The sequence below is a fragment of the Tolumonas lignilytica genome (assembly GCF_000527035.1).
GTDB classification, from domain to species: domain Bacteria; phylum Pseudomonadota; class Gammaproteobacteria; order Enterobacterales; family Aeromonadaceae; genus Tolumonas; species Tolumonas lignilytica.
Genome location: NZ_AZUK01000001.1, coordinates 2037030 through 2094700 on the forward strand (window position 1 = coordinate 2037030; position 57671 = coordinate 2094700).

Annotated in this window: 47 protein-coding genes, 5 tRNA genes and 1 riboswitch (2 of these 53 cut by a window edge); of the genes, 30 read left to right on the forward strand and 22 right to left on the reverse strand. The window is 51.0% G+C overall.

Going from position 1 to position 57671, the window contains the following annotated elements; all coding sequences use genetic code 11:
* On the forward strand, positions 1 to 1358 hold the final stretch of the coding sequence (locus tag H027_RS0109610; RefSeq protein ID WP_152536709.1) for a beta-galactosidase. It extends 1717 nt beyond the left edge of the window; 1358 of the gene's 3075 nt are visible here — the last part of the coding sequence; the start codon falls outside the window, past its left edge; it ends in the stop codon at positions 1356 to 1358.
* Positions 1359 to 1557: 199 nt separating this feature from the next.
* Here H027_RS0109610 and H027_RS0109615 read toward each other — a convergent pair whose 3' ends face one another.
* From H027_RS0109615 to H027_RS0109625, 3 genes are read right to left on the reverse strand one after another with little or no spacing between them, the layout of a single operon-like run.
* Positions 1558 to 4629, reverse strand: coding sequence for a multidrug efflux RND transporter permease subunit (locus tag H027_RS0109615; protein WP_024872244.1), 3072 nt, complete (start codon positions 4627 to 4629; stop codon positions 1558 to 1560).
* A gap of 12 nt (positions 4630 to 4641) precedes the next feature.
* On the reverse strand, positions 4642 to 5763 hold the full coding sequence (locus H027_RS0109620) for an efflux RND transporter periplasmic adaptor subunit (RefSeq protein WP_024872245.1): 1122 nt from the start codon (positions 5761 to 5763) through the stop codon (positions 4642 to 4644).
* A 44-nt stretch (positions 5764 to 5807) separates the two neighbouring features.
* A complete protein-coding gene (locus H027_RS0109625) occupies positions 5808 to 6374 on the reverse strand; it encodes a TetR/AcrR family transcriptional regulator (RefSeq protein ID WP_024872246.1) in 567 nt (188 codons plus the stop codon).
* 213 nt (positions 6375 to 6587) lie between these two features.
* Here H027_RS0109625 and H027_RS0109630 point away from each other — a divergent pair.
* The 4 genes from H027_RS0109630 (at position 6588) to H027_RS0109645 (ending at position 6991) form a co-directional block, all read left to right on the forward strand.
* Positions 6588 to 6664, forward strand: a tRNA-Arg gene (locus H027_RS0109630).
* Between the two features lie 40 nt (positions 6665 to 6704).
* Positions 6705 to 6780, forward strand: a tRNA-His gene (locus tag H027_RS0109635).
* Positions 6781 to 6805: 25 nt separating this feature from the next.
* Positions 6806 to 6890 (forward strand) — tRNA-Leu (locus H027_RS0109640).
* A gap of 24 nt (positions 6891 to 6914) precedes the next feature.
* Positions 6915 to 6991 (forward strand) — tRNA-Pro (locus H027_RS0109645).
* 51 nt (positions 6992 to 7042) lie between these two features.
* Here the strand turns inward: H027_RS0109645 and H027_RS0109650 are convergent.
* The 12 genes from H027_RS0109650 to H027_RS0109705 all read right to left on the reverse strand — a co-directional run bounded on the left by H027_RS0109650 (position 7043) and on the right by H027_RS0109705 (position 19611).
* The gene (locus tag H027_RS0109650; protein ID WP_152536710.1) at positions 7043 to 7723 is read right to left on the reverse strand and encodes a hypothetical protein; all 681 of its coding nucleotides are present in this window, start codon (positions 7721 to 7723) and stop codon (positions 7043 to 7045) included.
* The gene (locus H027_RS0109655) at positions 7716 to 9809 is read right to left on the reverse strand and encodes an alkaline phosphatase family protein (RefSeq protein ID WP_024872248.1); all 2094 of its coding nucleotides are present in this window, start codon (positions 9807 to 9809) and stop codon (positions 7716 to 7718) included. Before H027_RS0109655 ends, H027_RS0109650 begins: the two co-directional genes overlap by 8 nt.
* A 205-nt stretch (positions 9810 to 10014) precedes the next feature.
* Positions 10015 to 10908 (reverse strand): undecaprenyl-diphosphate phosphatase, encoded by an 894-nt coding sequence (locus H027_RS0109660; RefSeq protein WP_024872249.1) that lies wholly within the window; start codon positions 10906 to 10908, stop codon positions 10015 to 10017.
* Positions 10909 to 10922: 14 nt separating this feature from the next.
* The gene (gene arnF / locus H027_RS0109665; protein ID WP_237657940.1) at positions 10923 to 11318 is read right to left on the reverse strand and encodes a 4-amino-4-deoxy-L-arabinose-phosphoundecaprenol flippase subunit ArnF; all 396 of its coding nucleotides are present in this window, start codon (positions 11316 to 11318) and stop codon (positions 10923 to 10925) included.
* Positions 11315 to 11659: a 4-amino-4-deoxy-L-arabinose-phosphoundecaprenol flippase subunit ArnE gene (arnE, locus tag H027_RS0109670; RefSeq protein ID WP_024872251.1), complete on the reverse strand. Its 345-nt coding sequence runs from the start codon at positions 11657 to 11659 to the stop codon at positions 11315 to 11317. Before arnE ends, arnF begins: the two co-directional genes overlap by 4 nt.
* On the reverse strand, positions 11652 to 13328 hold the full coding sequence (arnT, locus tag H027_RS0109675) for a lipid IV(A) 4-amino-4-deoxy-L-arabinosyltransferase (RefSeq protein ID WP_051448974.1): 1677 nt from the start codon (positions 13326 to 13328) through the stop codon (positions 11652 to 11654). The genes arnE and arnT overlap by 8 nt, the downstream gene beginning before the upstream one ends.
* Positions 13316 to 14197, reverse strand: a complete 882-nt coding sequence (gene arnD / locus H027_RS0109680; protein WP_024872253.1) for a 4-deoxy-4-formamido-L-arabinose-phosphoundecaprenol deformylase — start codon at positions 14195 to 14197, stop codon at positions 13316 to 13318. Before arnD ends, arnT begins: the two co-directional genes overlap by 13 nt.
* A gap of 3 nt (positions 14198 to 14200) precedes the next feature.
* On the reverse strand, positions 14201 to 16183 hold the full coding sequence (gene arnA / locus H027_RS0109685) for a bifunctional UDP-4-amino-4-deoxy-L-arabinose formyltransferase/UDP-glucuronic acid oxidase ArnA (RefSeq protein ID WP_024872254.1): 1983 nt from the start codon (positions 16181 to 16183) through the stop codon (positions 14201 to 14203).
* The gene (arnC, locus tag H027_RS0109690; RefSeq protein WP_038149244.1) at positions 16183 to 17154 is read right to left on the reverse strand and encodes an undecaprenyl-phosphate 4-deoxy-4-formamido-L-arabinose transferase; all 972 of its coding nucleotides are present in this window, start codon (positions 17152 to 17154) and stop codon (positions 16183 to 16185) included. Before arnC ends, arnA begins: the two co-directional genes overlap by 1 nt.
* Entirely contained in the window at positions 17147 to 18292 is a 1146-nt protein-coding gene (gene arnB / locus H027_RS0109695) for a UDP-4-amino-4-deoxy-L-arabinose aminotransferase (RefSeq protein ID WP_024872256.1), read from the reverse strand. Before arnB ends, arnC begins: the two co-directional genes overlap by 8 nt.
* A 220-nt stretch (positions 18293 to 18512) precedes the next feature.
* A complete protein-coding gene (locus H027_RS0109700) occupies positions 18513 to 18980 on the reverse strand; it encodes a hypothetical protein (RefSeq protein ID WP_024872257.1) in 468 nt (155 codons plus the stop codon).
* Between the two features lie 58 nt (positions 18981 to 19038).
* Positions 19039 to 19611 (reverse strand): DUF4337 domain-containing protein, encoded by a 573-nt coding sequence (locus H027_RS0109705; RefSeq protein ID WP_024872258.1) that lies wholly within the window; start codon positions 19609 to 19611, stop codon positions 19039 to 19041.
* 236 nt (positions 19612 to 19847) lie between these two features.
* On the opposite strand from H027_RS0109705, the gene H027_RS0109710 reads away from it, so the two are divergent.
* The 14 genes from H027_RS0109710 (at position 19848) to H027_RS0109775 (ending at position 36866) form a co-directional block, all read left to right on the forward strand.
* Positions 19848 to 19924: transfer RNA gene (locus tag H027_RS0109710), tRNA-Pro, on the forward strand.
* Between the two features lie 145 nt (positions 19925 to 20069).
* Entirely contained in the window at positions 20070 to 21176 is a 1107-nt protein-coding gene (locus H027_RS0109715) for a tetratricopeptide repeat protein (RefSeq protein ID WP_024872259.1), read from the forward strand.
* A gap of 41 nt (positions 21177 to 21217) precedes the next feature.
* Positions 21218 to 21889 carry a PspA/IM30 family protein gene (locus H027_RS0109720; RefSeq protein ID WP_024872260.1) on the forward strand — a complete coding sequence of 224 codons (672 nt, stop codon included), beginning with the start codon at positions 21218 to 21220 and terminating at the stop codon, positions 21887 to 21889.
* A gap of 22 nt (positions 21890 to 21911) precedes the next feature.
* Positions 21912 to 24434 carry a C45 family autoproteolytic acyltransferase/hydrolase gene (locus tag H027_RS0109725; protein WP_024872261.1) on the forward strand — a complete coding sequence of 841 codons (2523 nt, stop codon included), beginning with the start codon at positions 21912 to 21914 and terminating at the stop codon, positions 24432 to 24434.
* Positions 24435 to 24655: 221 nt separating this feature from the next.
* Positions 24656 to 24760, forward strand: a riboswitch (guanidine-I (ykkC/yxkD leader).
* Between the two features lie 58 nt (positions 24761 to 24818).
* Positions 24819 to 25895: a putative urea ABC transporter substrate-binding protein gene (locus H027_RS0109730; protein WP_024872262.1), complete on the forward strand. Its 1077-nt coding sequence runs from the start codon at positions 24819 to 24821 to the stop codon at positions 25893 to 25895.
* 24 nt (positions 25896 to 25919) lie between these two features.
* Positions 25920 to 26750, forward strand: coding sequence for an ABC transporter permease (locus H027_RS0109735; protein ID WP_024872263.1), 831 nt, complete (start codon positions 25920 to 25922; stop codon positions 26748 to 26750).
* A complete protein-coding gene (locus tag H027_RS0109740; protein WP_202593438.1) occupies positions 26747 to 27535 on the forward strand; it encodes an ABC transporter ATP-binding protein in 789 nt (262 codons plus the stop codon). The genes H027_RS0109735 and H027_RS0109740 overlap by 4 nt, the downstream gene beginning before the upstream one ends.
* A 1-nt stretch (position 27536) precedes the next feature.
* Entirely contained in the window at positions 27537 to 28259 is a 723-nt protein-coding gene (locus H027_RS0109745) for an urea amidolyase associated protein UAAP1 (RefSeq protein ID WP_024872265.1), read from the forward strand.
* A 12-nt stretch (positions 28260 to 28271) separates the two neighbouring features.
* The gene (locus H027_RS0109750) at positions 28272 to 28910 is read left to right on the forward strand and encodes an urea amidolyase associated protein UAAP2 (protein WP_024872266.1); all 639 of its coding nucleotides are present in this window, start codon (positions 28272 to 28274) and stop codon (positions 28908 to 28910) included.
* Positions 28911 to 29089: 179 nt separating this feature from the next.
* Entirely contained in the window at positions 29090 to 32692 is a 3603-nt protein-coding gene (uca, locus tag H027_RS0109755; RefSeq protein WP_024872267.1) for an urea carboxylase, read from the forward strand.
* Positions 32693 to 32706: 14 nt separating this feature from the next.
* Positions 32707 to 34512: an allophanate hydrolase gene (gene atzF / locus H027_RS0109760; RefSeq protein ID WP_024872268.1), complete on the forward strand. Its 1806-nt coding sequence runs from the start codon at positions 32707 to 32709 to the stop codon at positions 34510 to 34512.
* A gap of 208 nt (positions 34513 to 34720) precedes the next feature.
* Positions 34721 to 36160 carry a peptidoglycan DD-metalloendopeptidase family protein gene (locus H027_RS0109765; RefSeq protein ID WP_024872269.1) on the forward strand — a complete coding sequence of 480 codons (1440 nt, stop codon included), beginning with the start codon at positions 34721 to 34723 and terminating at the stop codon, positions 36158 to 36160.
* Positions 36161 to 36178: 18 nt separating this feature from the next.
* On the forward strand, positions 36179 to 36565 hold the full coding sequence (locus tag H027_RS0109770) for a DUF423 domain-containing protein (protein ID WP_024872270.1): 387 nt from the start codon (positions 36179 to 36181) through the stop codon (positions 36563 to 36565).
* A 91-nt stretch (positions 36566 to 36656) separates the two neighbouring features.
* A complete protein-coding gene (locus H027_RS0109775; RefSeq protein ID WP_024872271.1) occupies positions 36657 to 36866 on the forward strand; it encodes an MbcA/ParS/Xre antitoxin family protein in 210 nt (69 codons plus the stop codon).
* A gap of 63 nt (positions 36867 to 36929) precedes the next feature.
* Here the strand turns inward: H027_RS0109775 and H027_RS0109780 are convergent, their stop codons facing one another.
* Positions 36930 to 37523 carry an undecaprenyl-diphosphatase gene (locus H027_RS0109780; protein ID WP_024872272.1) on the reverse strand — a complete coding sequence of 198 codons (594 nt, stop codon included), beginning with the start codon at positions 37521 to 37523 and terminating at the stop codon, positions 36930 to 36932.
* Positions 37524 to 37710: 187 nt separating this feature from the next.
* On the opposite strand from H027_RS0109780, the gene H027_RS0109785 reads away from it, so the two are divergent.
* Both H027_RS0109785 and H027_RS0109790 read left to right on the forward strand, forming a co-directional pair.
* Positions 37711 to 38376 (forward strand): response regulator transcription factor, encoded by a 666-nt coding sequence (locus H027_RS0109785; RefSeq protein ID WP_024872273.1) that lies wholly within the window; start codon positions 37711 to 37713, stop codon positions 38374 to 38376.
* Entirely contained in the window at positions 38352 to 39740 is a 1389-nt protein-coding gene (locus tag H027_RS0109790) for an ATP-binding protein (protein WP_152536711.1), read from the forward strand. The genes H027_RS0109785 and H027_RS0109790 overlap by 25 nt, the downstream gene beginning before the upstream one ends.
* Here H027_RS0109790 and H027_RS0109795 read toward each other — a convergent pair.
* Positions 39717 to 40235, reverse strand: a complete 519-nt coding sequence (locus H027_RS0109795; protein ID WP_051448975.1) for an AtaL-like protein — start codon at positions 40233 to 40235, stop codon at positions 39717 to 39719. The genes H027_RS0109790 and H027_RS0109795 overlap by 24 nt on opposite strands.
* Positions 40236 to 40290: 55 nt before the next feature.
* Entirely contained in the window at positions 40291 to 41100 is an 810-nt protein-coding gene (locus H027_RS0109800) for a DODA-type extradiol aromatic ring-opening family dioxygenase (RefSeq protein WP_024872276.1), read from the reverse strand.
* A 211-nt stretch (positions 41101 to 41311) separates the two neighbouring features.
* Between H027_RS0109800 and H027_RS0109805 the strand changes: the two genes are divergently transcribed.
* The 5 genes from H027_RS0109805 to H027_RS0109825 all read left to right on the forward strand — a co-directional run bounded on the left by H027_RS0109805 (position 41312) and on the right by H027_RS0109825 (position 47680).
* Entirely contained in the window at positions 41312 to 42478 is a 1167-nt protein-coding gene (locus H027_RS0109805) for a nucleotide sugar dehydrogenase (RefSeq protein ID WP_024872277.1), read from the forward strand.
* A 521-nt stretch (positions 42479 to 42999) separates the two neighbouring features.
* Positions 43000 to 44292, forward strand: a complete 1293-nt coding sequence (gene lamB, locus H027_RS0109810; RefSeq protein ID WP_024872278.1) for a maltoporin LamB — start codon at positions 43000 to 43002, stop codon at positions 44290 to 44292.
* 159 nt (positions 44293 to 44451) lie between these two features.
* The gene (locus H027_RS0109815; protein WP_024872279.1) at positions 44452 to 45381 is read left to right on the forward strand and encodes a MalM family protein; all 930 of its coding nucleotides are present in this window, start codon (positions 44452 to 44454) and stop codon (positions 45379 to 45381) included.
* A 126-nt stretch (positions 45382 to 45507) separates the two neighbouring features.
* On the forward strand, positions 45508 to 46647 hold the full coding sequence (locus tag H027_RS0109820; RefSeq protein WP_024872280.1) for a glycoside hydrolase family 53 protein: 1140 nt from the start codon (positions 45508 to 45510) through the stop codon (positions 46645 to 46647).
* Positions 46640 to 47680: a glycoside hydrolase family 53 protein gene (locus H027_RS0109825; protein WP_024872281.1), complete on the forward strand. Its 1041-nt coding sequence runs from the start codon at positions 46640 to 46642 to the stop codon at positions 47678 to 47680. The genes H027_RS0109820 and H027_RS0109825 overlap by 8 nt, the downstream gene beginning before the upstream one ends.
* Before the next feature lie 55 nt (positions 47681 to 47735).
* Here the strand turns inward: H027_RS0109825 and H027_RS0109830 are convergent, their stop codons facing one another.
* The 4 genes from H027_RS0109830 to H027_RS0109845 all read right to left on the reverse strand — a co-directional run bounded on the left by H027_RS0109830 (position 47736) and on the right by H027_RS0109845 (position 52810).
* Positions 47736 to 48743, reverse strand: coding sequence for a glycoside hydrolase family 53 protein (locus H027_RS0109830; protein ID WP_024872282.1), 1008 nt, complete (start codon positions 48741 to 48743; stop codon positions 47736 to 47738).
* Positions 48744 to 48881: 138 nt separating this feature from the next.
* Positions 48882 to 49301: an early set domain-containing protein gene (locus H027_RS0109835; RefSeq protein WP_024872283.1), complete on the reverse strand. Its 420-nt coding sequence runs from the start codon at positions 49299 to 49301 to the stop codon at positions 48882 to 48884.
* A gap of 127 nt (positions 49302 to 49428) precedes the next feature.
* Positions 49429 to 51450 (reverse strand): methyl-accepting chemotaxis protein, encoded by a 2022-nt coding sequence (locus H027_RS0109840; RefSeq protein WP_024872284.1) that lies wholly within the window; start codon positions 51448 to 51450, stop codon positions 49429 to 49431.
* Between the two features lie 277 nt (positions 51451 to 51727).
* Positions 51728 to 52810, reverse strand: a complete 1083-nt coding sequence (locus H027_RS0109845) for an ABC transporter ATP-binding protein (protein WP_024872285.1) — start codon at positions 52808 to 52810, stop codon at positions 51728 to 51730.
* A gap of 583 nt (positions 52811 to 53393) precedes the next feature.
* On the opposite strand from H027_RS0109845, the gene H027_RS0109850 reads away from it, so the two are divergent.
* The 4 genes from H027_RS0109850 to H027_RS0109865 form a co-directional block, all read left to right on the forward strand.
* Complete coding sequence (locus tag H027_RS0109850) at positions 53394 to 54626, forward strand: extracellular solute-binding protein (protein ID WP_024872286.1); 1233 nt, start codon at positions 53394 to 53396, stop codon at positions 54624 to 54626.
* An 86-nt stretch (positions 54627 to 54712) separates the two neighbouring features.
* The gene (locus tag H027_RS0109855) at positions 54713 to 56017 is read left to right on the forward strand and encodes a carbohydrate ABC transporter permease (protein WP_024872287.1); all 1305 of its coding nucleotides are present in this window, start codon (positions 54713 to 54715) and stop codon (positions 56015 to 56017) included.
* Positions 56018 to 56029: 12 nt separating this feature from the next.
* Complete coding sequence (locus H027_RS0109860; protein ID WP_024872288.1) at positions 56030 to 56881, forward strand: sugar ABC transporter permease; 852 nt, start codon at positions 56030 to 56032, stop codon at positions 56879 to 56881.
* Between the two features lie 21 nt (positions 56882 to 56902).
* A protein-coding gene (locus tag H027_RS0109865; protein ID WP_024872289.1) for a glycoside hydrolase family 53 protein crosses the window boundary here: on the forward strand, positions 56903 to 57671 show its 5' portion. It continues 443 nt past the right edge of the window; only the first 769 of its 1212 coding nucleotides appear in the window; the start codon lies at positions 56903 to 56905; its stop codon lies beyond the right edge, outside the window.

The window sequence follows — 57671 nt, forward strand, 5'->3', positions numbered from 1 at the left end:
TCAGTGCTGATGGGCAAGCCTATTGGGCCTATGGCGGGGATTTTGGGGATACGCCCAATGATCGCCAATTCTGCCTGAACGGGGTGTTCTTCCCCGATCGCACCCCCCATCCGTCATTGTATGAGGTACAGAAAGCCCAGCAGTTCTTCCAATTTAAGTTGCTGAGCGTGACTCCTCTGACGATAGAGGTGCAAAGCGAATACCTGTTCCGGCACAGTGATAACGAGCAGTTACGCTGGCAAATCATGCAGCAGGGGGAGCTGAAAGCCTTTGGGGAATTCGCGCTATCAGTTGGCCCGGAAGAGCGCGTGATCCTGACACTAAGCCAGGATTTACCTCATTTGGAGGCCGGCATTGAAGCCTGGCTGGATGTGTCGGTGCATGTAGTACATGAGACGCCATGGACGGAAGCTGGCTTTGCGGTAGCGAAAGAGCAATGGCCGTTGCCGGTTGCATTGGCCGCGCCAACGACAGCAACGACGGTTGAGGCATTGCCGTTACTGGAAGATATGGGGCATGTCTGGCAGATCTCGGCCGGTTCACAACGCTGGTGGCTGGATAAAGCATCGGGTCTGTTAAGTGACTGGCAACAGGATGGACAGGCGTTGTTGTTGTCGCCATTGCAGGAACAGTTCATCAGGGCGCCCATTGATAACGATATCGGCGCCAGTGAGGCGGATCATGTTGATCCTAATGCCTATATCGCCCGCTGGCAGGCGGCCGGTTTAAACCAGTTGCAGAGTCGTTGCTTCGCGATGACAGCTTATGCGGGTGCTGAGGGCGTGATGATCCAGGTGGCACGCGGGCATTACCACGACGACCGGTTGTTACTGCGTTCTGACTGGCAATATCAGTTTACGGCACAAGGTGCACTGACGCTGACGGTCACGACGCAGGTTGCGGAAGGGTTACCTTCATTGGCCCGGATCGGGATGGTGTTGCATCTGGCGGATGGCGCCGAGCAAGTCAGCTGGTTTGGGCGTGGTCCGCATGAAAATTATCCGGATCGCCAGTCATCAGCCCATATCGGTTACTGGCAGTTTCCGCTCGCTGAAATGCATACACCTTATATCTTCCCCTGTGAAAACGGTCTGCGTTGTGACACGCGCTATTTGCAACTGGGAAGGCTGAAGATTCAGGGCTTGTTCCATTTCCGCGTTAGCCCATACAGCACGACACAACTGGCTGCGACGCGCTATCAGTATCAGCTACAGCCGGAAAAGGGAGTCTATCTGCATCTGGATGGTTACCATATGGGGATCGGCGGCGATGACTCCTGGAGCCCGAGCGTCCATCCCGATCATCAGTTGGGGGCGGGAACGTATCGCTATCAGGTGACGCTGGAATATAAAAGATAGTCGTCAAATTTAATTTGATGTGTGGCGGTGGGCAGGGAATAAATAAGGGAACCGTCGATGGCAGGGATGCCATCGTCGAGCACCCAGGGATGGGTTCACAGCGTGTTCCCGTTTTATTGCCTGTCTGCTGCCTTTGCCCACTCAACAAAAAGCCCGTCGGTATCACCAACGGGCTTTATAGTTGCTGCAGTATCTGGCGCTATTCTTCGTGCAACGCCAGCGGGGCAACCGCTTCGTCAAACTCCTGCAGCGGCTTGTGGTTTTTACCAATAAAGGTATAAATCACCGGCAGTACAAACAGGGTAAACAGCGTACCGATGCTCAGACCGGCAATGATCACGATACCGATACTGAACCGGCTCAGGGCTCCGGCGCCGACCGCACCCAGCAGCGGGAACAAGCCGGACACCATGGCTGCGGTCGTCATCAGGATCGGGCGCATACGAATGCGGGCTGCGACTTTCACCGCATCCATCTTGTTCAGCCCTTTCAGTAATTGCTGTTCACGGGCCACCTCACAGATCAGGATCCCGTGTTTACTGATGAGCCCGACTAGCGTGATGATCCCCACCTGGGTATAGATATTCATCGTCGATAATCCCCAGGCCAGCGCCACCAGCGCACCACAGATAGCCAGCGGCACCGACACCATGATCACCAGCGGATCGCGCCAGCTTTCAAACTGCGCAGCCAGTACCAGGAAGATCACGCACAATGCCAGCAGGAACGTGAACATCAGCGCATTCCCTTCCTGCACGTACTGACGGGCTTCCCCCATATAGTCGTGCTGATACCCTTGCGGGAAATCAGGTACCACATTCTCTTCCAGCCATTTGACCGCATCGCCCATCGGCATGATTGGTACAATCCCAATGGTGGCTGCGTTTAGCTGGTTATAGTGCGGTAAGGCCCGGATCTCACTTTTCAGTTCAACCGACACCAAATTGCTCAGCGGGATCGATTGTCCGCTGGCGGACAGCACATAGTAGTTTTTGAGTGATTCCGGGTTGAGACGGAACTGACGTTCCACCTGCGGGATCACCTCATAACTGCGGCCATTCAGCGAGACACGGTTGACGTTACCATCCCCCATCATGGCGCTCAGCGTCGAAGCGATATCCTGCATGGTGACGCCATAAGCACCGGCTTTATCCCGATTGATCTTGATGTGCATCGTGGCGGAATCAAAAGCCAGATCCAGATCGGTATATACGAACTGACGGTTGGTTTTGATTTTTGCCAATGCATCGCTGGCGACTTCAAACAGATTGCGGAATTCGTTTGGTGTCGTGATCACCAACTGTAACGGTAATCCGCCGCCAGCTCCCGGCAATTCAGGGAATGGGAATGAACTGATGGCCACGCCCGGAATGCTTTGCAAAGCCGCGTTGGTGCGTTGCAATACGACCGGCGCTTTGTCACGCTCACTCCACGGTTTCAGGATCGCAATCGCCAGCCCCTGGTTACTGTTGGGGATCCCAGCCAGCGCCAGATTGGTCGACATCGCCGGATCTTTCATCAGTTGATTGCCCGCTTCGGCCACGTTCTTCTGGATATAGTCCAGATTGGCGGTATTCGGAGCCTTGGCCATCATCAGATAGGCGCCACGGTCTTCTGAAGGAGCCAGTTCAGCCGGGATCAGCTTAAACAGTAACGGCATGACGGCTAACACGATCAGACCAAACGCAATAATGACCGGACGACGGGTCATCACCTTATCCAGCATCCGACTGTAAGCCGCCGTAATTGAGTTCAGCGTATTTTCGACCGCTTTCTCAAAACGGTTTGGATTGACATGCGCCTTCAGCATCTGCGAACACATCATCGGCGATAAGGTCAGTGCAATGACACCGGAGATGAACACGGCCCCCGCCAGTGTCAGCGCAAATTCCTTAAAGATCGAGCCGGTGACGCCGCCCATCAGCGCAATCGGCGTATAAACTGCCGCGAGCGTAATGGTCATGGTTATGACCGGATTGGCAATTTCCCGCGTACCGATGATGGCGGCCCGGAACGGACTTTCACCCGCCTTGATATGCCGGTCGACGTTCTCGACCACGACGATCGCATCGTCGACCACCAGACCGATCGCCAGCACCATGGCTAACAGCGTGATGAGGTTGATTGAGAAGCCAAACATCTGCATCAGCATGACCACCCCGATCAGGGATAGCGGGATCGTCACAATCGGGATCACCACCGCCCGCATCGAGCCGAGGAACAGTGCAATGACCACCAATACGATAGCTGCCGCTTCTACAATGGTCTTTAACACCTCATGGATCGATTCATTGATCGCTTGGGTAGAATCGTACAGCAGTTTCATCTGCATGGTATTGGGCAGGTTGTGCTCAAAATCCGGCAACAGCTTGCGCACATTCGCGGCAATATCCAGCGGGTTGGCAGACGGTGAAGAGTCAACCCCAATGATCACCGCTTCTTTACCATTGGCCAGGGCGCGGTAGATATCGTGGTTTTTCTCCAGCGTCACTTTGGCGATATCGCGTACCCGGATCACGGCGCCATCATGGCTGGCGACCACCAGATCTTCCAGCTGTTGGGTACTGTTGATCTGGGTATCCGCTTCGGCGTTGTACAGCACAAAATAGCCAGTTGCCTGACCCGGTGCCGACTGATAGTTGTTGGCCTGCAAGACCGACATGACCTGCGAGGAGGAGAGGTTATAAGCCCCCATCTTCAACGGATCCAGCCAGATGCGCATCGCGAACTGGGTACCGCCATACAGGTTCACTTTCGCAACACCTGGGACGGTAAACAGCTGCGGCTTGATCACGCGCTCCAGATAATCGGTAAGCTGAGAGGAGTTCAGCGCCGCACTGGAGAAGGCAATATACAAGATCGAAGTATTACTGCCCGTCGAAGAGGTGATGGAGGGATCCTCCGCCTCTTTCGGCAGTTGTGACCGGACGGAGTTCACCTTGGCCAGTACATCAGCCAAGGCCGCATTCGGATTGGTGTTAAGGCGCATATTCACCGTGATGGTGGAGCTGCCTAACTGACTACGAGAGGTCATGTAGTCAATATTTTCAGCCTGTGCGATGGCTTGTTCCACGGGTTGTGTAATAAACCCCTGGATCACATCGGCACTGGCACCATAATAGTTGGTAGTAACGGTGATGACGGTATTGGTGACTTTCGGGTATTCCCGAACCGCCATCCCCCGTAATGCTTCCAACCCGAAGAGTACCATCATCAGGCTGATGGTGACGGCCAGCACGGGCCGCCTGATAAAGAGATCGGTAAAACGCATGCGCAGCTCCCGTTACAGTGCAGGCAAAGTCGCCGGTTTAGCGAGGGTATTGTCTTCCTCCGCCTTGACCTGGCTGCCGTTTGATAAACGGATCTGACCGGATGTCACCACGATATCGCCGATTTTCAGACCACTCAGCACATGGGCAACATCTTCATTTCGCTCGCCGACATTCACCACTACCTGTTTGGCAATGGTTGCCGGCTGGCCTTTGATATTCTTACCATTTTCGACGACATAAACCGTTTGTCCGTAAAGGGTAAAATTAATGGCGGTTTGCGGAATGATGATCTGATCTTTTATGACAGGTAACAGCACCTGGACTTTGGCATACATCCCGGAGCGCAATAAACCTTCGGCATTCGGAATCGATGCCTGAACCTCAACGACACCGGATAATTGCTTGACGGCGGGTTCAATCGCCGCAATTTTGCCGGTGAAAGGACGCTGCGGATACGCATCGACAAAAATATTGATCGACTGCCCGACCTTCACTTTGGACAAATCAGTCTGGGCGATCGTGAAGCGGATCTTCATCACCGAGGTATCTTCCAGACGGACGATATTGTCTCCTGCTTTTAGATACTGCCCTAAAAACACATTCCGTAACCCGACCTGCCCATTGAATGGGGCCCGGATCGTCATGCGGTCAATGGTGGCCTGCAGGGAATCGATCTGCCCTTGCAAAGAAAGATACTCCGCCTGGGCATCATCCAGATTTCCTTTAGAGACACCGCCTTTGCCATACAGGCTGCGCATCCGCTCATAATTGGCTTTTGCCGCCGGTAATTTCCCAAGTGAACTTTTCAGATTTGCACGTTCCACATCGGTATTCAGAGACAGCAATAACGTGCCTTTTTTGACCTTTTCACCTGATTCAAACGACAGTTTATCTACGGTACCGGCAACCTGTGTGCTGATATCCAGACCCTGATTGGGTTCGATAAAACCGATAGCTTCAATCGTCGGTGACCAATCGTGGCCTTTGACGGTCAGCGTGGTGACTGGGAAAACCGGTGCCGGTTTGCTGGCCATGGCTTTACCCATCTGAGCAAACTTATAAAAATTGAAACCAATCACACTGCCAAATAGCAACAGTACGATCAATATCATGATGATTATCCATTTTTTCATTCTGCTCTCCGTTTTTGTCTTTATCTTGCTGTAGGGTAGGGCATTCACTGGGCCAGAATGGCATGCCAACCGGCCTGAAGCAGTTGGTCTTCCAGTTCTGGAGTCATTTCAAAGGGATTGACACGTTGGGCTTGAGCAATACTCAATAATGAGCCAATGCTTAGATAGCCCAACATGCAGATCGGCATGTTCCGGAACAGGCCGCTGGCAATGCCTTGTTGATAAAACGCATCAACCGGTTGCCAGAGTTGGTCAGCCCAGAGTCGATCGTCATCATTAAAGAATGGGGAACGTTCATACAATTCTTTGAAATGCACCATATTTTGTTTGTCACGCAGCCCGTGATAGGCATTCAACCAAAAATGGCGGTATTGTTCGAAAGGAGCTCGTGTCGCATCGTGACCGGCCAGTAAACAATCCAGCATGGCACTGGCAGCCCGACGATAAATCGTCCGGATCAGAACCTCTTTACTCGGGAAATGCAGATAAACCGTTCCTGCCGCGATCCCGGCGGCCTTCGCAATCATTTGCATTGAGGTACCATGAAAGCCATGTTCGATGAACAACTGCTCTGCCTGGGCCATGATGATTTCGTTTTTTTCCTGCGACATTATTCACACTCATAAAAATGAATGAACGTTCATTCCATAACGAAGTTTAAAGAGATCCTGATGCAGATCAAGTCTGATATGATAAAAAATGAACAATAACTGCGCAGATTGGTTTCTGACTGAACAGAGTTGCAGCATCCGTACATTTTTTTATTAAAATTGCTGGACATGTTTTTCATCAGCCCTTAATATTCGCCCCGTCTTGAGGACAAGGCGCCCGTAGCTCAGCTGGATAGAGCGTTGGCCTCCGGAGCCAAAGGTCTCAGGTTCGAATCCTGTCGGGCGCGCCAAGTGCTTCAGATTCAACCGAGCAGTTCCAAGATAGCAGTGGTGGCTATAGCTCAGTTGGTAGAGCCCTGGATTGTGATTCCAGTTGTCGTGGGTTCGAGTCCCATTAGCCACCCCAGATTTAAAAGTAAAGATATCCCGATGCGAAGGTGGCGGAATTGGTAGACGCGCTAGCTTCAGGTGTTAGTGCCTTCGGGTGTGAGGGTTCGAGTCCCTCCTTTCGCACCAATCTTTACTGAATAAATCAAACCTCGGTGATTAGCGCAGCCCGGTAGCGCATCTGGTTTGGGACCAGAGGGTCAAAGGTTCGAATCCTTTATCACCGACCACATTTAGAAAACCCCGCTTCGGCGGGGTTTTTGCTTTTCTGTTCACTTGCCTTAATCAGCCTGCAAATCGTCATCAATGTTGGAATATTGATAATCGTTCGGTACGTCAGGCCAGCGATCCTTTGCTTCGGTCGTGGTCACCGCTGACAGGGCCGTGACATTGAATAGGTCAGCCCATGTTCCGGAGGGTTGCTGTTTGCGTAAACGGATGACGCTATTGAACATGGGCGACCAGCAAATCTGATAGCGGGGTGAGTCTGGCGTTTGCAACCGAACTTGTGACCAATGGCAAGCCACGGCGGTTTGCTGCGGATGCGCCACCTTTTCACTCAGGAAAGGGGATTTGGGTTGGGACAGATGAGTCGCTAACTGATCCCAATCCTCAAAAATACCCACCTGATATAATCCGGAGCGTTTGGCATCGAGCACTTTTTTATGTTGTCGATCCAAAAGCCGGATCTGCACTTGACCATCCTTTTCGCGCTGGGCAAATAGCTCCAATTGCTGATCAGTTACCCGATGCAGCCAATGTGAACCATGTCGTTCCAGATGTAACTCATGCTTGTTGCCGGCTTCATCCCAATAATCAGCCTGCAGTGTGACCGAGGGGATCTGGGCAGCATGTGGAAACAGTTTGGTCCAGTCGGATGCGGGGGTCGCTACGGCTGAACCTGCGGAAAAAATGCCTGCAATCATTGCAGGCATCCATCTATATTTCAGTAACTTACTCATGGCGAACCGCTTTAGCCTGATCCAGATAAATATAAGCATGGTGGCTTTGTTTATCCGTCAGCACTTTCTGCTGTAAGGTAAATTGGTAGCTGCCGGTCACAGGGGCTGCACAGGTGATGTCGAGAACGTCGCAGATGGGTAATTCCTTTACCAGGCTGCTGTTGGTCATCTTAGTGCTCATCTGATAATTCGCGGCTTTAAATTCATGTTGTAAGGCTTCACGCAGGATACGTCCTTGCGCCTCTGGCATCGTCAGGCCCAGCAAATGTGCTGCGGTGGGCGCAATATCGACATTACCGGTTGGGTAATGGTCGCTGAAACCCCGGCGGAAATCGGGACCACTGGCGATCAAGGTATTATGCACATCACGCGGGCTGAAGCTGCCATGCATGCCGCGGTTGCCCTGTGCACTTTCATATTCGGTGCCTGGAACCGCCTGATTGGCTGCTGTTACCGCATTTTCATCAAAGTTGAAGCTGACGATGATATCTGGGTTCGGCGGTGATTTACGTGAACTGCTGGCTGGTAATTCATTAAAGATGCTTTTCAGCGACAGAGTTCCCGGCACGTTACCATAACGACTGTGTACGAAGACTGCGCCGTATTGCGGACGAGATTGCAACGCTTTGACCAGTTTGCTGACTTCTTTTGCATCATGGCTCGGCACGTAAAGGTAATCGGAACCGCCATTGGCCGCGATAATGACCGAATCATCCGCCAGTTTTTCCGGAACCAAGTAGGAACCATAGGTATATTTCATGCCGGCTTTACCACAGACTTTGCCATCTTTATCCTCCAGTGTTGGATATAACGGCGTGCCATCGGCTTTGATGCCCGACATGACCGGATCATAAAGACAGCCGGCACCATCATAGACATGCGCAAAACCCGCTTTGGTTAAGAGGTCGGCGGTACGTACATCGCCAGAGACGGAATAACCCTGGGTTGCATCCGCCGTTTGTTTCATGTCTACGCTACCTTTGCCATCAGCCGAACCGGTCAGGGCGCGTAACGGGAATTTGGCCGGATCACCCGCCACGGTGCTGTGTGCATGATCCGACACGATAATCAGATCGGTGGTGTTGCGCAGATGCATCGCATCCAGTTTAGCTAACAGTTCACCCAGCAGTTTGTCTTGGTCTTCCAGCGCATTTTTGTAGGCTGGTGTACCTGGTCCGTAGGTGTGTTCGGTGCTGTCCGGATTACGGAACCAAATTAGCGACAGATCCGGGTTGGTTGTTGGCAGAATGTCACTCAGATACACCTTCATCATGTATTCATTTTTGGCATTGTGCGGCGATGGCATCGTGGTTCGCGGATCGGACGTCACTTTGTCATCCAGCAAGGTGCTTGCCGTGCTGGCAGTCGGATCGCCATTTTCTTTGTTCAGTGTCAGCGGATGTTCTGCATAGGCTTTGCTGGTATTCACTGGCAGTGCATAGCCGGCTTGCTGTAAATGTTCAGCAAAGCTTTGTGGATAAGCCATATTCTCATCCAGAATGACGCCGAATTTACCATTCTGTTTGTAATCCTGAATGAAGGCCGGACCGGATTTGCCAACGACGGCGGTCTTCAGACCGGCTTTATGCGCTTGCTGGAACAGGGTTGAAACCAAGAAAAGATCGGCGTTGTCGCGTCCCATATAGAACGAATCCAGATCCTTCAGAATGGCATAATCTTCAGTGAAAAATGGCTGACTGAAATCAACGGTAGCACCTTTGGCGTTTTTCCCTGTGACGCCTGGCTGATATTCGGTGTTACCAAAAAAGCCATGGTGACCAGGATAGGAGCCGGTTGCGAAGGCGGCGGCGTTCATCATGGTAAATGTCGGATATACGGCATGATGATCTTCAAAATGGACGCCATCCTGATTCTGCAGTTTTGCCAGATTAGGCGTAATTTCGGGTGTCACCGAGTCAGGACGCAAACCGTCCCAGACAAAAATGATGACTTTTTTAGCCGTGTGCGGCGCTGTTTTCGCTTGTACTGCCGGAGCATGAAGCCCGCCGAAAACCAGTAAACCAGAGATAGTTAGAGCCAGTGTACTTTTGCTGAATGAGAAAGAACCTTGCAATATCTTAGACATGGATGCGTCACCCCGTGATTACAGATTAAGCCACTGTAAGTACCGAAAATGACAGAATGATGAAGTATTAAGGCTCACGTGAGATTCTTTGGGGCGAATAAACCGGGGACAGTGACAGAAAATAGGTGCGGCGATGAAGCTGATACTGAGTGTCGGACTGACCAGAGATCAGGGCGATCTCTGGTCGTGAATGGCATGGTCAGGATCAGATATAGCCGAACACCGAACCGAGGATCAGGCCACAGCCCAAGACAAAACGGTACCAGACAAAGACCCAGGTACTGCTTTTTTCCAGATAATGCAGCAAACCATAGATCGCCAGGAAGGCAGTGATACTGGCGCTGACCAGACCAATACCCAAGGTTTCCCAGCCAGCCAGATCCAACCCTGCCTTATGCAGTACCCAAATTTCATGGAAGCCGGCCAGCGTGATCGCAGGCAGACCCAGCAGGAAGGAGAATTTGGCTGCGGTTTCCCGATTCAGACCACAGAATAAAGCCGCCGTCAGTGTGGAGCCAGAGCGGGATACGCCAGGGATCAGGGCGAATGCCTGTGCCAGACCGACCAGGATACCATCGCGCAGTTTGATCTGGCCAAAGGTACGGTCATGGCGGGCTGAGCTTTCGGCCCATGCCAACAACAGCGACATCACCACACTGGCGATACCGATCACCATCAGGCTGCGCAGGGGAGAATTACACTCATTGAGGACTGACTTGAGTGAAACCCCTGCAATCACCAGCGGCACGGTACCTACCATAATCCCCAGTAGCATCTGGGATTCTGTGGTCTGATAGCGTTTGCCGATGACATCGCGCGTACCATTGACCAGAATCTGTTTAATGTCTTTAAAGAAGTAAGCAATGACGGCACAGAAGCTGGCCAACTGCATTGCGGCAGAAAACGCAGAACCGGGATCTTGCCATCCCAGCAGACCGGGGACGACACGCAAGTGCGCCGTACTGCTAATTGGCAGCAGTTCCGTGATGCCCTGCACAATGCCTAAGATGGTGACTTGAAACCAGGTCAAGTGCGCAAAGCCCAAATCGATAATATGGGGATCCGTACAAACAGCCGCCGTCGCGGGAGAAATAGCCATGTTCAATACTTCCGTTATGTATTAGATGGACGAGAAACAATGAGCCAGACCCCGAGCGTGATCAAGAGAACGCCGAAGGTCTTAGCCGTGGTAAAGGTTTCCTGATACCAGGGTAAAATTGCGGTCGCCAGATAGACTAACGCATAGCTGATACTCAGGAGTGGATAGGCCTTATTCAGCGGCAAATAATGCAAGGCCTGTAACCAGCAAATCATGGAAAGCAGGTAAGCCAGCACACCACAACTCACGAAGAATAACGCACTAGTGTGACTCAGCAATGACAACGAGGTAAACCAGTCAAGGCTGAAGTGCGGCAGATGCGTCATGCCCCATTTCATGGTGAGTTGGGCCGCTGTGGTCAGCAAGACACTGCCTGCTGCTAAAACATATCCGCGCAGGGAAGAGGTCACTGATGGGCTCCCATAAGTATGACGCCGAGCATGATACAGACGATCCCGGCCCAGCCCCGCCAATGAGTTTGTTCGCCAAACCAGAAGCGAGCCACCAGTGTCACCAGCACAAAATTCAGACTCAGCATGGGATAGGCGATGCTCAGCGGGACATATTGCAGTACGATGAGCCAGACCGCCATTCCGAGCCCGAGCGAACCAATCCCTGCCAGCAACCAGCGATCCAATAACTTGGCTTGCCAGCTAAGTGATTGGTGTCGCCAGTTTTCGACTGCTTGTTTCTGGCACAACTGTCCACAACAAGTCAGCAGGCTGACCAGAATGATGAGTAAACTAGTCATGCTTGGTTTGTCGGTAATAGAACAGCGTGAAATTTTGCTGCGGGATCACTTCGTCCGCCTGAGGCAGCTTCGTTGGAATGAGCCCCGGTTTATTTCGGGTGACCACGGCCACATTGCCCTGCTCACGCGCTTGCGGCAGCCACTGTGCGAAGCTTTCTGCATTCAGATATTTATCTTTCTGTGCAGAGTCAGCCAGCCCATAAGCCAGTTCGCCGTCGGCACCAAAAAGCCGAATATCGGCACGCTGCAGTTGCCAGCCCAAACTGACGGCCAAACCGACATCATTACTGAATACAAAACGGCTATCATGCAACTCTTGCAGATGTTTGGAGATAAAGGTTTCGGGCAGTTTGGAGTTGATCAGCGTGCTGGGCAGTGACCAGCCAAGTAATAATCCGAGCACCAGAGGGCAGCAGGCCGTCAGCAACAGGGATTTTTCGGGATACCGTAAACTGAACCAGCCAGCCAGTAACCACCCCAGAAAACAGCAAATCGCCAGTGTTAATGCCAGATGATCTTCGGTGGTATAAACGGTTTTTTTCCCGACCAAACCTAAGCCGACTAAAATAAGCGCCAGTACCAACAGGCCACCGAACAGCATGTTGATCCAGCTATTGAGGCGGATGGATTGCCATTTTTTCTGCTCGATCAGTTCCATGATGCCATGACCCAGCAGGATGGCGAGTGGCGCAAAGCATGGCAGAATATAGGTCGGCAGCTTGCCTTTTGCAGCACTGAAAAAGAGAAACGGGATCAGACACCAGCTCAGCAAAAATACGACGACCGGGCGGAGCTGATTCTGTTGCCAGGTTTGTCGCAATGCGGCCGGAACCACGCCCAGCCAAGGCAAACAACCTGCTACCAAAACAGGCAGGTAATACCAGAAGGGTGCCTTATGTTGTGCATCGTTGCCGGAAAAACGCTGAATATGTTCGACCCAGAAGAAATAGTGCCAGTAATCCGGCGCCCGTAAATGAACGGCAATCGCCCACGGCAGGCTGACCAGTAGCATAGTCAGTAATGCTACCCAGAGATAACGCAATTCATTCAGTTGCTTGCGATAAACCAGATACGGCAGGGCTACGATCACCGGCACTGCCAGCGAAATAAACCCTTTCGTCAGGAATCCTAACCCGGCAGCCACTCCCATCAGAGCATAACCGAGCAGTTTTGTCCGCGAGTGACGCGCTTGCAGGCTGACGTAAAAGCAGACCAGTGTCAGGTTCAGCCACAAGGTCACCATACTGTCGAGCACGCTGTAGGTGCCGATGGCATAGACCAGAATAAACGACAGATAGCAGGCGGTAGCGGCGATAGCTTTCTTGTAATTCTGGAATAACCAGTTGCTGAACCAGAAGATCAGCAGCGCGGTTAGCCCGGCTGACAGAGTTGAGGCAAAACGCACGGCAAAATGGGTCTCACCGAACAACAATTGACTGATGCTGTTGAGCCAGTAACCGGCAATGGGTTTTTCAAAATAGTGTAGCCCCAGCAGATGCGGCACAATCCAGTCACCACTTTGGATCATTTCCCGACTGATCTCGGCATAACGCGATTCGTCAGGGATCCATAACAGGCGATTGTTGATGGGCAACAGATAAGCCAGTACAAAAAAGAGGGTTAATAGCCACAGCCCGGTTTTTTGCGATAAAGTTTTCATTGTTGACATCCAAGCCATCCTTCACGTCCGTCAATTACTGCGCGTTGTACTTTTCCTGCTGGCAGTGTCGCTGGATCGGGTAATAATTCGCCGAGCGGGCAAAAACGAATGTTGGCCTGCTGTGCTCGTTGTAGCAGATCTTCAAACAAAGATGACATCACAATGCCTTCCACTTCGGCATGAATGGTGTACACATTCAGTGCATTCGGACGTAACAGGGAAAGGATGTGCTGGTTGAAGTTTTGGGTGGTGATCTCGGTGCCAATGACCTCATCAAACGTAGGCAGTGTCACCGGGATCTGCGGTGTGCCGAGCGAACCATCGGCCAATTGGGGACGAAAGATCGAGGTGCCACGGCAATCGCTGTTGTAGCGAAAACGGTAAGGCTGTTTGAGTTGAACCACGCGCTCATCAGCCCGCCAGCCAGCGACGGCAGAACAATCAATTTTCCGGCCCAGGATCTGTTCGAGGGAATCGACACCCAGTTTGATCTGGTGTTGTAATGCCGCGTCAGACCAATCACCGGCATGAGCTTGCCAGCCATGATGATCCCAGGCATGTAATCCTATTTCGTGTTGCATCAGATCGGTATCGCGCATGATGTGACCAAGATGCTTCCCAATCTGTTTTCCGGGCCAGGCGGTACCGGCCAGCAAAATATCCCAGCCATATAAAGATGCTGCATTGGAACGCAGCATCTTCAGCAGGAACTGTGGTTTCAGTAATCGCCATAGATGTCGCCCCATATTGTCCGGGCCGACACTAAAGAAGAAACTGCCTTTGACACCATATTTATCCAGCAATTCAAGCAGGCGGGGAACGCCATCACGCGTTCCCCGGAAGGTGTCGACATCAATACGTAAACCAACGTCCAGCATTGCTTACTCCGCTGCTACACAACCACGCAGGAAGAAGTCGAGTGTATTCTCGATGGTTTCTTCAGTTGGAATGGTTGGCGTCCAGTCGATCAGACGTTGTGCATTGCGGATGCTCGGACGGCGGTGAGAGACGTCCTGATAGCCATTACCGTAGTAGGAATGGCTTTCAATTTCGTTAAAGCCGGCAAACGCTGGGAAATGTGCGCGCAGCGGGTGCGCTTCAAATTTCTCCAGCAGGATCTCCGCCATTTCACGGATACTGGCTTCGTTCACTGGGTTACCGATGTTGATGATTTGACCATCACAACGACCGCCTTTGTTTTCGATGATACGGAACAGTGCTTCGATACCTTCACGGATATCAGTGAAGCAGCGTTTCTGTGCACCACCGTCAACCAGTTTGATTGGTGTACCCTCAACCAGGTTCAGGATCAGCTGGGTAATCGCACGGGAGCTACCAATACGGGCTGAATTCAGAGAGTCCAGACGTGGCCCCATCCAGTTGAACGGACGGAACAGGGTAAATTTCAGGCCGTCTTTCTGGCCGTAAGCCCAGATCACGCGATCCAGCAACTGCTTGGAGACAGAGTAGATCCAACGTTGTTTGTTGATTGGGCCAACGATCAGACGTGAGTTGTCTTCATCGAAGCTCTGATCATCACACATACCGTATACTTCAGAAGTCGACGGGAAGATGATGCGTTTGTTGTATTTCACGCAGTAACGCACGATCTTCAGGTTTTCTTCGAAGTCGAGTTCGAACACTCGCAGCGGGTTACGGGTATATTCGATAGGCGTGGCAATCGCGACCAGCGGCAGGATCACGTCACATTTCTTGATGTGGTATTCCAGCCATTCGGTGTGGATGCTGATATCCCCTTCCACAAAATGGAAGTGCGGATTGCCGATGAAGCGGGTGATAGCATCAGAACCGATGTCCATACCGAAGACTTCATATTTGTCATCTTCCAGCAGGCGCTCAGTCAGGTGGTTACCGATAAAGCCGTTCACACCCAGGATCAGCACGCGGGTACGACGCAGAGCTTGCAGGCTGCTGGAAACTTTAGGGCCCAGAGATGAACCTTCGGTCAGACCCAGTTCACGTGCCAGCTGGCTACCGCGAACATACAGACCTTGTTCTGACTGGCCGGAAGTGATTTCCAGAATGTCTTTACCACAAGCAACTTGCAGCGGATCGATGGAAACGATAGTGCCAGGGGTGTGATTACCACCGCGCGCCGGAACTACAGCCGCCTGCCAAACCAGCAGTTTACGATCACCGGCAAAGGTAAAGGCGCCAGGATAAGGACGCGTCACTGCACGCACCAGGTTGTAAATTTCCTGAGCCGGTTTATGCCAGTGAATTTCGCCATCTGCTGGAGTGCGGCGGCCGAAGTAGCTGGCTTTGGCTTCATCTTGTGGTGTCAGGGTGATGTTACCGGCTTTCATCTGTGGCAGTGTGGCGGCCAGCAGTTGTTCAGCGGCGGCTTTCAGTTTGCCGTGCAGGGTCAGCGCGGTATCTTCGTTGCTGATAGCAACGACCTGCTGTGCGACGATATCGCCAGCGTCAGGCTGGGTCACCATCTTATGCAGTGTTACACCGGTTTCGCTTTCACCGTTGACCAGCACCCAGTTGGCTGGTGCGCGGCCACGGTAGCGTGGCAACAGGGAACCATGCAGATTGAATGCGCCAACCTGTGGGATATCCAGAATTGGCTGGCTTAACAGGTGACGGTAGTAGAAAGAGAAAATGACATCTGGGGCCAGCTTCTGAATGCGTTCAACCCACAGCGGGTGGTTGACATCTTCCGGTGCGAATACAGGCAAATCGTGTTCGGCACAGATCTGAGCAACAGAGCCGAAGAAGGTGTTTTCATTCTGGTCATCCACATGGGTAAAGACTGCCTGAATTTCGTAGCCCGCATCAATCAGGGATTTAATACCAGCGCAACCAATATCATGATAGGCAAAGACAACAGCTTTCATTAATTTTTCTCCACAGAGGATGATTCAGAAATTTGACGGACAACCGTCTGAATAAAATAACGGGGGCGGGCACGGACATCCGTGTAGATGCGCCCGATGTATTCACCGAGCAAGCCCATCCCGACAAACTGGGCACCGATAAAAATGAACAGTAACGCAAACAGGGTGAATACTCCATTTGCGGCCCAGGTTGCACCAAGTGCAAAGCGTAACAACAGCAACATCACGGCCAAGGCGAAACCGGAGCCGGCAATGACGCCACCGACAAAACTGAGCAGACGCAATGGGGCTGTGGTCATGCTGGTGACCAGATCAAACATCAGATTGATCAGCTTTAGCAGGTCATATTTGGATTCACCATGTTCCCGTTCGGCATGCAGTACCGGCAGTTCGATGGTATTGCGGGCAAATGAGTTGGCGAGGATCGGAATGAAGGTGCTGCGTTCCTGACATTGTAACATGGCATCGATGATGGAACGGCGATAGGCGCGTAGCATACAACCGTAATCACTCATGTCTTGTCCGGTGGCTTGTTTTACCATCCGGTTAATCACTTTCGATGCACTCTTGCGGAAGAAGCTGTCCTGACGGTTGGTACGGATAGTACCAACGACGTCATAGCCTTCGGCCGCAGTAATTACCAGACGCGGGATCTCTTCCGGCGGATTCTGCAGGTCAGCATCCAGCGTGATCACCAGATCACCGCGGGCTGTTTCAAAGCCAGCCATCACAGCCGCATGCTGACCATAGTTACGGTTCAGGATCACCGCGACAATTTTGCTGTCGGCTTCATTGGCGGCCGCAGTCAGCATCTCGGCAGAGCGGTCACGGCTGCCGTCATCGACCAGCACAATCTCATAGGCGGTGCCGATTTTTTCACAGGCGGCGGTGGTCCGACGCAGTAATTCCGGCAAACTGGCTTCTTCGTTATAAACAGGGATAACGACAGAAACTAAATTAAACTCAGACATTAACAGACTCCAGAACAGCATGAATCGCCTGAATAACCCGATTGAAATCGTCATCGGTCATATCAGGGAACATAGGCAGTGTGCATAACCGATCAGAATTCCATTCGGTGTCAGGCAGAAAGACCAGCGGGAATTTCTCTCGATAATATTTTTGCGTATGGGCAGCACGGAAATGCAATCCGGTGCCAATTTCCATGGCTTGCAGGCGTTGCATGAAGGTATCGCGGTCGATACCGCAACGGGCCGGATCCACCCGCACCATGAACAGATGATTGGCGTGTAAATGCGGATAATCAGGCACACTCAGTGGCAGCAACGGCGAATCCGCCAACGCGGCACGATAACGGGCAACCAGCTCGGCACGACGGGCATTGAGTTCATTGATGCGGTGTAGCTGAACGACGGCTATCGCGGCATTGATATCCGGCAGATTATATTTATAGCCGGGAGTGATCACTTCCGCCTGAGGTTTACGTCCTTGCATCTGGCGATCAAAGGCATCCACACCGAGCCCATGGAATTTCAGCATGCGGACTTTGGCTGCAAAGTCATCATCATCGGTGGTGACTAAGCCGCCTTCAGCACAGGTCACGTTTTTAATGGCATGGAAAGAGAAGACGGCGGTTCCTTTCGCACCAATCCAACGACCACGATATTGCGTTCCCACGGCATGCGCCGCATCTTCAATAATGGCGATCTGGTGTTGCGCGGCCAGTTCATAGATAGGATCTAAATCTGCGGGTGCACCGGCATAATGCACCGGAATAATTGCTTTGGTTCTGGGGGTAATGACATCGGCAATCAGACGGGCATTGGTCATCAGGGTATTGCGATCGACATCGACAAAGATCGGGGTCGCACCCAGTAAGGTAATCATGTTGACCGTGGAGACCCAGGTCTGGGAAGGCGTGATCACTTCGTCACCCGGGCCGATCCCCAACGCCATCAGGGCTACATGCATGCCTGCGGTCGCAGAAGAAACGGCGATGGCATGTTTACAGCCATACATCTGGCAAAAAAGTTGTTCCAGTTCATGATTTTTCGGACCGGTGGTGATCCAACCGGATTTTAATACTGCGGTGACGGCAGCAATTTCTTCATCCCCGATTGCTGGACGTGAAAAAGGCAAAAAACTCATTTAGTTAAGCCTCACAAAGGGTATTTAGACGAGAATTATACTAGTTATCTTGTATTACTGTTTCTGTGCTGTACACGGTTTTTTACCACAGTAATGATTGGATACATTATGAATAAAGAACCTTATTTAAATCTTAAAAATAGGGCGTTCTCATTGTTAATCGCTGTAAAAAATCATCAATTTATTGATATATAACAAATTCAGCCGGATACACTGACCACTAATACATATACGTCAGCCCATAGAAGATCGTATGTGGCGTGATGTCATTGACCACGCCGATCCGCGGCGTAAAGTTGTATTTTACCCTTAGCCCCAGATAAGGCATCAGATCTTTTGGGATCATCTTGTAGATCCGTGAATTCTGAAACGAGACTGATTGGTTGATGTCACTGATGTAATCGTTGACAGGATCATCCAAGTTATCAGGGTAATCGAAATCAAACCGACTGCCGGAAGACATGGCCGTTTCAAAATTAAATGATTTATTTTTCTCGATTTTATCAAAAAACGATGGGCTATTCGGTACGTTGCTTTCCCGATAGGGCAGAAAAACGGCAGGTGTATTGACTGGCAGGTTGGCTTCAAAACTAAACGGGGCATGTTTAGAAAACGAATCGTCGGAATACGCCAGCCAGGGCGTGCACAACAGCAACAGGCTCAGGGTCGTTTTTTGGCGTTTATCCAATGCATTATCCTTCAGGCGGCCATGTCAGTCATGGCCGTGTTGGTTGATTCATGGTGGTTCAGAGTGCCAATAATGCGAATACACCGGAAACGATCCCGACGCCAGACAACCCCCACATCAGCCATTCTAACCAACGTTTTCGCGTAAGTAACGAGATCGCTGCCATAGAAATGGCAACTTGTATGATCGTTGTGGCCTGTGCCCAGCGATGATGCAGGTGCATTTGTTCATCACTGCGACGATTCCATTCCACCGCGTCTTTTTCCAGTTTTTCAGCTTTGCTTTTTATCTGTTCCTTTTCTTGGTCATAACGACGGGCCATCTTTTCGTAACTGGCTCGTTTATTTTCGGGCAGTAAATCCAGTGCCAGCAGATTTAGATTTTGCCGGTTGCTTTTGGCCTGATAATAGTTCCATTGATCCGATGCCTCGGTTTTGGCAATGGCGGCATTGTTTTTATAAAGCATGGCATTGGCCTGTGTTGCTCCCCCCATATAGGAATAGAGCGCACCAATGGTGGCCAAAATGGCGGTTGTGACCGCGATCTGATTGGCGAATGCGTGAGCATGATGATGACTGACATGTTCTATTTCGTGATCATGCGGTCCGTGAACGTGAAAATCATCTGACATGGTTTTTTCTCGATAAAAGAGGAAATGTGATACGGGAAATATAGATTTGAGATATTAATTTTTCATTAAAGTTCCGAACAGCTGGTGTCGGGTGTCGTGTGTCGCGATACACGGGTTCGGTTTTGAACAAATATTCTGCGGTTAATCTCTTAATTGTTCTTTTTCTGGGCAATCAGTTGATTTCATTTATTCTTTGAATTTCCATCGCAACAGGTTAATGGCATAATATAGTTATTCGGTGATTAGCGCAGCCCGGTAGCGCATCTGGTTTGGGACCAGAGGGTCAAAGGTTCGAATCCTTTATCACCGACCACCTTCTAAAAACCCCGCATTCGCGGGGTTTTTGCTTTTCTGTACCGCCAAAAATACCGCGTGAAAACTTTGTAACAAAATTCTCGTTGTTTTTAACATCGTCTAGATGGAGTATCCACAGCAAACAACAAGCTGGACGACAATCAATGCGTAAATTTGTTTTGGGGTTACTGCTGGTGCTGGTCTTTCCGGTATGGGCTCTGCCGTCGCCCAAAGCCGTGTCGGATGCGGTACAGGCGGGGAATTTTTCCCATGCGGAGCAGATGTTACAGCAGATCCTGAAAGAAAAGCCGAATAGTGCCATGGCGCACTATGAGTTAGGTCAGGTGCTGGCCCGAGAACAGCGGCATCAGGAAGCCTTGAGTGAACTCAATCAGGCGAAAACATTGGATCCTGCCTTGAAATTTGCCAAGAACCCGGAACGCTTTGATGCCATCTATCGGGCCGAAGTTGCGGCATTGCAAAAGCCAGTGGCACTGACGACGCATTCGCCGATCCATCCGGCTACTCATACGGCTTCCTCCGGAAGCTCTCTGGTGGGTTTTGTGCTCTCGATCCTGTTGGTATTCGGGGCGATCTTGCTGGCCATCTATTTCTGGATGCGGCGAGCAGATAAGCAAAGAAAACAAGAGCAACAGCAATATCAGTCTGCATTAAGTCAGGAACAGTTGTCCGCACTGTTGCAAATGGCGGATGCCATGCGTGATGCCGAACTGGAGTGTCGTGCAGCGAGTTACGCAAGTGAACAAAAGCAAGCGATCTCAACGGCGGTAAATGCCCATCGGGACGCGTTACTGCGCGCTATTTCGCAATGTAAAGATGAGCATGTGCCGCTTTATGATGAACAGTTCACGGCATTACAGGCAGAAACTACTCGCCTGACACAAGCTGCCCGCAGTGGCACGTTACCTGCACCGATCACCGCCATGCCTCACGAACCGGTAATGAGAGCGCCGATAATGGATGCCGGAGCATTGGCGGGTAGCAACGCACAGCCGATCATCATCAACAACAATACGCCGTCTTCTGGCGGGTTGGGCAATGTGCTGACCGGGGTTGTGCTGGGCGAAATGCTGGCGGGAGATCGCCACTCAGAAACAGTGATCTATCGCGAGCGACGTGAGGATTTGCCACCGAAAGAGGATATCCCCTCTTTTGATGGCAGCACGGATGGAAGCGACAGTGCCTGGGATGAGGATAACAGCTCATTCGATAGCGGTAATGATAGTGGTAACGATGACGCCTGGTCTTGATGGATCAGGGTTATAAGAAAACTGAATAATCGGAGAACGGTATGTCAGGTATTTTGGATAAATTGTCCCGCACCATTAAAGGGTTGGCCAATGATGCTCTGGATTCAGTGGCTGATGCAGGACGCGATGCCCGCCAAATCGTGAGGGAACTGGAAGCTCAGATCCAACAGGCAGAAAGTGCCTTGCTGGATGTGCGTGCAGAATATGAATTGATGTTGAGTGGCAAAGAGAAAACTGCTCAGGAAGTCGCCCGTTGGGATGGTCTGGCGCGTCAGGCGATCACCGGTGGGGATGATGGTTTGGCGCGGGAATGTCTGGCACGTAAACAACAGTTTGCGGCGACGTTACAGCGGGAAAGCGAGCAGCTTGCGCAATATGAACCGTCGGTGCGGGAGCTGGAAAGTCGTATTGCGGAGTTAAAACAACAGCATGAAGCGATGCAGCAGAAAATTGAATTGCTGGAAGCCCGCAGCCATATGGCCGCGGCACAGGAAAAAGCTGCAACGGCGATCAGCGGTATTGGCGGGGATTCGTTGATCGCCGACTTTGATAAACTGGAAACGCAGGTCGAAAAACAGGAAGCGCGTGCCAGTGCAGCCAGTTCGCTGGCACAACAACAGAAAGGCGATGATCTGGAGCAACGCATTAAAGCGCTGCAGCACAGTGATGTCGATGATGAACTGGCTAAATTAAAATCGGAAATGGGGCGTTAATGTGCATTCGTGTGGATTGATCATGAAAAAAGCCGTGATTACAGCTTTTCTGGCACTTGTCTGTTGTTATGCCGTGCCATCTTTTGCGGCGACTGATAAACGGATCGATCCGAATACCGTGCAATGGTGGGGGCCGGCCTATCGGTATCCGCAAGCCGGCTGGATCAATATTCATATCGAAGGTGAGCCGCATGAACGTGGTGTGCAGCATGGCCGGTTATTGGCACCGGAAATTGCGGCCTATGTGCAGGCGTTAGCGCAGTTTTACAATCCCAAATCGCCAGAAGATGGTTGGGATAAAACGCGTGATCTGGTTAAAGCGCTGTTTTTAAGAGGGTTTACACCAGAACAACTGGAAGAGATGGATGGTATTGCCGTCGGCGCCAGTGCCAGTGGCGCTCAGTTTTTCGGGCGTCATCTGGATATCATTGATATTGCTGCGCTGAATCTGACGAATGAAATCGATTCGCTGAATGATGCTCTGGCGGCGACACCTAATGGCCTGGATCCGGTGAAGAGCGCAGGTGGTGAAGCGGTGGCGGGTAGTCTCCATCCGTCACATGGACCGGTGCGTTGCGATGCGTTTGCCGCGGTAGGGTCGGCGACGAAAGATGGCAAGGTGGTCTTCGGTCATATCACCATGTTTGATTTGCTGCCTGGTAACTACTACAACGTATGGCTGGATGTAAAGCCGAGCAAGGGCCATCGCTTTGTCATGCAGACCACACCGGGCGGTATTCACAGTGGGATGGATTACTCCATTAATGATGCGGGGCTCCTGCTCAGTGAAACCACGGTCGGGCAAACCAGTTTTGAATCCCGCGGTATCCCGCTGGCGGCGAGAATTCGCCAGGCACAGCAGTATGCCGACAACATTGAACAGGCAGCGTCGATTCTGACCACCAACAGCAATGGTTTATCGACGACCGAGTGGATTCTGGCCGATGTGAAAAAGAATGAAATCGCGCTGCTGACGCTGGGGACTCATGAACACAAGCTGTATCGCAGCAGCCAAAAAGAGTGGATTGCCGGGGCAGAAGGTTTCTACTGGAGTAATAACAACACCAAAGATCGCAACGTGCGTCTGGAGACAGTGGCCTCGATGGATGGACGTCCTTCAGATGTGGCCGCGTTGCATCCGGTGAAACGAGATGCGCTCTGGTTACAACTCTATGAACAGAATAAGGGCAAGATTGATACTGATTTTGCTCGTCAGGTACTGACCAATCCTGAAATTGTGTTATCTACCTCCGTGGATGCCAAATACACCACCAGTGACATGGCACAGCAGTTCCAGACATGGGCGACATTCGGACCTTCTGTTGGAGTGGTTCGTTATCCGTCGGTGACAGATCAACAAGATACCCCTGTCATTAAACCGTTGGTGAGCAACCCTTGGGTGGTGCTGGGCAATGATGCGCCGATAAAGGCACATTCCCAGAAAATAGCGGCGGATCTGCACGATCCAAACGATCCGGTGATTCCAGCCGCGCCGCAGGATGAATCGGAACCGGATACCGAGCCGGCCTGGCATGGCACGTTATTACCGAAAAACGATGCCGATATCTGGCTGACCACCGCATTTGCCAATTACGAACGCATTGTCGCGCTGGAAAAAAACTTAACGCAGAAGGCCTCCTCCCACAAACTGAGTCAGCATGACGTGGATACGCTGGCGGTGAAACTCTTTCTTTATCGCGCCCGTTATGAACTGGCGGTTCGAGCCGGACAGGACTTCCCGTTATCGCAGACCAAGGCCAATTTCCGCGATGACAAATGGTATGACGTCGTATCAGGAAAAGGGGTGTTGGTAATGCATGCCTTGCGCAGCGAACTGGGTGAGCAGCATTTTGATAAATGGATGGATGAATTCGGTCTGGCGCATGCAGGTCAGGAAGTCACTACCGGGCAATTCAAGTCGTTTCTGGAGAAAAAGAGCGGTAAGGATCTGAGCACCTTTTTCCATGACTGGCTGGATAAAACAGGTATGGCTAAACCGGTCATTACCGATCAGAGCGGATTGCCGCTGTACACCTATGGTTCTCCGTTTACGATTTTCACGTTTGATTCCGAGGTAGAGCAATCGTTGATTGTTTACGGTACGCAGGATGAGGAAGTGGCGAATAAGGAAGCGGCCCAGGTGCTGCAAAAGGCATTGCAGCGGAGAAAACATCATATTGTGGCACCGATCATGGCGGATCGGGATGTGACGGCCGCCGATCTGCAGCACCACCATCTGTTGCTGATCGGGCGACCTGACAGCAATAGTATTGTCGATCGTTTCAAAGGTGAAATGCCAGTGACGTTTGGGCAGCACTCATTCCAGATCCGGGGGACAACCTATGCCCATCCTGAGAGTGGGCTAATTCTGGCGGCAGAAAACCCACTGAATCGGCGTTACTCCATGGTGCTGGTGGCGGGTTTGAGTTCGTTGGGAACCTTGACGGTCACCCAGCAATTTTCCGAAGGTGCCCTGACGAATGGCCCTGTTGCCTTGCTACCGTATAACCAGGGTGAGATTGACTTCGTGCCGAAGCAGCACTGAGCATGAACCTCGCTAAATCAGGATCCCCGCAATGCGGGGATCTTATTTTGGGGCTCTGATTTGGTGCATGAATGCTGTCGTGACTTAATAATTGGTTTTAATTGACGCTTTTTTACCGGTGTTTACGGCTCATATTTGTTGGCGCATGGATTGCATAACTATTACTGTAACTGCACTTGATGATTATGGCGTGTTGACGCTAACTTCTGTGCCACAATTTGGAAATGGATGACTAGGGTTCCGGTTTGGCTTGTGTGCTGAATGTCTGGTCCGAGAGTTGTCGACCTTCCCTGAAGGTTACACGGCGGGACAAAAACCCGGGAGACAGCGGCGCACAGCCATGATCTCTCGTATTTGACCTAACGTGCTCCCAGGGAGGGAAACATGAAAAAATCTTCATTCAGCTCGTCATTCCGCAAATGGCTCTGTGTTGGCCTGCTGCCGGTCTTTCTGTTTGGCTCCGTACCTGCATTTGCCAAAGAAAAATTCAAAGTTGCCTGGACGATTTATGCCGGTTGGATGCCGTGGGATTACGCGGCACAAAGCGGCATCATCAAAAAATGGGCGGATAAATACGGTATCGATATCGATGTGGTGCAGGTCAACGACTACGTCGAGTCCATCAACCAATATACCGCAGGTGGTTTCGACGGCTGCGTGATGACCAATATGGATGCCCTGACCATTCCGGCGGCGGGCGGTGTCGATTCTACTGCGCTGATCGTCGGCGATTATTCCAACGGGAATGATGGCATCGTGCTGAAAGGTAAATCCAGCCTGAAAGATATCAAGGGTCAGCCGGTGAATCTGGTGCAACTGAGCGTTTCCCACTATCTGCTGGCACGTGCGCTGGAAACACAAGGCATGAGCGAGAAAGATGTGAAGGTGGTTAATACCTCCGATGCAGATATTGTGTCTGCTTACACCACCAAAGATGTGACGGCTGCAGTGACCTGGAACCCGCTGTTATCTGAAATACTGAAACAGCCAGACAGCCATTTGGTGTTCGATTCCAGCAAGATCCCGGGTGAAATTATTGACCTGATGGTGGTAAAAACCGACAAGCTGAAGGCCCACCCTGAACTGGGTAAAGCCCTGACCGGTGCCTGGTATGAGATCATGAGCGAGATGTCGGGTTCTGATGCCAAAGCCAAAGAAGCTCGTACTGCCATGGCCAAGGCATCGGGTACCGATCTGGCGGGTTATGATCAGCAGCTCAAAGCCACAAACATGTTCTATCAACCAGCCAACGCGGTTTTATTTACCACCGATCCCCACCTGAAACTGACCATGCAGATGGTTGCCGAATTTTCCATGCAACATGGTTTGCTCGGCGACAATGCACCTAGCGCGGAATCGATTGGGGTGGAAACACCGAGTGGCATTTACGGGGACAAAAACAACGTGAAACTGCGTTTTGACCCGAGCTACATGCAGATGGCTGCCGACGGCAAGCTGTGATCTTATCTGTTAAGGAGATAGGCGATGGCCCGACTCATTAATCGTCAGCCGGATCGGTTAGGTCGTTGGATTTTGGCATTACTGCCATTCGTCCTGTTGCTGGTGCTTTATCTGCTAAGTTCAGAAGCACGTCTGGCAGTGAACCCAAACGATAAACTGTTGCCGTCATTCCCGACGATTTTCGATGCCATCGTCAAGATGGCGTTTGAGCCGAATCGCCGCACCGGGGAGTATCTGCTGTGGGCGGATACGCTCTCCAGCCTCAGATTGCTGCTGCTGGGTGTCGGGATCAGTGCGTTGATGGGCCTGACTGTTGGGTTGTTGAATGGCGGGATCCCATTGATTCGGATCCCCTGTTCTCCGGTCGTTACCGCGTTATCGCTGATCCCGCCGATGGCGATCCTGCCGATTCTGTTCATCGTGTTTGGTTTGGGTGATTTGGCGAAAGTGATGCTGATTGTGATTGGGATCTGCCCGATCCTCATTCGTGATCTGCAGCTAAAAACCCTGAGCCTGCCGGAAGAACAGCTGATCAAAGCGCAGACACTGGGGGCATCCACCTCGCAGATCTTATTGCGCATGATGCTGCCACAAGTGCTCCCGCGTTTAATCGAAGCCATTCGTCTGACCTTGGGCAGTGCCTGGTTATTCCTGATTGCGGCGGAAGCGATCGCGGCAACCGAAGGCTTGGGTTACCGAATCTTCCTTGTGCGTCGTTATCTCGATATGTCGATCATCCTGCCGTATGTGGTGTGGATCACCCTGCTGGCGTTTGCGATGGACTGGATTTTAAAAGTGACCTCGCGGAAAGCATTTCCGTGGTATTTCGGTCGTAACGGGGAGGCGCAAGGATGAATACCTCAATGCCCATCCTGCAGGCGAAGAACGTCTGGAAAGAATATGGCGATGTCTGTGTGCTGGAACGCATCAACGTCTCTATCAATGCGGGTGAATTTGTCACGGTGGTCGGTGCTTCTGGCTGTGGCAAAAGTACCTTTCTGAAATTGATCCTTGGCACCGAAGCGGCGACGCGTGGTGAGCTGTTACTCGATGGTCAGCCAATCCCACAAGAACCGGATGAACATCGTGGCATCGTGTTCCAGAAATATTCGGTGTTTCCGCATCTGACGGTGCTGGGCAACGTCATGCTGGCGGATGAATTTTCTCAATCGCCATTCCTCGGCAAGCTGTTTGGTGCTGCAAAAAAAGCAGCACAGGAACGCGCCGAAGCCATGTTGGAACGGGTGGGGTTAAGCCATGCACTGAACCGTTATCCGAGCGAATTGTCGGGTGGCATGCAGCAACGTCTGGCGATTGCACAGGCACTGATGAAAAAGCCACGCATTCTGCTGCTGGATGAGCCATTTGGTGCGCTGGATCCGGGGATCCGTGGTGACATGCACCAACTCATTCGCGAGCTGTGGTTACAGCAACAACTGACCATTTTTATGGTGACGCACGACCTGAAAGAAGGGTTTGCGTTGGGCAGCCGGCTCTGGGTGTTTGATAAGACCCGCCATGATCCGCAGTCACCGCAACGCTATGGTGCACAAATTACGTATGACATTCCTTTACAGGGTGGAAAGCTGAACGCGGAACATGCGGCGCTGCTTCCACAACCAGAAAAAACGGAGCAATAACATGGCCGAATTACTGTATGAAGATTCGCTGCCGGGTGGCAGCCACTGGTCACTGGTGATGCCTGCTGGCTCACTGCTGAAAATCACCGATGTTGAAGGCGGTGCTAACGTCGGCATGCTGTTCTACAACCCACGCAACCTGCTGGAGCGTTACAACGCGCCAGATACATTGAAGTGCCAGCACACGTTCAAACTGACGACGGGTCATTGTCTGTATTCCGATATGGGTCGTATTTTCTGCTCGATTGTGCAGGACGATACCGGTTGGATCGACTCTGTCGCCGGAACCACAAACAAAGCAAAAGTCGCGGCGCGTTGGGGCGAACGTGATTATCAACATCAGCGTAATCTGTGGAAACAAAACGGTTATGACAGCTTCTTGGTAGAAGTGGCGAAATATGGGTTAGGTGCACGCGATTTGGCGGCGAACCTGAACCTGTTTAGCAAAGTGTTCACCGATGAAGAAGGCAACATGAAGTTTGCGGCAGGTCATTCGAAAGCCGGCGACACCATCACGCTGCGTTTTGAAATGGAAACACTGGTGGTGTTTAACACTTGTCCGCATCCGATGGATCCGGCAACAGAATATCCACGCAAACCAATTCAGTACGCACTCTATAAAGCCGATCCGGTAGCGGAAGATGATGTTTGCCGGATTTCTCGTCCTGAAAATGGTCGTGGGTTTGAAAATACCCGTCGTTATGTTTGCTGCGCTGGTCACTAAGGAGCTTTGGTCATGATTAAGGAAAGTTTACTGAACCCTACTGATGTGGCGTATCGCGAAACCGTGATGGCAGGTGATTACTGGATGAAAGTCGTCAAAACTGGTCAGACGATCCGCATTGTCGATTCAGAAGGTAATCAAGCGGCAGACACACTGTTTTATTCTGCGGCAAACCCAGCTGAGCGTTACAGCGCGGTGGATACCATTCGCGAACAAGGCAATGTCTATCTGTCAGCTGGCACGATGCTGATGACGAATGAATGCAACCCGATGTTGGAAATTGTGGCGGATACCTGTGGTCGTCATGACACCTTGGGTGGCGCGTGTGCGACGGAAAGTAACCAAGTGCGTTATGACCTTGGCAAAAAACACATGCATGCTTGTCGTGACAGCTGGTTGCTGGCGGTGTCGGAAAACCCAGAGTTTGGCATGAGCAAACGCGATATCACGCACAACATCAACTTCTTCATGAACGTGCCTATCACGGCCGAAGGTGGTTTGACGTTTGAAGATGGCATCAGTGCACCGGGTAAATATGTTGAACTGAAAGCGCAGATGGATGTCATCGTGCTGATTTCGAACTGCCCACAATTGAATAACCCATGTAATGCCTACAACCCGACACCGGTTGAAGTTTTAGTCTGGAATTAAACTATATATCCCAAAGCAATTGATGATGCAGGAAGGTGGCAGACAACGCTACGGCAGCATTAAGTGCGAAGGTGGATTGAGCGCAAGGACGACCTTGATCGCCTCCCTGTTTTTCGCGGGACGACCCGCAGTCTGACGGAACGAATGTGTCTCCGGCAGCCTTGAACAGAGTTAGACTTATGTTCAATAAAGTATTGATTGCCAACCGCGGCGCGATTGCCTGCCGAATTATCCGCACCCTGAAAGAAATGAGTGTTGGTTCAGTTGCTGTTTACAGCGAAGCGGATGCTGACAGCCGGCATGTCTTAGATGCGGACGAAGCCTGGTCTCTCGGTGAAGGGGCTGCCGCACACACTTATCTCGACCAGAACAAACTGATAACCATCGCCAAACAAACGGGCGCGCAGGCGATCCATCCTGGTTATGGTTTCCTCAGTGAAAACCCAGATTTTGCCCGTCGTTGTGTTAACGAAGGGTTGGTGTTTTTAGGCCCAACACCGGAGCAGATGGTGGCATTTGGTCTGAAACACGAAGCGCGTGCACTGGCTGAAGCGGCGAATGTTCCATTGCTGCCAGGCACGGGCTTACTGACTTCTTTAGAAGAGGCGTTAGAGAAAGCTGAAATCATTGGCTACCCGGTCATGCTGAAAAGCACCGCAGGTGGTGGTGGGATTGGCATGCAGCGTTGTTATAGCGCTGATGAACTGACCGGTGCTTACGCCTCGGTGAAACGTCTGTCAGAGAACAATTTTAGTAATGGTGGCATGTTCCTCGAAAAATTCATTGAGCGTGCTCGTCATATCGAAGTGCAGCTGTTTGGTGACGGACAAGGCAAGGTGATCGCCATCGGCGAACGTGAGTGTTCCGCGCAACGTCGTAACCAAAAAGTCATCGAAGAATGCCCAGCACCGAATTTATCGGAAGAGGTGCGTCAGGCATTGCAGCAAACCGCAGTGAAACTGGGTCAGCAGGTGAAATATCGCAGTGCGGGCACGGTGGAATATGTCTATGACGATGCCAGCGGTGCGTTCTATTTCCTCGAAGTGAACACACGTCTGCAAGTCGAGCATGGCGTTACCGAGCAAGTGTATGGTGTGGATCTGGTTCGCTGGATGATTGAATTGGGTGCCGGTGATTTAGCGCCACTAGAAAGTCTAGCAACAGTGCTGACACCGAAAGGTCATGCGATTCAGGTGCGTTTGTATGCTGAGGTCCCGGCGAAAAACTTCCGCCCAAGTGCTGGTTTAATCAGTGCGGTGCAATTCCCGCAGCAGGATCGTAAGTCGTGCCGTATCGACCATTGGCTGGATGCCGGTCTTGAAGTGCCGCCATTTTTTGACCCGATGTTGGCAAAATTGATTGCTTGGTCGGGCTCGCGTGAGCAAACCATCACAACCTTGCTGACCATGCTGCATAACAGCACGGTGTATGGCATCGAAACCAATAAAGAATACCTCTGTGCTCTGCTCAACAGTGACGTTGTGCAGCAGGGCAAAGTGCTGACTCGCACCCTGAATGAGTTCAGTTATGAACCATCCACGATTGATGTGCTCTCGGGCGGGACACAAACCACGATTCAAGATTTTCCCGGCCGTGTTGGTTACTGGGATATCGGGGTGCCACCGTCTGGTCCGATGGATAACTGGTCGTTCCGTCTGGGGAACCGTCTGCTGAAAAATGATGCAGAGACGGCGGGTCTGGAAATTACCCTGTCGGGTCCAACGCTGAAATTTAATACGGCACGTCAGATCGTGCTGGCGGGTGCCACCATTGATGCCAAGTTGGATGGTGAAGCATTGCCAATGTGGCAGGTAGTCACGGTGCCTGCCGGTGCAACCGTACAGCTCGGTAAAGTCGCAACAGCGGGTGCGCGCAGTTATCTGCTGCTGGCCGGTGGCATTGACTGCCCGCATTATCTCGGCAGTCGTTCGACCTTCACGTTGGGTCAGTTTGGCGGCCATGTCGGTCGTTCGATTCAGTCAGGGGATGTACTGCATCTGCCAGTCGTAGCGACTTCGGTGGCTGAACAATCACTGCCTGCAGCACTGCAACCAGCCATCACGAATACGTGGGAACTGCGCGTGATTTATGGTCCGCACGGTGCGCCCGATTTCTTTACTGACCACGATATCGACACCTTTTTCGCGACCGATTACGAAGTGCATTACAACTCCAGCCGCACCGGTGTGCGCTTGATCGGCCCGAAACCGGAATGGGCGCGTGCCGATGGTGGCGAGGCGGGGTTGCATCCATCGAACCTGCATGACAACGCCTATGCGATTGGTACCGTCGATTTCACCGGTGATATGCCGGTTATCTTAGGGCCGGATGGTCCGAGTCTGGGTGGATTCGTCTGTCCGGCAACCATCGTCAAAGCCGATCTCTGGAAAATGGGTCAGCTGAAAGCAGGGGACAAAGTTCGCTTCATTCCTATCTCGATTGCGGATGCCGAAGTGTTGGATCGCGCGCAACTGGCTGAACTGGAAAGCCTGACGGCACAACCCGTGTCTGTCGCCATTGCACCTCCAACCACACCCATTCTGAAAACACTGCCAGCGGAAAAATATGGCGAGAAAGTCGTGTATCGCCCCAGTGGGGATGATTATTTGCTGGTGGAATATGGCACGCAAGTGCTCGACATCCGCCTGCGTTTCCGCGCGCATGCGTTGATGCTGTGGGTGCAGGAAGCTGGCATCGACGGTGTGTTGGAACTGACACCGGGCATTCGCTCCTTGCAGATCCACTACGATAATCTGCAACTGCCGCTGACTCGTTTGCTGGAACTGCTGGAACAGGCAGAAAGTGAACTGGCAGATATTGAGCAGATCACTGTGCCAGCGCGTATCGTCCATCTGCCGCTGTCTTGGGATGATGAAGCCACCCGTCTGGCGATCCGCAAATACGACGAACTGGTACGTAAAGATGCGCCATGGTGCCCATCGAACATTGAATTCATTCGTCGTATCAATGGTCTTGATTCGATTGAGCAGGTCAAAGAGATCGTCTTTAACGCCAACTATCTGGTGATGGGCTTAGGCGATGTTTATCTCGGTGCGCCAGTGGCAACCCCATTAGATCCACGTCATCGTTTAGTCACCACAAAATACAACCCGGCGCGCACCTGGACGCCAGAAAATGCGGTCGGGATTGGCGGCGCCTATCTGTGTGTTTACGGCATGGAAGGTCCGGGCGGTTATCAGTTTGTCGGTCGCACGTTACAGATGTGGAACCGCTATCGTCAGACAGCAGAATTCAGCCAACCATGGCTGCTGCGTTTCTTCGATCAAATCAAATTCTATGAAGTGGATGCGGATGAACTGCTGCGCATTCGTCGTGAATTCCCACGGGGTCGTTACCCCATCCAAATCGAAGAGATCCAATTCTCACTGGCTGATTACAACAAGCTGGTGAATGAACACGCCGATGAGATCCTCGTGGCGAAAGAGCGTCAGCAAACTGCGTTTGAAGCGGAACGTCAGCGTTGGATCGAAAGCGGACAAGCAAACTTCTCTGCCGATAGCGACATGATGCTAGAAACCGGTGAAGAAGAGGCATTGCCGGATCATCACAAAGCAGTGGAAAGTCTGGTCTCTGGCAACGTCTGGCAGGTATTGGTTGAAGCAGGCCAAACCATCAAAGCCGGTCAGCCGTTGCTCATCATCGAATCAATGAAAATGGAAATTGAAGTGTTGGCACCGCATGACGGCAAGATCGTGGCGATCAACCGTGAAGCGGGTCAGCAAGTACGTGCCGGACAGCGTTTACTGGTACTGGAGGATTAAGGATGACAGCAGCAATGACAACCAGAACCATGACCATCAGCGCGATCCATGCAGCCTATCGCAGCGGGGAATTGACCCCGCAACAACTGCTGACCGAGTGTTTAGCGCAAGCCAAAGCTGATATCCATCTGGCTTGGATCTCCGTCCTGTCGGATGAGCAGTTAGCCGCTTATCTGAAAGGATTAGAAGGACATTCACCCGACGATATGCCGCTGTTCGGTATTCCGTTTGCGGTGAAAGACAATATCGATCTGTTGGATCTACCAACCACCGCGGCCTGTAAAGAATATGCCTATCAACCCAAAGAACATGCGTTTGTAGTTGCGCAGCTCATTGCTGCGGGCGCAATTCCACTCGGCAAAACCAACCTCGATCAGTTCGCGACCGGATTGGTCGGCGTGCGTAGCCCGTATGGGGCGTGTCAGAACAGTTTTGATCCAGATTATATTTCGGGTGGTTCCAGTGCAGGATCTGCAGTATCGGTTGCAACCGGGCAGGTCTGTTATTCATTAGGTACCGACACTGCGGGCTCAGGTCGCGTACCGGCTTCCTTTAACAACATTATTGGTTTGAAAGGAACGAAAGGCCGCATCAGTTGCAGTGGCGTTGTACCTGCTTGTCAGAGCTTGGATTGCGTGACGATCTTCACCACCACCGCAGCCGATGCCAAGGCGGTGTGGCAGGTGGCGGGTACGTTTGATCCGGTTGATCCATTTGCGCGCGCAGCGGTTCCGGCGAAAGCAATGCCAGCGGCGTTTACCTTCGGGGTGCCAGCACCAGAACAATTGGCGTTCTTTGGTGATGAAGCAGCGGAAATGTTGTTCTGGCAATCGGTCGAAACACTGAAAGAACTCGGTGGCGAGGCGGTCACGATCAACCTCGATCCGTTTGTGCAGGCCGCGAAATTACTTTACGAAGGCCCGTATGTGGCCGAGCGTTTAGCGGCGATTAAAGACTTCTTCCGTGACGATCCAACCCGTTGTTTACCGGTGATTCAGACCATTGTCGGTGGTGCGGAAAAACGTGCGGCAGTCGAAGCGTATGAAGCATTATATGCTTTGCAGCGCTACAAACGCGTGACGGATGCGGAACTGGCGAAAGTCGATTTCATCGTCACGCCAACCGCTGGCACGATCTACCCGATCGCCGATGTAGAAGCGGATCCTATTCAGCTCAACAGCAATCTGGGTCACTACACAAACTTTATGAACCTGCTGGACTACTGCGCGATTGCGATCCCATCAGGTTTTCGCATGACTGGGCTAAAACAGGGTTTACCGTTCGGTGTCACCTTGTTTGCACCGGCTTTCCAAGATGATGCGTTACTGGCGATTGCTGATCTGTGGCAACGTAAACTGGCATTGCCGCTCGGTGCGACCGGTCAAGAATTTCCTGCTAATACACCCGTTGTGGCGCAACCAAGCAACGGCATGATCGATGTGTTGGTGTGTGGTGCCCATCTGTCTGGCTTGCCATTGAACTGGCAGTTGACGGATCGCAAAGCCTTCCTGAAGCAAGTGACTGCAACCGCCAAAGCCTATCGTATGTATGCGCTGGCGGGTGGGCCACCGTATCGGCCGGGGTTGATCCGCGATACTGACAATGGCGCAGCCATTGCCGTAGAGGTTTGGTCGGTTCCTGCCGAACATTTCGGTTCGTTTGTCGCAGGTATTCCGGCGCCACTGGGGATTGGTAAAGTTGAACTGGCCGATGGATCGTGGGTGAGTGGTTTTATCTGTGAACCTTGTGGTCTCGACGGTGCTGAGGAAATTACCGCGCTGGGCGGCTGGCGGAATTATATAAATATGAAAAACATATAATTACAGCCCATCTTTCATCTGTTCGCTATGAAAATGCCGGAGCCAGCCGACGCGCTTGCTCCGGTATGAACGAAAATGCCCTTCTGTTAAAGAATGTAAATCGTCACGTTCTCTTTTCCGACACGTGGATTTTTACTGGTCAGCCGGAGTCTTCTGTGGATAATGCGTAACCTGATATCGCGAAAGCCGCGCGTGAAGAGCATTCATCATGAGACAAATTCTGAAATCATTATCTGGAGCGGTGTTTTCCTCTTTACCGTTTCCACGACAACATTTGTACGCCATTCTGACCTTGGTGTTATTTTCTTTTGCTGCCATGACGTTGCTACCAGCACCCGAACATCTGTTGTCAGATAAACCGCTGCCAGTCGTGCCTGACGATTCCTCCACCGACACTGCGCTGAACAAACAGGCCGCGGATACCGAATTTATTACCGCACCCAGCGATATCTTATTGGATGATGATGCCCAGGACATCATGGATGGTACAGCTACGGCAACAACCGATAATGAATTGCAGGTGACGGCGTACACGGTGAAAGATGATGATAATCTTTCCTCAATTTTCAATACCTTAAACCTACCGGCGGCGTTGTTGCAGAATATGCTTGCCGTGGATAGTCATAACGTACTGGTTCATCTGCGACCAGGGCAGAATCTCTCCTTTTTCCTGGACGACCACAATGAACTGCAAAAGCTGAGCATTCCCGCATCCTCCGGGCGTCAGGCCGTGTTTGTGCGCCAGTCAGGCGACAAATTTCAGCTGTTGATGGAAGCGACTAATCAGCCGCTGCCTGCAATATCTGATGAAGTGACTTCTGCCGAGAAAACAGAAAAACAGAAGAGTTCGCAGCGGCCGACACGCGTGCTGCAGGGCAGCATACAGGGTACCTTTGTGCAAAGTGCCAAGGCGGCTGGATTGGGTTCCGACCATATTCGTCGCATCATCCGGGTCTTTCAGGGCCGGGTTGATTTTCGCCGCGATCTGAAAAAAGGCGACAGCTTCAGGGTGCTACTGGATCATCAGACCGTCGATGGTAAAGCGCCGAATGACGCAAAAGTGCTGGCCGTGATCCTGTCAGCCAAAGGTAGAACCTATACCGCCTTCCGTAATATCGAGGACAATCAGTTCTATGATGCCACGGGTAACAGCCTGAGTATGACGCAAAGCGGTAAATTCATGCGTTATCCGATCCCGGGGAGACCGAAGGTTAGTTCCGGGTTTAATCCTACCCGACAGAATCCGGTTACCGGTCGCATCATGCCGCATAACGGCACCGATTTTCCGGTGCCAGTGGGCAGTAAGGTGGAAGCGACGGGCGATGGTGTGATCGTGAAAGTGGCGCATCATCCAGATTGCGGGATCTACATCGTGTTACGCAACAGTGGCCGTTATAGCAGTGTCTATATGCACCTGAGTAAGGCGCTGGTGCGTGTTGGCCAGAAAGTGAATTTGGGGCAGGTGATTGCCTTATCGGGCAATACCGGCAGAACGACCGGCCCGCATCTGCATTATGAGTTCCATATCAACGATCATCCGGTCGATCCGATGCGTGTCGATTTGCCTGTCAACGACCCCGAACGGACGAAAGCCGACAAGAAGATGCTGGCGAAGATCAAAGAACTGAAACGGTTGATTAATGCCTGATCGAAACAGGAGACGGCCATGAAACATCGTTGGTTGTTGTTATGGAGCGCCGCCTTTGGTGCCAGTGGAGTGATGGCCGGTGCGTTTGGTGCGCATGGCCTGAAAAACCGGCTTCCTGTTTCGGCGCTGGAGATCTGGGACATCGCCGTGCGCTATCAGCTACTGCATGCGGTGGTGTTACTGTGCCTGTTTGCCTTAGTTCAACAATGGCGCCATCCGCTGGTGCGACGCGCCGGCCAACTGATGATTGCCGGTACGTTGTGTTTCAGTGGCAGTCTGTATCTGCTGGCTTTTACCGGCAGCAAATGGTTAGGTCCGATCACGCCGCTGGGCGGGCTCTTTCTGATAGTTGGCTGGCTGTTATTGTTTTATGCTGCACTCAAAACTCCTCAAACGCCTGATTAACACCCTCTAATTGCGCTCTTTCGGCGGATACCCATCGTTTCAACTATACTTGGCTCATCCCCCCTGTATCTGTTACAGAATGGAGGCGCTCATGAAATCGGCACACATGCGTAATTACAGCAAAGCACTGCAGGCCGCTACCGAGTATTTTGAAGGCGACATGGAAACCGCCGAACTTTGGATGAAAGAACCGGCCAAATCACTGGGAGGAAAATGCCCGACCGATCTGGTATCAACTGAGGAGGGGTTGCATACGGTACTGGATGTCATCCAGCGGCTGGAAGATGGTTCGTTCCAATAAATGGCTGTATCAGGCAGCAAAATAGCAAAGCCCTGCATTGACAGGGCTTTGATTTATACGGGATTACTTTAGCCAACCCCGTTGAATTGCAGGGGAAAACAGATAGGCATATAAGCGGATCGCAGGGCGGAAGCAGGGTTCGATCAGCCATGCCGGATTCTTGTTGATAGCGAAGGCACACAGCAGCGTGATGACCATCGCCCCCAGCATGTCAAAGGGGAAGTGCACGCCTAAATAGATCCTTGCCCAGGCCACAGGTAATGAGAAACACAGCAACAGGCGACCGGTCTGACGCAGTGCCGGATACCAGAGCAGCGAAAAAGCCACCGCGCAGATCAGCGTCATGTGGTCGCTCGGGAAAGAGGAATCCGCCACGTGGGGGATCAGCGTATTGCCCAGCCCAATCATAAAGGGGCGCGGATGTTGCCAGAATAAGCCAATGACTTGATTGAGCGACAAGGCAACCCCTGCCGTGATGGCGGCAGCCAGTAAGCCTTTGCGCCGATCGCTATCGCCCTTCAGCCAGCCTATCACCAGCAACAAGGGAATCAGCCATTGGGGCAGCATCGCCATGAACTGAGCCAGTAACACCACCCACGCATTGGGATGGGCAGGGGCATTCAAGAGTAAAAACAGCGATTGATTGAATGATTCCAAAATGAGTCTTCCGTTTTGCCAGCTTCCACAAAGATGACAAACAGGTTACAGCAGAAAACTTAGGAAAAACTTAAATGGCCTGAGTCTGCCGAGAAAGCTACCCACACCGGCCTCATAACGCAATTTTCAGGGTGAATTAAGTTTAGCGGTTTATGCTTGATAACAGACAGAACAAACAGGAACAGCAATGAGAGTCTTACTCGTTGAAGATGATCGCATGATAGGTGAAGCGGTTGAGCTGGCGTTGAAAGATGCGAAATATGCAGTGGATTGGGTGCGAGATGGATTAATGGCTATCAACACCCTTGAATGCCAGACATATGATCTGGTTCTGCTCGATCTGGGGTTGCCGAAGAAAGATGGCTTTGAGGTGCTGAAAACCATTCGGGATCGGGGCAACGAGGTATCACTGTTGATCATGACGGCACGCGATGCCACCCAGGATCGCATCCGCGGGCTGGATCTCGGCGCGGATGACTATATTGTCAAACCGTTTGAAATCGGCGAGTTACTGGCCCGGATGCGCGCCGTCAGTCGGCGGAAGGGAGGAACGGCCAGACCCGTACTGACCAACGGGGTGATCACGCTCGATCCGGCAACTCACGAAGCGACGGTCAACGACCATACCATCACACTGACCGGACGCGAATTTGCTATTTTACAGGCCTTATTGGTTCGTCCTGGTGCCATTTTGTCACGTTCCGAGCTGGAAGAACGCATGTATGGCTGGAATGAAGAAATAGAAAGTAATGTGGTGGAATTCATGATCAGCTCATTACGTAAAAAGCTGGGCAGCAAAGATTTAATTAAAAATATCAGAGGTGTGGGATGGATGGTATCCAAAGACGCATGACCCAGTCGTTGCAATTCAAGCTATCCGTCTGGATCGCCGGGGTTATCTTGGGGATCGCGTTGGCAGCCGGGATTTTCTCCTTTACATCGGCCTTCTCGGAAGCCAACGAATTACAGGATGATCAATTACGGCAAGTTGCAGCCCTGATTGACCAGAAGATTATTCCTTCCGGCGCCAATATGACGGAGCACGAATACAAAAAGCTCCATATCGATTCTGAAGCGCGGATCATCATTCAGGAGCTGGAATCGGTAGCGACTATCATGCCACAGGCGGAATTATCGTTTCAGACAACCCTGCCTGATGGTCTGCAAACCATCACAGCCAAAGGTGATCGTTGGCGGGTCTATGTCAAAACGTTACACGATGGTCGTCGCATCGCCCTGGCACAAGACACCGCATTGCGCGATGAAATTGCCCGGGATGGTGCATTACGTACGCTGCTGCCGTTTATCATTCTGATCCCGATGCTGATCGGCATGACCAGCATTGTAATTCGCCGCATGTTACGCCCGATCCGGTTGTTGGCCTTCTCGGTCGATCACCGCTCTGAACAGGAATTGGGCGTCTTGAATACCACTGATATTCCGGTGGAGATCCGGCCATTTATTGAAGCCATTAACCGGTTGCTTTTGCGGGTTTCCCGTTCCATCGAGATACAACGACGCTTTGTGGCCGATGCCGCGCACGAATTACGCTCACCACTGACGGCCCTGTCATTGCAAGCGGAAGGACTGGATATCGGCCAGATGCCTATCGATACCAAAGTACGAGTGAATAAGCTGCGGGAAGGCTTGAAACGGGCCAGATCGTTGCTCGAACAACTGCTGGCGTATGCGCGGGTACAGGAACCTCAGCGGATTCCCGTCGTGACCAAGGTGTCGATGCGCCATATTTTTCGCCGGGTGCTGGAGGATTTGATGTCATTGGCTGAAGCCAAGAATATCGATATTGGCGTGCTGAATGAAAATGATGTGCTTATCGAAGCCAATGAAACGGATGTCATGACCCTGATAAAAAATCTGGTCGATAATGCCATTCGTTATACCCCTGAAAACGGGCAAATCGATCTCGATGCGGTGGAACTGAACGGGCGGCTGTTCCTTTCCGTGCAAGATACCGGCCCCGGCATTCCGCCGGAAGAGCAGGCCCGGGTTTTTGACCCGTTCTACCGAGTGCTCGGCAATGATGAAATTGGTTCCGGTCTGGGGTTATCGATTGTAAAGACCATCACGGATCGCATGAATGGCAGTATCACTCTGGACAATATCATTCGTGAAGGGAGAGTGACGGGGTTAAAAGTCACTCTCTCTTTTGGGACGGATACCAGTCATCTAATCTCAGAACAGCATACTGCCATCTAAAATCCCGCTTTCTGCCAGTAGGCGGATCCGCATAACCAAATCGTCGTCGTTAAAGCGATATGCCTCTTTCATGGCATATCCCAACGGGCTGTCGGCATGATGATCCACCGAATGTGCGTGATAGATAAAGCGTACAAACAGTGCTTCCGGCTGCGGTTCTTCGATGCGCATACGCAACAGAAATTCAGCGCCGGTCTCGGCATCATGGCTTTGATATTCCACCTGTTCATGGGGAACAAACGTGACCTCATCGTGGATCTGATAACTGCCGAAGTTTAAGCGCCGTGTCAGACCCTGCACCATATCGCCGTCGATCACACTGTCTTCCAGCCAAGGGATAAAGGTTTCAGGCTGGGTAGCCCGCAGCATTAAACCCTGCCAGAGCTGGTCGCGGGTCAACGCCGTCACTCGGGTATCCGAGGCATCGTTGATCTGCACCAGATGTTCAAACGTCAGCGGCTGACCCATCGGACGTGGTGTATTCATCATGTGCATATCATCTCCTTGGCTGGCAGAACCAACCCTGTGTTATCGCTGTGGCTGTTATGTTTTACGCCAGTAACTGTGTTCCGGATCCAAAAGCAAAAATATCCATGGCCAATGTGCCGAGCGCGACATCTTTGTGTAGACGTAAGACTGCTTTACTGTCAGCAGCGCCCAATGCCACGAACAAAGGCAATAAATGCTCATCGGTCGGATGTGCCCGACGGGCATGAGGCGCCAGTCGGCGATAGTCATTCAGAGCATCAATGTCATGGCTCTCAATTTTATCGATCACCCAGTCGCGGAACTGGTCAACATACGGATCGCCCGCTTCCGCTTGTTCATCGGGACGATCCCAGTGCAACTCACCCAGATTGTGGGTGAAACTGCCGGAGGCCAGTATCAGCACACCTTCGTCGCTTAATCCGCGCAGGAGCTGACCGAGTGCAAATTGCAGTTTCGGTGGCACAGACGGATTCAGCGACAGTTGCACGACCGGTATGTCTGCTTGCGGATACAGATAACGTAGCGGCACCCAGGCACCGTGATCCAGCCCGCGTTGAGCGTCGAGCTTGGCTTCCAGCCCAATCTTTTGCAGTGTGGCCTGTACCTTTGCCGCCAGTTCCGGTGAACCGGGAACTGGATATTGCAGGCTATACAAGGCCCGGGGAAAACCACCAAAATCGTGGATGGTTTCCGGCGCCATGCTACTGCTCAGCGTAGGCTGATGTGTCAGCCAATGGGCAGAGATCACCAAAATGGCCTTGGGTTTGGGTAACTGCTGCCCGATCCGGGTTAAGACGGGCCCGGTCGTGCCGGGTTCCAGCGCCAGCATCGGTGAACCGTGCGAAATAAAGAGCGTTGGTAAGCGAGCCATGAGGTTCTCCTTGCGTCATAAGACTAAATCATGGTGACAGCTTATGCCTTTATTTGTTGCTTAAAAATAACCATAAAAGCAAATAACTGTTGCCTATAATGCAACTATGCTGACGGAATGTGGGCCAAGTGTGTTTTGTTCAGTGCTCTGCCTGTCTCATTAGTTTAAGATACGGCGGTTTATTTATGACGCCTTGAAAAGGACAAAAGTAATGAAGATTGCAGTTGCAGGAACAGGCTACGTCGGGCTGTCAAATGCGGTGTTGATGGCTCAACACCACGAAGTCGTCGCCTTGGATATCATGGAAGAGAAGGTTCGGCAGTTAAATGCACGGATCTCGCCGATAGCGGATCATGAAATCGAAGAGTACCTGCAACATAAGGCGCTGAACTTGCGGGCAACCACCGATAAACAAGATGCGTATCAGGGGGCTCAGTTTGTCATTATCGCAACGCCGACGGATTATGATCCAGAGACCAACTACTTCAACACCTCTTCTGTAGAAGCGGTGATCCGCGATGTGATAGCCATTAATCCTGATGCCATCATGGTGATCAAATCGACGATTCCGGTGGGCTATGTCAAACGGCTGAGAAAAGATCTTGGTTGCGATAAGATCATGTTTTCACCAGAGTTTTTGCGAGAAGGTCGTGCGCTGTACGATAACTTATATCCTTCACGTATTGTGGTGGGTGAACAATCTGCCCGGGCAGAACAGTTTGCTGCCTTGTTGCTGGAAGGGGCGATCAAGAAAGATGTGCCGATCCTGTTCACCGATCCGACCGAAGCGGAAGCCATCAAGTTATTCTCGAACACCTATCTGGCAATGCGCGTCGCTTACTTCAATGAATTAGATACCTATGCACAAAGTCTGGGGCTCGACAGCAAGCAGATCATCGAAGGGGTGGGGCTGGATCCTCGTATCGGTTCGCATTACAACAACCCGTCATTTGGTTATGGTGGTTATTGCTTGCCGAAAGATACCAAACAGCTGTTGGCCAATTACAATCAGGTGCCAAATAACCTGATCCGGGCGATTGTCGACTCCAACACCACTCGTAAAGACTTCATTGCCGACTCCATTATTAAACGCAATCCGAAAGTGGTGGGCATTTATCGTCTGATCATGAAGGCCGGTTCCGATAATTTCCGTGCGTCGGCGATTCAGGGGGTCATGAAGCGGATCAAGGCGAAGGGGATCGAGGTCGTGATTTATGAGCCGGTGCTGAAAGAAGAAACCTTCTTTAAATCCCGCATCATTCGCGATCTGAGCGAATTCAAGACGGTGGCGGATGTGATCATTTCCAACCGCATGGTGCCTGAATTGAGCGATGTCGAAGAAAAAGTGTATACCCGCGATTTATTTGGTAAGGATTGATCCTGCTTTGCTAAGGCCACATCCGCTCTGGTTGTGGCTGTTTCTTGTATCCAAGCTGTTTTCCTGCTTTGTTGGTGTAAATTTTTAATTTATTTACACCATCCACCACTTTTCATTACATATCCTGCTATCACGCCCAGATTTTACTCTCCTGATTTTCCTGCTGAAAAATTTCACGACTCAGCTAACTGTAATGATAATTGCTATTGATATGCGCATATCTTTGAAAAATAAATGATTATTTTAATTTCATGGTGCGTTCGCGTTGTCTTTTTGCTTGATTCTAATGTGGTTAACATGAATTTGTGTAACCGATAACACTATTATTTTTATTTATAACTATATGATAAATAATGATTTAATTTTTGATTTCCGGTTCCATTTGGTTTTTGTGAAGTGTATCAACTCACAATTTGTGAGTTGATCTATATAATGCTGCCGTTTGCAGTGAAACAATTACACGCGATGTTAGTTTTTGAGCAGTAACTAACGATTAGAAACCAAAGCAAAAGGAAAACAGAATGAACGCTAAATGGATTCCCTTATCTGCAGCGATAGCACTGGCGTTAGGCTCTGCTGCAGCATCTGCTGCGACCACTCCCGATTTTCATGGCTATTTGCGCGGCGGAGTTGGTGCCTCAACCAAAGATGGCGGTACACAAAGTGGCAGTGAATTTCAGAAAAACTATTTAGGTCGTCTCGGTAACGAATTTGACACCTATGGTGAAGTCGAGCTGGGACAGGAAGTCTTTAACAAAGACAGCAAATCGTTTTATGTCGATTCCATGTTCTCCATGTCATCAAAGGGAACAACCGACAACGAACATACCGGCGACAGTTCAGCTGATTTCGGGCTGAAACAATTCAATGTGCAGGCCAAAGGGCTGATTGCGGCTTCACCGGATGCGGTATTGTGGGCCGGTAAACGTTTCTATCAACGCCATGATTTACATATCATTGATACCAAATACTGGAACGTGTCTGGTTATGGTGCCGGTGTGGAAAAAATCAAAGCCGGGCAGGGTGATCTTTCTGTTGCCTGGATAAGAAACGATCAAGGTCCGTTGAACATCAACTATGCGGATGTTCGTTATGCCGGATTGTCACCTTGGGCGGGCTCCTGGATTGAGCTGGGTGTGGATTACGCCATGCCGAACAAAACCAGCGCCCAGGATAAACTTGATGATACCGATAGCTCCGGCATCAAATACAGCACCGGTACCGATAAAGGTGTGATGCTGACAGCAGAGTTGAGTCAGCAGATGTTGGGTTTCTGGCCGAAAACCGTCTTCCAGTATGCGACCAAGGGCTTGGCGCAGAATATGGTGACACAGGGCGGTGGCTGGTATGACGCATGGCGTGATAATCAGGATGCCAAAGGTTTCCGTGTGATCAATACCGCGGAAGCGCCGATTACAGATAACCTGCAACTGGCATATGTACTGACCTATGGTCAGGTTAAAAATACGGCACTGGACTGGGCTACCTGGCAGGGTAATTCCTGGGATAAGGGTGATACCGACATGTTCTCTGCTGTATTACGCCCGATTTATCAATGGGATGACTACAACAAAACCATGCTGGAATTGGGCTATTTCCAGCTTGATCACAAAACAACGGATAATGGCAAAGACAAGTGGGGCGGTAAGAAAGTCACTTTATCGCAGGCTTGGTCTGCGGGTCGTGGTTTGCTGGCGCGTCCTGAAATCCGTGTTTACACCACTTACATCAAAAATGACCAAGGCGAAACATTCAACAATTCGACCTCTGATCATGATGTTCGTTTTGGTGTTCAGGCAGAAGCCTGGTGGTAATCAATGCCTTAAACAGCCCTGCGGGGCTGTTTTTCTTCCCTTGCAAGTATTGTGATGAGGGGAAGGCAACGAGTTCCACAGTTTCAGTGTCTGTCATGAGAGCATCGGAATGACTGATGTTAGTATGCTAGGTTATAAAACCGTTCATGGAGCTACAATATGAAGTTAATGTCGTCGATAGCGCTCGCTGTTTGCATTTCGTTAGCGGGCTGTTCTTCATTCAGTTCTGCAATATCAGGCCCGACCGCACTTAAACAGATCGCTAATGCCAACGATGCCAATAGTTCTCTTCGGTTGGCAACAGTCTGCTGCAAACAATATTCTGAAATAAAATATAAAGATTTCTCAACTATTAAAGATGACGATGAAGTCATCGATCAGAAAAATGATACCTATCTATTTCCTGATGGAAAAAGCTATTTTTCCGCATACAAATTGCCCGCTAATAAAGGCAGTTTCCGGATAACATTATCTTCTTTATTTACCAAAACAGTCTTTGTGCCCAAAGTCATTTTGCTGGATGGGCAATATAATATTACCCGCGTTATCGATGCCTCTATTTTTCATTTTGAACCGGCCGAATTACTCAATGACAATCAATTCTCCGGGACATTTACTATAGATCGTTCGCATTATGGGGATATTCATAATGAAACTTATATGATTATTTATACCCCAGAACAGGAATTATCTGCCTCGACCTCCATTGATACCGATGAGATGCGTTATGCCAAAGCTCGTGCGCTGACAACACCGCGTAACGCAAAGGAAAATATTCCGCATGCGGCATGGGGGAATCTGCATTGGAAAGTGGAATATTTATCTGATTTAAATGCGCAGAATAATATCTATATTCCAAATCCAGCCACGGCGCCAGCCGTGCAACCCGCTATCACTGCTCAGACAACGGTCGTTCATGATGACATACAACAACCCGCGATGCTGAAAGAGACAGAAAAATATTATAACGATCAAATCCGCTTGGCGATTAAAAATAATGATATCAAAAAAGCAGTAGCCTTATATAAGGAAGCCAAACGTTTAGGTTCACCAACGGCAGAAGGCGTTTTAATTAAAAGTCTGGAATAAATACTCCTAGCCATTTTTAATTTTTATTAACGCCTGTTCATTCATCGAATGGGTGTTGTTTTGCTCTGTCTGCTGTTCCTGATTTATTTAATTATTTTTTACTGTTAATGATTGAAAGGGACTTTTATGCCATGGATCTCCAATTTTATATTTGCGTGTTTAGCCTTGCTGTTTGCTTCCTCTGCGTATCCTTCTGAAAATAACCATTCTGCGTTTGTGATTGGTGCGGATATTTCACATTTGCCGCAATTAGAAGCGGCTGGCGCACGATTTTATGATCAGAATAAAGCGGATGATTTACTGGTTATTTTAAAACGTAATGGCGTGAACACCATCCGCATTAAGGTGTGGAACGAACCGGGTAAATATGCCCAGTTTCCATCCAACCAGAGTGACCCCGTTGGGTATAACAATCCGGAACATGCGGTCGCATTGGCGAAGCGGGCGGCACAGTTGGGTTTTCGCATCATGATGGATTTTCACTACAGTGACTGGTGGGCCGATCCGGGTAAACAGAATATCCCGCTGGCCTGGCAGGGGAAAAATGCCTCCCAAGTCAGTAAGGCTCTGTATCAATTTACACTGCACGTCATGTTACGCCTGAAAGAGGAAGGGGTGACACCGGAATGGGTGCAGGTCGGTAATGAAATTACCAACGGTATGCTCTGGCCGCTGGGGCGAACCTCCGAGTGGGATAATCTGGCCGACTTTCTGAAATCAGGGGCTCAGGCGGTTAAAACGGTTTTTCCGCACAGTCAGGTGGTGTTGCATCTGGATGCCGGTGGCGATAACGAACGTTGTCGTCGCTGGTTTACCGAAGCGGTGCGACATCACGTGCCATTTGATGTCATTGGCCTGTCTTACTACCCAGTCTGGCATGGTGCCTTGCGGGATCTGGCCAGCAATATGGCCGATTTAAGTGAGCGCTTTGCCCGCCCGGTGATGGTGGTGGAGACGGCCTATCCGTGGACAAAAGAAAATGGCGATTCACAGCCGAATGTCTACACACAGACCGGGCCGGAACCTTGGCCGATGACACCGGAAGGGCAAACTGCATTTTTAACCCACCTGAACCACACCGTGAAACAGGTGCCACAGCATCAGGGATTAGGTTTCATCTACTGGGAGCCGGATTTTATTCCCGTGACCGGTGCGGGCTGGAAGAAAGGCGCGGGTGATGAATGGGACAACGTAACGTTATTTGATTTCAGCGGCCATGCGTTACCGGCGCTGCATGCCATCACGCAGGAGGCCTCAGATGACTGAGTTTGTTCGCGGTGCTGACATTTCGCAATTACCGCAATTAGAACACGAGGGGGTGCGTTACTTCCTCGGTGCAACAGAGATGGATTGTCTGACCCTGCTGCGCCAACAGGGGATCAATGCGGTCCGCATCAAGGTGTGGAATGATCCGGGAAACCCGGATTTTTTCCCTGCCAATCAAGGGCATCCTCTGGCCTTCAATAGTCCGGCGCAGGTGATAGCATTGGCGCGGCGTGCCGCAGCGCTGGGCTTTCGGATCATGATTGATTTCCACTACAGTGATTGGTGGGCCGATCCGCAGAAACAGTTTATGCCACACGACTGGCAAGGCTTATCGCTGGAGGATGTGGCGGAGCGATTATTTGCGTTCACGCTGGATCTCTTGCAGCGATTGCGTGATGCCGGCGTCACGGTGGACTGGGTTCAGATTGGGAATGAAATTACGCATGGCATGCTCTGGCCGATGGCTTTCTTACCCGGCAACTGGCCGGCGTTATCCCATCTGCTGATCGCCGGTGCGGCGGCGGTCAGGGCTTATGATCCGCAATGCCAGATTGTGTTGCATCTGGATGCGGGCGGCGATCATGAACTCTATCGGCGCTGGTTTAATGAAGCGATTGCCCGCAAAGTGCCGTTTGATGTGATTGGGCTTTCCTTCTATCCATGCTGGCACGGCAGTCTGGCGTTGTTAGGTGATAATTTGAATCGTCTGGCGCAGAGCTACGGCAAATCCTTGATGGTCGTGGAAACGGCCTACCCGCGGCTGCTTGATGTGACGAAAAATCATCACTGGCTGATCCAGCATTGTGGTGCGGAACCCTTTCCTGCAACCGAAGAAGGGCAAGCCCAGTTTTTACGGGCATTGCGGCATCAAGTACAAACGGTGATGGGAGGGCTTGGTCAGGGCGTCTTTTACTGGGAACTTGCGATGATCCCATCTGCACAACAGGGGGAGCATTCCGTATGGGAAAACGTCACCCTGTTTGACCGCGATGGCCGGGCATTGTCGTCACTGGCTGCACTGGGTTCAGATTGATCTTTGTTTAAAAGCTGGTGCGACCTGTTGCGCACCGGCTTTTTATCTCAGCCGATCAGTAATTCAGCAGGAAGGCATCCATTGCCGAGGTGGGTTTACCGCTGTTATCCATCAGCCCGAGCGAATAGCCCTGCCAGTTGTTATAACTTTCCGGTTCCCAGTAAAAGACGCCCAGCCCTTTGCCGTTGGGAATGGCCGCCATTTTCTTCAGCATATCCGCAATGGTGTCATAGCTGTTTTTCGGGTCATCCCACGGCATGCCGACTTCGACCACCATGACTTCTTTGTTGTAACGGCTGGCCATGTCAGCCAGATTGTCATAGCACTGATTATCCATTGTGAACCAGTCACCATTGCCAGTCTGTGTCGGATAAATCGAAGCACCGACCACATCCCACTTGGCGCCATTGCTCTGCAGACCATCAAACATCCAGCGATAGAGGCTGTTGTTTTCGCAGTTGGCCAGATGCACGATCACCTTGGTGGAACTATTCACGGCTTTGACCGCGTCGTAGCCGCTGTTGATCAACCAGGCAAAGTTTTTCATGTTGACGGAGGCTTTGCCGTCACTCCACAGCATCCCGTTATTGGTTTCATTGCCGACCTGCACCCATTTCGGCGTGATCCCGGCATTTTTCAATGTGACTAGGGAGTTGTAGGTATGCCAATAGACATTCGACATCAGTTGGTCAAAGGTATAGCTCGACCAGGCGGCCGGTTTGGTCTGATTGGCCGGATCTGCCCAGGTATCGCTGTAGTGGAAGTCGATCAGAATGTCGAAGCCGGCGGCTTTGGCGCGTTTGGCCTTGGCAACGACATCGGTAATGTTATTCCAGCCGGAACTGGGGTTCACCCAGACCCGCAGACGAATGGCGTTCATTCCGTGTGCTTTGAGGATGGGGAAAAGATCCTGCTGGGTGCCGCTGCTGTTATAAAATTTGTAGCCGGATTTTTCCATTTGCGTCAGCCAGCTCACATCAGCCCCTTTGACCATGGCCTGGCCTGCGGTGTGATAGAGCAGGGTCATGCTCAGCATTACGGCGCTCAACGTTTTTAATTTCATCGGTAACACTCCTGTGGTGATTTTGCTCCGAGCTTCCGAATACACATGCCAGGCGTATCTACACTGCATCAATCGACTGAATGACAGAGGCTGGGGGAATTAAGGAGATAAAGAGAAAACCCTTTATCTCCGGGGGGATCAGTTCGCTTTTTTCACGGTGACTAGCACCTTTTTCGCATCACGGCGGTCAAGATAGAAGGCATAAACACCATCGGCTGCCGGAGTAAATTTCATATCGCCCCATTGATAACCGGCTCTGGCAACGACAGGTTTATCCAGTTCAACCTTGCTGGTGGGGTCAAACTGGCCAAAGGTGGTGTCGCTTTTCCATTTTTCATCGGCGAATTTGAATTTATAGGCGCCGTGACTGGCTTGCAGCGTGGCTTTGGCGACTAACACGCCGGCTTCGGCCTGTGCGGCCAGATTGTCTTTCGGTGCGGTCCAGTTGTTCATTTCACCGCGCAGGAAGATCGGACGAGTGGCCGCTGAATCTTCATCGGCCCAGGCGGAGGAGAGGCTGAGCAGAAGGCCAGCTACGAGCGCTAATTTCTTGATCATGATGTGTAATTTCCTTTCATTGAGATTAAACAGGAGAACCTGCATAACCAGGCTCGATGAGTTTCTTCGGTGCTGAAGGAACTCATCGAGACGGGTTGGACGGGCGTGTTACGGCCCGCCGTGAAAATTAAAGACTGAACAGGCTAATCAGATTTTGTTGTTCGACAGAAAGTTGCTGTAATTGATTGCTGGTCGAAGCTACCTTGTTGATTTCATCTTTGTTTTTGTCGGCAATGCCGTTGATGTTGGTGAGATTCCGGGCGATTTCCGCACTGGTGGATTGTTGCTGTTCGGCGGCGGCTGCGATCTGGCTGCTCATGTCAGCAATATTCTGTAAGGCATCGGAAATGTCGTTGATTGTCCGCTTGGTCTGTTCGCTGTCGCTGGTGCAGATCGTCATCGCTTCACCACTGGCGCGGATCACACTGACCGCCTGAGAGACACTGTGTTGCAGTGCGCTGATCATGGACTGAATTTCCGTGGTGGAATCGGAGGTCCTACGCGCCAGATTGCGAACCTCATCGGCGACGACCGCAAAACCACGCCCCTGATCGCCGGCACGTGCGGCCTCGATGGCCGCATTCAGGGCCAGCAGATTGGTTTGTTCGGCGATTTGGCTGATGACATCCAAAATGCCGCCAATATTGACACTCAGACCGTGCACCTCTTCGATCACGTGTTGCGACGACTCGAGTTGAGAGGCTAACTGATTGATGCGCTGGATGTTGCTCTCACTGATATCACGGCCCTGGTTGGCTTTAATGGTGACATCGACTACCGATGCCATGGAATGATTGGCTGCCTTGGCGACATCGCCGACGGTATGTTCCATTTCGACCATCGCGGTGGCGACGCTGGCAGTTTCGGTGCGCTGTTGTTCAAGCTGCTGGTGGGTCAGCTCCAGGGTGTCCAGGTTTCTGTTTGCCACGGCACTTAATTCATTGGCGGTTTTCACGACCTGTCCGAGCATGTTGCGCATCTGTGCCGCCAGTTTGTTGATCCCCTGTGAGAGCTGGCCGAATTCGTCTTGTTTGTCATAGGCGATATAGTGTGTCATGTCGCCCTGACCCAGTGCGTGCAGCACCGCCTGGATTTGACGCATCGGCTGCCGGATGGATGAAATCACGCGCCATAACACGAAACTGGCCAGAATCAGTGAGATCAGCAGACCGACAAACAGCACCGACTTCAGGTTGCCCAACACGTGTTGCGTCGTGCTGACATTCGATTGCAACTGCTGGTCGCTGAGTTTGTCCATGGTGCTGAGTTCGGCTAAGACGGCATCAATGATCCGTGTCGACTGCTCACTCTGGTTGCGGATTTGAGTGCTTTCCTCTGTTAAGTGCAGATGCTGGGCCAGCAAACCATCATCCGCCGCCGTTTCTTTTAATAGCTGATCCAGATTTTTTCCCAGCGCGGCTTCAAAATCGATCGCCCCGCCAAAAGCACTTTCTTGTTTGAGCAGTGCGGCGGCCAACTCCTTGCGTTGTGCCTGGATTTTACTCACCAGTTTCTGGTTGTTGGTCAAGCGTGTTTCAATGGCATCAGACTCGTGCTGATTGAGTGCTTCCTGTGTGGCACTGACGATGGTCTCTAAGTTATTGGAGAGATTGTGACTGAGGCCGACGATGTCACTGGCGCCCAGTGAGGCGACCATGATGGCGAGATCACTGATAAAGCGCTGGCTGTTTGCCTGTAGTCCGGTGTTTTGGCGCAAAATCTGCTGGTTTTGCAGGTTACGGGTATAGCTGTTGACCAGTTGGGTCGTGAGTTCCCAGTAGACTTTCTGTTGTTCAGCCAAATCTGCAATTTTCTTTTGCATGTCAGTATGGTCTGCGGTTTTTTGCTGCAGGCGTTTCAAATCGTTTTCAAAGGTGGTTTGCCATACCGTCAACTGGGCCTGTTCCCGCTTGATGCTCTGGATATCCTGCTGATTGAGCAGATTCCGCAAGGCTTTATCCTGAGAAAACAGATCTCGGGTCACAAAACGACTTTGCACCAGGGTGGGAACGATCTGGTTGGCAATGGTATCGACTTGCGTCGCCAGTTGTTGGCCTGAACGTAACGCCATCAGTACCGCCAGGATCAGGAGCAGGATGATGAAGCCAAACCCCAGGGCAATACGCTGAATAATGGAGATACTTTTCATATTTATATCCTTTGATACCGATTACATATGACGTGTGGTGTGTGATACACCGTTACTGCAATATGACGTCGTCTGAAGGGTTAGTGAGTTGTCATTCACTGTTTTGTGTAACTTACATCATATTTGTGTAACTAATTAGCACGGAATCGATAGCTTGCGATCTATCTCTCATTCTGTCGTGATTTCATAAAACGCAGAAAAAAGAAGGCCCCGCAAAGCGAGGCAAAAGGGGTGAAACGTGGAAAGATGAAGAAAAACGGATGTCAAAAACAAGCGGTTATTTACTGATACGGATCCCGTCGTCATTAAAAACCAAGCAATTTTCAGGCGAGAAGAACACTTCAATCTGCTGATACGGTTTGAAGTCGTTATCACCCGGCAGCAGCATCTTGAAGTTGTCGATGCCACAACTTTGTCCAAACAGATATGTGCTGTTGCCCAGACGTTCGACCACTTCGCAGTTGAAAACTAAGGCGTGCGAATTGCCCTGTGGCGTGATGTGTTCAGGACGCAAACCCAGCGTTACACTGCTGCCGGGCTCCAGTTTTTGTGTACAGATGGGCAGTACCAATTGTTTTTGGTCAGCAATGAGCACGCTGAGCTGTGCCGGGCTCCATGAAATCACCTTGGCGGGTAAAAAGTTCATCTTTGGAGAACCGATAAAGCCTGCGACAAAGAGATTGACTGGCTTGTAGTAGAGTTCCATCGGTGAACCCACCTGCTCAACCTTGCCGTAATTCATGACCACGATTTTGTCTGCCAGTGTCATGGCTTCCACCTGATCGTGTGTCACATAGATCATGGTGGTTTTCAGTTCCTGATGCAGTTTGGCGATGTGTAAGCGCATTTCTACGCGCAATTCGGCGTCGAGATTCGACAGCGGTTCATCAAATAAGAACACCTTGGGATTGCGCACAATGGCACGGCCAATTGCCACACGCTGCCGTTGACCACCGGAGAGTTGTTTTGGTTTACGATCAAGGAGATGCGAGAGTTGCAAGGTCTTGGCGACGATATTGACCTGATGCGCCCGGTCTTCTTTTGATACGCCGTTGACTTTAAGTCCGTAGCCGATGTTTTCCGCAACCGTCATGTGTGGGTACAGCGCATAAGACTGAAACACCATGGCAACCCCGCGATGTGCCGGCGCCACATCATTTACCACGGTGTTACCAATGGAAACTTCACCGTCGGAGATCTCTTCTAATCCTGCAATCATGCGCAGCAGGGTGGATTTACCACAACCAGAAGGGCCGACGAATACCGCAAATTCACCATCTTCGATGTTCAGGTTTACATTCCGCAGGGTTTCAGTTTTGCCGAAACGCTTGATCACATTATTGAGTCTGATACTCGCCATTTAATAACTCCTTGATAATTAAATTAATGTATTGCAGCTCATACCATGAATACCCATCTGGATCATTCATTTGAAACCCATTCGGGGTTGTAAGCTATGACAAGATGCAAGAATGTTTGCGCAATTTTTCTGCTTGAGATGGAATATAGCAGTGCAGTGTAAGCGCTTGCACTAACTGCTGTGACTTTTGTGCATAAGATCACAGGCTTTGCATGAATTACTGGCGAATAAGCCATTCAACCCGTAACTTTAGTGCGTATAGTGTAATCGTTACCCTGAAGTTTCAGAAGTGAAGCACTACCGACAGTTTTAGGGTTGTAAGAGTTTTACACTGCGGTCGCTCTGATTGTTTTTTGAATAAATCATATATCAATCAGTTTGTTATGCTCTGTAGTCTGTTTTCGTTGTTGTTGATGTCACGCGATATCAAGTTGATAGAACAGAGGTCAGAATGTTGTTTAAAGAGCACTATCGGCTAATTACATAGTGATATTTGTGTAACGAGTGACTGATTGTGCATAAATACAATCACGAAATCACAACCACAACATGGTTTGCGAATTAAAGGAATCAAGGAGCAACGATGAAAATTAAAACATTATCAGCAGTTGTCATGTTATCACTGGGTGTTGCCGGTGTGTTCTGTAAAGCAGCAATGGCGGCCGATGGCAACTTATTGGTGTGGGAAGATATTAAGAAATCCAACGGGATCACCGATGCCATCAAGGCGTTTGAAGCCAAATATAATGTCAAAGTCAAAGTGCTGGAAACTCCTTATGCACAGCAGATTGAAAAACTGCGTCTGGATGGCCCAGCAGGCATTGGCCCGGATGTCATCGTGTTACCGCATGATCAGGTTGGCACCGCGGTTGTACAAGGTCTGATTTCCGAACTCAAGGTTGATAAAAACTACATGAGTTCATTCACTAAGCCTGCGGTCGATGCTCAAACCTATAACGGCAAGTTATACGGGATCCCGAAAGCGGTAGAAACCATCGTGATGGTTTATAACAAGGAGCTGATGCCGAAAGCGCCGGAAACACTGGACGAGCTCTACAACTTCTCCAAAACACAGCGTGCCGCGAATAAATACGGTCTGCTGGCCAAATTTGATGAAATTTATTACGCCTACGGGGTTGTGGCTGGCATGGGGGGTTACATCTTCGGCCAGAACAGCAATGGTTCCCTCAATGTAAAAGATGTGGGGTTAGCAAACCAGGGCGCGATCGATGCGGTTAAATACATCAAGAAATTCTACGCCGATGGCCTGTTCCCAGCCGGGATCGTGGGTGACACCGGGGCGAATGCCATCGATTCACTGTTTACCGAGAAAAAAGCTGCTGCGGTGATCACCGGCCCCTGGGCCTTCCAGCCTTACAAAGATGCCGGCGTGAATTATGGCGTCGCACCATTGCCATTGCTGCCGAATGGGGAACACATGCGTTCTTTCCTCGGCGTGAAAGGCTATAGCGTGTCTTCTTACTCCAAAGAGAAAGATCTGGCGCAGAAATTCATCGAATTCATCAACCAGCCGGAATACGCCAAAGTTCGCTTTGAGAAAACCGGTGAAATCCCGCCTGTGAAAGCTCTGATCGATGATCCGTTGATCAAAAACGATGAGAAATCTCGTGCTGTGGCAATCCAGGCCTCTTATGCCGTACCAATGCCAAGCGTACCTGAAATGCAGGAAGTCTGGTCTCCAGCTAACAGTGCGCTGCAGTTGAGCGTAACCGGCAAGCAGGATGTGAAAGCGGCACTGGAAGGTGCAGTCAAAAATATAAACATGCAGATCGAAGCTAACCACGCCAATCAGTAATGCATCGTTGTTACCAGTAGTCGTGGCTAAAACATGGGTAGCAGGTGGTTTTGTTACCCATGTTCTTTATGGATAGGAGGTTAATTGTGGTTGCTGATTCCAGTTGTGCATCGCAGGCCGATGCGAAAACCAACCATGCTAAAGTAGCGGCGCTGTTGTCGCTCATTCCAGGATTTGGTCAGTTCTATAACAAGCAAATTGTTAAAGGGGCCATCTTCTTCGTTATTCTTGCCTGCTTTATTGGCGTATCTCATGACTTCCTGCAAACAGGCTTCTGGGGGTTATTTACACTCGGTACGGAATTACCCAGAGATAACTCGGTTTTCCTGCTTGCTAAAGGGATCATCAGTCTGATCGTGGCCACCTTCGGGGTTGGCGTCTATTACTGGAGCATCCGCGATGCTTACCTGTGCGGACAAAAACGGGACGATGGTTTCGCCCTGACCAGTGTGAAAAAGCAGTATCAACTCCTGCTGAGTGAAGGCTTCCCTTACATGATGATCACCCCCGGCTTTATTCTGCTGGTGTTTGTGGTGGTCTTCCCGATCATTTTCGGTTTCTCAATTGCGTTTACCAACTACGATCTCTACCACACGCCACCGGCTAAACTGGTCGATTGGGTGGGGCTGAGAAATTTCTTCAATATTTTCCATCTGGATTTGTGGCGTTCGACCTTCTTTGACGTGCTGCAATGGACCGTGATCTGGACATTGATTGCGACCACGCTGCAGTGTGCGGTGGGTGTGCTGCTGGCGATCCTAGTGAACCAGAAAGATCTGCGCTTTAAACCTGTCATCCGTACCATTCTGATCCTGCCGTGGGCGGTGCCGGGCTTCGTAACAATTCTGGTGTTTGCCGGGATGTTCAACGAAACCTTCGGGGTCATCAACAACGGTATTCTGGCGGCACTGGGGATTACCCCCAAAGCGTGGATGACCGATCCGTTCTGGACGAAGACCGCCCTGATCATGATGCAGACCTGGCTGGGTTTCCCATTCGTGTTCGCGATGACGACCGGTGTGTTGCAGGCGATCCCGGATGATCTGTATGAAGCCGCCACCATTGATGGCGCCAGTGCCTGGCACAAGCTGACCACGATCACGCTGCCGCTGGTGCTCTACTCCATTGCACCGATCATCATCACGCAATACACCTTCAACTTTAATAACTTCAACATCATTTATCTGTTCAACAACGGTGGCCCGGCGGTGATGGGGTCGAATGCCGGTGGTACAGACATTCTGGTGTCGTGGATTTATAAGCTGACCATGTCGTCATCCCAATATGCGATTGCTGCCAGTATCACCATTCTGCTGTCGATCTTTGTTGTGGGTATCGCCCTGTGGCAATTCCGTGCGACTAACTCCTTCAAACAAGATGATATGGCATAAGCGAGGCAGTCTATGAGTGCAAAACACAGCGTTAAAAAGAGTAATTTCATTCGACTCAGCCTCTCGTATCTGCTGATCCTGGCCGTCTCCGTGATCATCATCTATCCACTGGTCTGGACGGTGGGGGCATCACTGAACCCGGGCAGCAGTCTGCTGAACACGTCGATCATTCCGGACAACTTCTCGTTCCTGCACTATTACGAGCTGTTCAACGGGGATATCAACTATGCGACCTGGTACTGGAACTCGATGAAAATCAGTTTCATGACCATGGTGCTGACGCTGATCAGTGTCAGTTTCACCGCTTATTCCTTCTCTCGCTTCCGTTTCCGCGGCCGACAGAACGGGTTGATGCTGTTCCTGCTGTTGCAGATGATCCCGCAGTTTTCCGCACTGATTGCGATCTTTGTACTGGCGCAGATGCTGGGCCTGATCAATAGCCACTTGGCGCTGGTTCTGGTCTATGTAGGCGGCATGATCCCGATGAATACCTATCTGATGAAAGGTTATCTGGATGCGATCCCGAAAGATCTGGACGAATCAGCCCGTATGGACGGTGCCGGCAGTTTCCGCATCTTCATCGAGATCATCATGCCGTTATCGAAACCGATCATTGCCGTGGTCGCGCTGTTCTCGTTCACCGGCCCACTGGGGGATTTCATTCTGGCCAGTACCATCCTGCGTACACCGGACAAATTCACGCTGCCGATCGGCCTTTACAACCTGGTCTCTCAGAAGATGGGCGCCAGCTATACCACGTATGCGGCTGGGGCTGTGCTGATCGCCGTGCCTGTCGCCATTCTTTATCTCTCTTTGCAGAAATACTTTGTTTCCGGCCTGACTGCGGGCGGCACCAAGGGTTAAGCGATAACACAGGATGACAAAATGAAACTGAAAAAAAGTTTAGTACTGGCGGCCATGCTGATGACCGGCCTGCTGCCCGTGGTACATCAGGCTCAAGCAGCCGACAGCGTTCAGATCCAACATGTTCAGCATTTACCCGCGGGTTTTATCAAGGGTGCCGACATGTCCATGCTGAATGAAGTGGAAAAGCATGGTGGCAAATATTACGACCAGGACGGCAAACAGAAAGATGCCTTGCTGATCCTGAAGGAAAACGGCTTTAACTATATTCGCCTGCGCTTGTGGAATGATCCGAAAGATGCGGACGGCAAAGGTTACGGCGGTGGCAATAACGATCTGCAAAGCACGATCGCGATGGCCAAACGTGCCAAGGCATTGGGCTTCAAGTTCCTGCTGGATTTCCATTACAGCGATTTCTGGACCGATCCGGGTCGCCAGAACAAGCCCAAAGCCTGGGCCAAGATGAATTACGACCAGTTGAAAGTGGCCGTGCATGATTTCACCAAAACCAGCATCGCCGAATTCAAGAAAGCCGGTGTGTTGCCAGACATGGTTCAGGTGGGTAACGAGATCAACAGCGGCATGTTATGGCCGGAAGGGAAAAGCTGGGGGCAGGGCGGCGGTGAGTTTGACCGTCTGGCTGGCTTGCTGAACGCCGGGATCGCCGGGGTGAAAGAGAACCTGACGGACAAAGATCATGTGAAGATCATGCTGCATCTGGCCGAAGGCACCAAGAACGACACCTTCGTCTGGTGGTTTGATGAAATCAGCAAACGCAAAGTGCCGTTCG

What these genes read in the sequence shown, in the direction of transcription:
- H027_RS0109615 (WP_024872244.1), bottom strand. Translation starts at nt 4,629, where the DNA reads ATGCGTTTTACCGATCTCTTTATCAGGCGGCCCGTGCTGGCCGTCACC.
- H027_RS0109620 (WP_024872245.1), bottom strand. Translation starts at nt 5,763, where the DNA reads ATGAAAAAATGGATAATCATCATGATATTGATCGTACTGTTGCTATTT.
- H027_RS0109625 (WP_024872246.1), bottom strand. Translation starts at nt 6,374, where the DNA reads ATGTCGCAGGAAAAAAACGAAATCATCATGGCCCAGGCAGAGCAGTTG.
- H027_RS0109650 (WP_152536710.1), bottom strand. Translation starts at nt 7,723, where the DNA reads ATGAGTAAGTTACTGAAATATAGATGGATGCCTGCAATGATTGCAGGC.
- H027_RS0109655 (WP_024872248.1), bottom strand. Translation starts at nt 9,809, where the DNA reads ATGTCTAAGATATTGCAAGGTTCTTTCTCATTCAGCAAAAGTACACTG.
- H027_RS0109660 (WP_024872249.1), bottom strand. Translation starts at nt 10,908, where the DNA reads ATGGCTATTTCTCCCGCGACGGCGGCTGTTTGTACGGATCCCCATATT.
- arnE (WP_024872251.1), bottom strand. Translation starts at nt 11,659, where the DNA reads ATGACTAGTTTACTCATCATTCTGGTCAGCCTGCTGACTTGTTGTGGA.
- arnT (WP_051448974.1), bottom strand. Translation starts at nt 13,328, where the DNA reads ATGTCAACAATGAAAACTTTATCGCAAAAAACCGGGCTGTGGCTATTA.
- arnD (WP_024872253.1), bottom strand. Translation starts at nt 14,197, where the DNA reads ATGCTGGACGTTGGTTTACGTATTGATGTCGACACCTTCCGGGGAACG.
- arnA (WP_024872254.1), bottom strand. Translation starts at nt 16,183, where the DNA reads ATGAAAGCTGTTGTCTTTGCCTATCATGATATTGGTTGCGCTGGTATT.
- arnC (WP_038149244.1), bottom strand. Translation starts at nt 17,154, where the DNA reads ATGTCTGAGTTTAATTTAGTTTCTGTCGTTATCCCTGTTTATAACGAA.
- arnB (WP_024872256.1), bottom strand. Translation starts at nt 18,292, where the DNA reads ATGAGTTTTTTGCCTTTTTCACGTCCAGCAATCGGGGATGAAGAAATT.
- H027_RS0109705 (WP_024872258.1), bottom strand. Translation starts at nt 19,611, where the DNA reads ATGTCAGATGATTTTCACGTTCACGGACCGCATGATCACGAAATAGAA.
- H027_RS0109715 (WP_024872259.1), top strand. Translation starts at nt 20,070, where the DNA reads ATGCGTAAATTTGTTTTGGGGTTACTGCTGGTGCTGGTCTTTCCGGTA.
- H027_RS0109720 (WP_024872260.1), top strand. Translation starts at nt 21,218, where the DNA reads ATGTCAGGTATTTTGGATAAATTGTCCCGCACCATTAAAGGGTTGGCC.
- H027_RS0109725 (WP_024872261.1), top strand. Translation starts at nt 21,912, where the DNA reads ATGAAAAAAGCCGTGATTACAGCTTTTCTGGCACTTGTCTGTTGTTAT.
- H027_RS0109730 (WP_024872262.1), top strand. Translation starts at nt 24,819, where the DNA reads ATGAAAAAATCTTCATTCAGCTCGTCATTCCGCAAATGGCTCTGTGTT.
- H027_RS0109735 (WP_024872263.1), top strand. Translation starts at nt 25,920, where the DNA reads ATGGCCCGACTCATTAATCGTCAGCCGGATCGGTTAGGTCGTTGGATT.
- H027_RS0109740 (WP_202593438.1), top strand. Translation starts at nt 26,747, where the DNA reads ATGAATACCTCAATGCCCATCCTGCAGGCGAAGAACGTCTGGAAAGAA.
- H027_RS0109745 (WP_024872265.1), top strand. Translation starts at nt 27,537, where the DNA reads ATGGCCGAATTACTGTATGAAGATTCGCTGCCGGGTGGCAGCCACTGG.
- H027_RS0109750 (WP_024872266.1), top strand. Translation starts at nt 28,272, where the DNA reads ATGATTAAGGAAAGTTTACTGAACCCTACTGATGTGGCGTATCGCGAA.
- uca (WP_024872267.1), top strand. Translation starts at nt 29,090, where the DNA reads ATGTTCAATAAAGTATTGATTGCCAACCGCGGCGCGATTGCCTGCCGA.
- atzF (WP_024872268.1), top strand. Translation starts at nt 32,707, where the DNA reads ATGACAACCAGAACCATGACCATCAGCGCGATCCATGCAGCCTATCGC.
- H027_RS0109765 (WP_024872269.1), top strand. Translation starts at nt 34,721, where the DNA reads ATGAGACAAATTCTGAAATCATTATCTGGAGCGGTGTTTTCCTCTTTA.
- H027_RS0109770 (WP_024872270.1), top strand. Translation starts at nt 36,179, where the DNA reads ATGAAACATCGTTGGTTGTTGTTATGGAGCGCCGCCTTTGGTGCCAGT.
- H027_RS0109775 (WP_024872271.1), top strand. Translation starts at nt 36,657, where the DNA reads ATGAAATCGGCACACATGCGTAATTACAGCAAAGCACTGCAGGCCGCT.
- H027_RS0109785 (WP_024872273.1), top strand. Translation starts at nt 37,711, where the DNA reads ATGAGAGTCTTACTCGTTGAAGATGATCGCATGATAGGTGAAGCGGTT.
- H027_RS0109790 (WP_152536711.1), top strand. Translation starts at nt 38,352, where the DNA reads ATGGATGGTATCCAAAGACGCATGACCCAGTCGTTGCAATTCAAGCTA.
- H027_RS0109795 (WP_051448975.1), bottom strand. Translation starts at nt 40,235, where the DNA reads ATGCACATGATGAATACACCACGTCCGATGGGTCAGCCGCTGACGTTT.
- H027_RS0109800 (WP_024872276.1), bottom strand. Translation starts at nt 41,100, where the DNA reads ATGGCTCGCTTACCAACGCTCTTTATTTCGCACGGTTCACCGATGCTG.
- H027_RS0109805 (WP_024872277.1), top strand. Translation starts at nt 41,312, where the DNA reads ATGAAGATTGCAGTTGCAGGAACAGGCTACGTCGGGCTGTCAAATGCG.
- lamB (WP_024872278.1), top strand. Translation starts at nt 43,000, where the DNA reads ATGAACGCTAAATGGATTCCCTTATCTGCAGCGATAGCACTGGCGTTA.
- H027_RS0109815 (WP_024872279.1), top strand. Translation starts at nt 44,452, where the DNA reads ATGAAGTTAATGTCGTCGATAGCGCTCGCTGTTTGCATTTCGTTAGCG.
- H027_RS0109820 (WP_024872280.1), top strand. Translation starts at nt 45,508, where the DNA reads ATGCCATGGATCTCCAATTTTATATTTGCGTGTTTAGCCTTGCTGTTT.
- H027_RS0109825 (WP_024872281.1), top strand. Translation starts at nt 46,640, where the DNA reads ATGACTGAGTTTGTTCGCGGTGCTGACATTTCGCAATTACCGCAATTA.
- H027_RS0109830 (WP_024872282.1), bottom strand. Translation starts at nt 48,743, where the DNA reads ATGAAATTAAAAACGTTGAGCGCCGTAATGCTGAGCATGACCCTGCTC.
- H027_RS0109835 (WP_024872283.1), bottom strand. Translation starts at nt 49,301, where the DNA reads ATGATCAAGAAATTAGCGCTCGTAGCTGGCCTTCTGCTCAGCCTCTCC.
- H027_RS0109840 (WP_024872284.1), bottom strand. Translation starts at nt 51,450, where the DNA reads ATGAAAAGTATCTCCATTATTCAGCGTATTGCCCTGGGGTTTGGCTTC.
- H027_RS0109845 (WP_024872285.1), bottom strand. Translation starts at nt 52,810, where the DNA reads ATGGCGAGTATCAGACTCAATAATGTGATCAAGCGTTTCGGCAAAACT.
- H027_RS0109850 (WP_024872286.1), top strand. Translation starts at nt 53,394, where the DNA reads ATGAAAATTAAAACATTATCAGCAGTTGTCATGTTATCACTGGGTGTT.
- H027_RS0109860 (WP_024872288.1), top strand. Translation starts at nt 56,030, where the DNA reads ATGAGTGCAAAACACAGCGTTAAAAAGAGTAATTTCATTCGACTCAGC.